At 62.4% G+C, this 55959-nt stretch carries 50 protein-coding genes and 2 pseudogenes (1 of these 52 only partly in view); 25 read left to right on the top strand and 27 right to left on the bottom strand.

Going from position 1 to position 55959, the window contains the following annotated elements; genetic code table 11:
• Positions 1–501: the 3' portion of an OmpA family protein gene (locus tag AC0L3P_RS10680; protein WP_275171461.1), read on the top strand. It extends 141 nt beyond the left edge of the window; the window shows 501 of its 642 coding nt (coding positions 142–642); its start codon lies beyond the left edge, outside the window; the stop codon is at positions 499–501.
• A gap of 55 nt (positions 502–556) precedes the next feature.
• On the opposite strand, the gene AC0L3P_RS10675 is transcribed toward AC0L3P_RS10680, so the two are convergent.
• Entirely contained in the window at positions 557–1987 is a 1431-nt protein-coding gene (locus tag AC0L3P_RS10675; protein WP_473301831.1) for a phospholipid carrier-dependent glycosyltransferase, read from the bottom strand.
• 51 nt (positions 1988–2038) lie between these two features.
• On the opposite strand from AC0L3P_RS10675, the gene AC0L3P_RS10670 reads away from it, so the two are divergent.
• Both AC0L3P_RS10670 and AC0L3P_RS10665 read left to right on the top strand, forming a co-directional pair.
• On the top strand, positions 2039–2740 hold the full coding sequence (locus AC0L3P_RS10670; RefSeq protein ID WP_473301830.1) for a FecR family protein: 702 nt from the start codon (positions 2039–2041) through the stop codon (positions 2738–2740).
• A gap of 2 nt (positions 2741–2742) precedes the next feature.
• Positions 2743–3903: a hypothetical protein gene (locus AC0L3P_RS10665; protein WP_473301829.1), complete on the top strand. Its 1161-nt coding sequence runs from the start codon at positions 2743–2745 to the stop codon at positions 3901–3903.
• A 157-nt stretch (positions 3904–4060) separates the two neighbouring features.
• Here the strand turns inward: AC0L3P_RS10665 and AC0L3P_RS10660 are convergent, their stop codons facing one another.
• The 3 genes from AC0L3P_RS10660 to AC0L3P_RS10650 form a co-directional block, all read right to left on the bottom strand.
• A complete protein-coding gene (locus tag AC0L3P_RS10660; protein WP_275171456.1) occupies positions 4061–4549 on the bottom strand; it encodes a VOC family protein in 489 nt (162 codons plus the stop codon).
• 41 nt (positions 4550–4590) lie between these two features.
• Entirely contained in the window at positions 4591–5019 is a 429-nt protein-coding gene (locus tag AC0L3P_RS10655; RefSeq protein ID WP_275171455.1) for a VOC family protein, read from the bottom strand.
• Between the two features lie 131 nt (positions 5020–5150).
• The gene (locus AC0L3P_RS10650; RefSeq protein ID WP_007606929.1) at positions 5151–5663 is read right to left on the bottom strand and encodes a cupin domain-containing protein; all 513 of its coding nucleotides are present in this window, start codon (positions 5661–5663) and stop codon (positions 5151–5153) included.
• Between the two features lie 127 nt (positions 5664–5790).
• Between AC0L3P_RS10650 and AC0L3P_RS10645 the strand changes: the two genes are divergently transcribed.
• On the top strand, positions 5791–6009 hold the full coding sequence (locus tag AC0L3P_RS10645; RefSeq protein ID WP_275171453.1) for a CsbD family protein: 219 nt from the start codon (positions 5791–5793) through the stop codon (positions 6007–6009).
• A gap of 57 nt (positions 6010–6066) precedes the next feature.
• Here the strand turns inward: AC0L3P_RS10645 and AC0L3P_RS10640 are convergent, their stop codons facing one another.
• From AC0L3P_RS10640 to ggt, 5 genes are all read right to left on the bottom strand, one after another.
• Entirely contained in the window at positions 6067–6531 is a 465-nt protein-coding gene (locus AC0L3P_RS10640; protein ID WP_007606926.1) for an FKBP-type peptidyl-prolyl cis-trans isomerase, read from the bottom strand.
• Positions 6532–6591: 60 nt separating this feature from the next.
• Positions 6592–8883, bottom strand: coding sequence for a xanthine dehydrogenase family protein molybdopterin-binding subunit (locus AC0L3P_RS10635; protein WP_473301828.1), 2292 nt, complete (start codon positions 8881–8883; stop codon positions 6592–6594).
• Positions 8884–8885: 2 nt separating this feature from the next.
• Positions 8886–9902 carry an FAD binding domain-containing protein gene (locus tag AC0L3P_RS10630; protein WP_473301827.1) on the bottom strand — a complete coding sequence of 339 codons (1017 nt, stop codon included), beginning with the start codon at positions 9900–9902 and terminating at the stop codon, positions 8886–8888.
• A 4-nt stretch (positions 9903–9906) separates the two neighbouring features.
• Positions 9907–10521 carry a (2Fe-2S)-binding protein gene (locus tag AC0L3P_RS10625; protein ID WP_473301826.1) on the bottom strand — a complete coding sequence of 205 codons (615 nt, stop codon included), beginning with the start codon at positions 10519–10521 and terminating at the stop codon, positions 9907–9909.
• A 168-nt stretch (positions 10522–10689) separates the two neighbouring features.
• Entirely contained in the window at positions 10690–12276 is a 1587-nt protein-coding gene (gene ggt, locus AC0L3P_RS10620) for a gamma-glutamyltransferase (protein WP_473301921.1), read from the bottom strand.
• Positions 12277–12461: 185 nt separating this feature from the next.
• On the opposite strand from ggt, the gene trhO reads away from it, so the two are divergent.
• Positions 12462–13244, top strand: a complete 783-nt coding sequence (gene trhO, locus AC0L3P_RS10615) for an oxygen-dependent tRNA uridine(34) hydroxylase TrhO (protein WP_473301825.1) — start codon at positions 12462–12464, stop codon at positions 13242–13244.
• Between the two features lies 1 nt (position 13245).
• Complete coding sequence (locus AC0L3P_RS10610) at positions 13246–13452, top strand: SlyX family protein (RefSeq protein ID WP_473301920.1); 207 nt, start codon at positions 13246–13248, stop codon at positions 13450–13452.
• Between the two features lie 6 nt (positions 13453–13458).
• Here the strand turns inward: AC0L3P_RS10610 and AC0L3P_RS10605 are convergent, their stop codons facing one another.
• Together AC0L3P_RS10605 and AC0L3P_RS10600 are read right to left on the bottom strand one after the other, a co-directional pair.
• Positions 13459–15363 (bottom strand): sensor domain-containing diguanylate cyclase, encoded by a 1905-nt coding sequence (locus AC0L3P_RS10605; RefSeq protein WP_473301824.1) that lies wholly within the window; start codon positions 15361–15363, stop codon positions 13459–13461.
• Between the two features lie 172 nt (positions 15364–15535).
• A complete protein-coding gene (locus AC0L3P_RS10600; RefSeq protein WP_007595236.1) occupies positions 15536–15751 on the bottom strand; it encodes a hypothetical protein in 216 nt (71 codons plus the stop codon).
• A 110-nt stretch (positions 15752–15861) separates the two neighbouring features.
• On the opposite strand from AC0L3P_RS10600, the gene hemE reads away from it, so the two are divergent.
• On the top strand, positions 15862–16896 hold the full coding sequence (hemE, locus tag AC0L3P_RS10595) for a uroporphyrinogen decarboxylase (RefSeq protein ID WP_275171443.1): 1035 nt from the start codon (positions 15862–15864) through the stop codon (positions 16894–16896).
• Between the two features lie 216 nt (positions 16897–17112).
• On the opposite strand, the gene hemC is transcribed toward hemE, so the two are convergent.
• The 3 genes from hemC to AC0L3P_RS10580 form a co-directional block, all read right to left on the bottom strand.
• The gene (gene hemC / locus AC0L3P_RS10590) at positions 17113–18093 is read right to left on the bottom strand and encodes a hydroxymethylbilane synthase (protein WP_275171442.1); all 981 of its coding nucleotides are present in this window, start codon (positions 18091–18093) and stop codon (positions 17113–17115) included.
• 102 nt (positions 18094–18195) lie between these two features.
• On the bottom strand, positions 18196–19821 hold the full coding sequence (locus AC0L3P_RS10585) for a GMC family oxidoreductase (RefSeq protein ID WP_473301823.1): 1626 nt from the start codon (positions 19819–19821) through the stop codon (positions 18196–18198).
• A gap of 55 nt (positions 19822–19876) precedes the next feature.
• Positions 19877–20467 carry a TetR/AcrR family transcriptional regulator gene (locus AC0L3P_RS10580; protein WP_275171439.1) on the bottom strand — a complete coding sequence of 197 codons (591 nt, stop codon included), beginning with the start codon at positions 20465–20467 and terminating at the stop codon, positions 19877–19879.
• Between the two features lie 100 nt (positions 20468–20567).
• On the opposite strand from AC0L3P_RS10580, the gene AC0L3P_RS10575 reads away from it, so the two are divergent.
• Both AC0L3P_RS10575 and AC0L3P_RS10570 read left to right on the top strand, forming a co-directional pair.
• Positions 20568–20933, top strand: coding sequence for a nuclear transport factor 2 family protein (locus AC0L3P_RS10575; protein WP_275171438.1), 366 nt, complete (start codon positions 20568–20570; stop codon positions 20931–20933).
• Between the two features lie 352 nt (positions 20934–21285).
• Entirely contained in the window at positions 21286–23247 is a 1962-nt protein-coding gene (locus tag AC0L3P_RS10570) for a putative bifunctional diguanylate cyclase/phosphodiesterase (protein ID WP_473301822.1), read from the top strand.
• Positions 23248–23338: 91 nt separating this feature from the next.
• On the opposite strand, the gene AC0L3P_RS10565 is transcribed toward AC0L3P_RS10570, so the two are convergent.
• The 5 genes from AC0L3P_RS10565 to pgm form a co-directional block, all read right to left on the bottom strand.
• Entirely contained in the window at positions 23339–24391 is a 1053-nt protein-coding gene (locus tag AC0L3P_RS10565; protein ID WP_473301821.1) for a SphA family protein, read from the bottom strand.
• A 343-nt stretch (positions 24392–24734) separates the two neighbouring features.
• Positions 24735–25715, bottom strand: a complete 981-nt coding sequence (locus AC0L3P_RS10560; RefSeq protein WP_473301820.1) for a PDR/VanB family oxidoreductase — start codon at positions 25713–25715, stop codon at positions 24735–24737.
• Between the two features lie 10 nt (positions 25716–25725).
• Entirely contained in the window at positions 25726–26478 is a 753-nt protein-coding gene (locus AC0L3P_RS10555; RefSeq protein ID WP_473301819.1) for a GntR family transcriptional regulator, read from the bottom strand.
• 6 nt (positions 26479–26484) lie between these two features.
• A complete protein-coding gene (locus AC0L3P_RS10550; RefSeq protein WP_198957655.1) occupies positions 26485–27534 on the bottom strand; it encodes an aromatic ring-hydroxylating dioxygenase subunit alpha in 1050 nt (349 codons plus the stop codon).
• 288 nt (positions 27535–27822) lie between these two features.
• Positions 27823–29469: a phosphoglucomutase (alpha-D-glucose-1,6-bisphosphate-dependent) gene (gene pgm, locus AC0L3P_RS10545; protein ID WP_473301818.1), complete on the bottom strand. Its 1647-nt coding sequence runs from the start codon at positions 29467–29469 to the stop codon at positions 27823–27825.
• 141 nt (positions 29470–29610) lie between these two features.
• On the opposite strand from pgm, the gene AC0L3P_RS10540 reads away from it, so the two are divergent.
• On the top strand, positions 29611–30753 hold the full coding sequence (locus tag AC0L3P_RS10540; protein WP_473301817.1) for an alpha/beta hydrolase family protein: 1143 nt from the start codon (positions 29611–29613) through the stop codon (positions 30751–30753).
• Between the two features lie 97 nt (positions 30754–30850).
• Entirely contained in the window at positions 30851–31663 is an 813-nt protein-coding gene (locus AC0L3P_RS10535; RefSeq protein ID WP_473301919.1) for a transglycosylase SLT domain-containing protein, read from the top strand.
• Between the two features lie 225 nt (positions 31664–31888).
• Here the strand turns inward: AC0L3P_RS10535 and AC0L3P_RS10530 are convergent, their stop codons facing one another.
• Complete coding sequence (locus AC0L3P_RS10530; RefSeq protein WP_473301816.1) at positions 31889–32701, bottom strand: response regulator; 813 nt, start codon at positions 32699–32701, stop codon at positions 31889–31891.
• A gap of 246 nt (positions 32702–32947) precedes the next feature.
• Here AC0L3P_RS10530 and AC0L3P_RS10525 point away from each other — a divergent pair, with 246 nt between their 5' ends.
• Both AC0L3P_RS10525 and AC0L3P_RS10520 read left to right on the top strand, forming a co-directional pair.
• Entirely contained in the window at positions 32948–33160 is a 213-nt protein-coding gene (locus AC0L3P_RS10525) for an MBL fold metallo-hydrolase (protein WP_473301815.1), read from the top strand.
• Positions 33160–33792: an MBL fold metallo-hydrolase gene (locus tag AC0L3P_RS10520; RefSeq protein ID WP_473301814.1), complete on the top strand. Its 633-nt coding sequence runs from the start codon at positions 33160–33162 to the stop codon at positions 33790–33792. Before AC0L3P_RS10525 ends, AC0L3P_RS10520 begins: the two co-directional genes overlap by 1 nt.
• Positions 33793–33822: 30 nt before the next feature.
• On the opposite strand, the gene AC0L3P_RS10515 is transcribed toward AC0L3P_RS10520, so the two are convergent.
• Entirely contained in the window at positions 33823–34713 is an 891-nt protein-coding gene (locus tag AC0L3P_RS10515; protein WP_354057402.1) for an aldose 1-epimerase family protein, read from the bottom strand.
• A 436-nt stretch (positions 34714–35149) separates the two neighbouring features.
• Here AC0L3P_RS10515 and AC0L3P_RS10510 point away from each other — a divergent pair, with 436 nt between their 5' ends.
• The 4 genes from AC0L3P_RS10510 (at position 35150) to terL (ending at position 39424) form a co-directional block, all read left to right on the top strand.
• A complete protein-coding gene (locus AC0L3P_RS10510; RefSeq protein ID WP_473301813.1) occupies positions 35150–35779 on the top strand; it encodes a hypothetical protein in 630 nt (209 codons plus the stop codon).
• 313 nt (positions 35780–36092) lie between these two features.
• Positions 36093–37457, top strand: coding sequence for a site-specific DNA-methyltransferase (locus AC0L3P_RS10505; RefSeq protein ID WP_473301812.1), 1365 nt, complete (start codon positions 36093–36095; stop codon positions 37455–37457).
• A complete protein-coding gene (locus tag AC0L3P_RS10500) occupies positions 37429–37995 on the top strand; it encodes a DUF5681 domain-containing protein (RefSeq protein ID WP_473301811.1) in 567 nt (188 codons plus the stop codon). Before AC0L3P_RS10505 ends, AC0L3P_RS10500 begins: the two co-directional genes overlap by 29 nt.
• A complete protein-coding gene (gene terL / locus AC0L3P_RS10495; RefSeq protein WP_473301810.1) occupies positions 37961–39424 on the top strand; it encodes a phage terminase large subunit in 1464 nt (487 codons plus the stop codon). The genes AC0L3P_RS10500 and terL overlap by 35 nt, the downstream gene beginning before the upstream one ends.
• 92 nt (positions 39425–39516) lie before the next feature.
• Here the strand turns inward: terL and AC0L3P_RS10490 are convergent, their stop codons facing one another.
• Complete coding sequence (locus tag AC0L3P_RS10490) at positions 39517–39771, bottom strand: helix-turn-helix domain-containing protein (protein ID WP_473301918.1); 255 nt, start codon at positions 39769–39771, stop codon at positions 39517–39519.
• A gap of 71 nt (positions 39772–39842) precedes the next feature.
• Here AC0L3P_RS10490 and AC0L3P_RS10485 point away from each other — a divergent pair, with 71 nt between their 5' ends.
• Entirely contained in the window at positions 39843–40667 is an 825-nt protein-coding gene (locus tag AC0L3P_RS10485) for a YqaJ viral recombinase family protein (RefSeq protein ID WP_473301809.1), read from the top strand.
• A complete protein-coding gene (locus AC0L3P_RS10480; RefSeq protein ID WP_473301808.1) occupies positions 40651–41799 on the top strand; it encodes an ERF family protein in 1149 nt (382 codons plus the stop codon). Before AC0L3P_RS10485 ends, AC0L3P_RS10480 begins: the two co-directional genes overlap by 17 nt.
• A gap of 239 nt (positions 41800–42038) precedes the next feature.
• Here AC0L3P_RS10480 and AC0L3P_RS10475 read toward each other — a convergent pair whose 3' ends face one another.
• Both AC0L3P_RS10475 and AC0L3P_RS10470 read right to left on the bottom strand, forming a co-directional pair.
• A complete protein-coding gene (locus tag AC0L3P_RS10475; RefSeq protein WP_473301917.1) occupies positions 42039–42962 on the bottom strand; it encodes a glycosyltransferase family 2 protein in 924 nt (307 codons plus the stop codon).
• Between the two features lie 98 nt (positions 42963–43060).
• Positions 43061–43294: pseudogene (locus tag AC0L3P_RS10470) on the bottom strand (glycosyltransferase family 2 protein); the annotation flags it as partial.
• Between the two features lie 1857 nt (positions 43295–45151).
• On the opposite strand from AC0L3P_RS10470, the gene AC0L3P_RS10465 reads away from it, so the two are divergent.
• The gene (locus tag AC0L3P_RS10465; RefSeq protein WP_473301807.1) at positions 45152–45721 is read left to right on the top strand and encodes a transglutaminase-like cysteine peptidase; all 570 of its coding nucleotides are present in this window, start codon (positions 45152–45154) and stop codon (positions 45719–45721) included.
• A 169-nt stretch (positions 45722–45890) separates the two neighbouring features.
• Here AC0L3P_RS10465 and AC0L3P_RS10460 read toward each other — a convergent pair whose 3' ends face one another.
• Together AC0L3P_RS10460 and AC0L3P_RS10455 are read right to left on the bottom strand one after the other, a co-directional pair.
• Positions 45891–46127, bottom strand: coding sequence for a hypothetical protein (locus tag AC0L3P_RS10460; RefSeq protein ID WP_354211879.1), 237 nt, complete (start codon positions 46125–46127; stop codon positions 45891–45893).
• Positions 46128–48087: 1960 nt separating this feature from the next.
• Entirely contained in the window at positions 48088–48408 is a 321-nt protein-coding gene (locus AC0L3P_RS10455; protein ID WP_275171415.1) for an H-NS histone family protein, read from the bottom strand.
• Positions 48409–49254: 846 nt separating this feature from the next.
• Between AC0L3P_RS10455 and AC0L3P_RS10450 the strand changes: the two genes are divergently transcribed.
• The 5 genes and pseudogenes from AC0L3P_RS10450 to AC0L3P_RS10430 all read left to right on the top strand — a co-directional run bounded on the left by AC0L3P_RS10450 (position 49255) and on the right by AC0L3P_RS10430 (position 55222).
• Entirely contained in the window at positions 49255–49722 is a 468-nt protein-coding gene (locus AC0L3P_RS10450) for a DUF968 domain-containing protein (RefSeq protein ID WP_473301806.1), read from the top strand.
• Between the two features lie 435 nt (positions 49723–50157).
• Entirely contained in the window at positions 50158–50724 is a 567-nt protein-coding gene (locus tag AC0L3P_RS10445; RefSeq protein ID WP_354057420.1) for a transglutaminase-like cysteine peptidase, read from the top strand.
• Positions 50725–50921: 197 nt separating this feature from the next.
• Positions 50922–51090, top strand: a pseudogene (locus AC0L3P_RS10440) (transposase); the annotation flags it as partial.
• A gap of 2929 nt (positions 51091–54019) precedes the next feature.
• Complete coding sequence (locus tag AC0L3P_RS10435) at positions 54020–54361, top strand: VanZ family protein (protein ID WP_473301805.1); 342 nt, start codon at positions 54020–54022, stop codon at positions 54359–54361.
• A gap of 480 nt (positions 54362–54841) precedes the next feature.
• Entirely contained in the window at positions 54842–55222 is a 381-nt protein-coding gene (locus AC0L3P_RS10430; RefSeq protein WP_473301804.1) for a hypothetical protein, read from the top strand.
• A 314-nt stretch (positions 55223–55536) separates the two neighbouring features.
• Here the strand turns inward: AC0L3P_RS10430 and AC0L3P_RS10425 are convergent.
• A partial coding sequence (locus AC0L3P_RS10425; RefSeq protein ID WP_473301803.1) for a UDP binding domain-containing protein occupies positions 55537–55959 on the bottom strand: 423 nt, incomplete at its 5' end.

Below are 55959 nucleotides of genomic sequence, written 5' to 3'. Positions count from 1 at the left end.
ACCCGCGGCCTGTCCGCAGGCCCGCAGGTCGATCCGGCGGTGCAGGCCAAGGAATCGACGTTCCTGAACACCGTGCGCAACCGCTCGACGCGGTCGCTGTCGACGGGCGAGCGCGAGCAGATTGCCGAGCTCGCCGCGACCAAGCCGAAGATCGATCTGGAGATCCAGTTCGACTACAACTCGGCCGACATCGCCAAGACGTCGGTGCCGTCGGTGCAGGCGCTCGGCAAGGCGCTGTCCGATCCCTCCCTGAAGGGCTCGACCTTCGTGGTCGCTGGCCACACCGACGCGGTCGGCACCGAGGGATACAATCAGGGGCTCTCCGAGCGGCGGGCCGACACCATCAAGAAGTACCTGGTGCAGAACTACGGCCTCACCGGCACTGACCTCGTCACCGTCGGCTACGGCAAGACCAAGCTGAAGGACACCGCCAACGGCGCCGACCCGATCAACCGCCGCGTCCAGGTCGTGAACATGGACACCCAGACCGCGTCGAAGTAATTCTCGTTCATCGCCATAAAGACGCCGCCTGCCGTTCCCCCGGCAGGCGGCGATATCATATCCAGCCTTGGAAGAGCATCAGCCGGTTGAAGGTCTGCATCGTCGTGCCGACGAAGGCCGCCGAGATCGGCAGCATGGCGGCAAAGCCTGCCGCCGCGAGCGCGACATAGGCCCACAACAGCCAGCGTGGCAGACCGCCCCGGCGCAGCACGTAGACCAGTGCGAGCGACGCCACGGTCGCAGCCGGCAGATAGTAATAGATGAAGGCGAGCGTACGCGGCAGCAACGCCCAGGTAAGCCAGCACCCGAAATAGAAGACCGCGATCAGGAACGCATCCCGCCGACGCGCAACGACGAAGTCGCGCAGCACGACGGCGAGCGCGGGCAGCGCCGGCCAGAGCACCAGGGGATTACCGAGGAAGACGATCGCGGAGACATTGTCGTCCGCAGTCTTGTCGAACAGGAACCAGACCGGGCGCGCGAGCAGCGGCCATGACGGCCAGGCGCTCATATAAGTGTGGCCGGCGATGGCAGTGGTGGTGTTGTCGGCGAAGATCCGGCGTTGCGCCTCGACCAAATCCGGCAGCGACACGCCGTAGAGCGGGACGAAGGCCGCAAGATATGTCGCCGCGGGCAGGACGGTGAAGCAGAGCACGACGTGATGTAATCTGAAGTCGGGCCAGAGATCGGGCCGGTACCAATCCCCCGGCTTCGCGTCGGCAAACAGAGTGCGCCAGCCCTGCATCAGGCGGATCACCGCGACGATGACGATGCAGATTCCGAGCGGAAACAGGCCGCTCCATTTGCAGGCCGCAGCACAGCCGAACAGGCTGCCGGCAGCCGCGAACAATGCATGAGGCCGGTCCTTTCGAAAGCCGTGCATGAAGGCGGCAATCGCGAGCAGGCCGAAGCCGAGGGCAAAAATGTCGAGCATCGCGATGCGCGCCTGCACGTACAGCATCTGGTTGCAGCCGGCGATCAGCGCGGCGGCGATCGCAGGCCCTTGCGCGGCGAACAGCGCGAGGCCGCACAGATAGACCGCGACGATCGCGAGCGCGCCGAACAACGTCGCGGGATAGCGCCAGCCCAGCGCGGTGTCGCCGAAGGCCGCGATCGAAAGCGCGATCAGCTCTTTCGCCAATGGCGGATGCATCGGATTGAGCATCGGTTGCGACACCGCTGGTGCCAGCATCTGCCGCGCCGCCGGCACATAGTGCACTTCGTCGAAGACGAACTTCTCCGGCGTCGTCAAGCCGATCAGCAGCGCGAGATGCGCGACCAGGAAAATCGCGACAGCAATCACTGCGCTCCGCGACACCTTCGGAACCGCGGGCAAGTCAAGTTGCGCTTGTGGAGATGTTTTGCGTGGCAAATTTGCGTCACCGCGGAGAATAATAGAGATCGCGGTTTTCATTGAACGCATTCTGCCGCAACTGTCACTAAGCATAACGCAGGTCCCGCGGCGCTTGTGATAATTCCGCCACATCGCAAGCGCGCGTGATCCGGTACGATCAGGGACACATCGATCGGTTGCGAAATGAATTTGCGTTTCTGGCTTTTCTCCACGCTGTTCTCGACTGCCTTGTGCGTGGCCCCTTGCGCCCAGGCGCAGACGCGCGTCGGTGAAGCCGTCGTGATCCAGAATGAAGTGGTTCGCGTAGCCGCGACCACGACGCCGATCAGCGTCGGCGACAGCATGCTCCGTGACGAGACCGTGCGCACCGGCGCCGGCAGTGCGGCGCGCTTCGTGATGGCGGACAGCACCAATCTGTCGCTCGGTCCGAGCGCCACGCTCAAGCTCGACCGCACCGTCTTCAACGACGAGCACAGCTATCGCGACGTCGCGATCCGCATGACGACCGGCGCATTCCGTTTCGTTACCGGACATTCCGAGAAGACCGCCTACAAGATCACGACGCCGCTCGCGACCATCGGCGTGCGCGGCACCACACTCGATATCCTCTCCCAGCGCGGCCGCTCGGTCGTCGTGCTGCAGGACGGCGCCGCAAGTGTCTGCACGACGAGCCAACAGTGCATGCAGCTCACCCAGCCCGGCGACACCGCAATCATCACCTCGACCGGCGGCAAGGTCTCTATCAGTAAAACCAATACGCCGCCCTGGACCTTTGCCGCGACCTGCGCCGCGAGCGCGGGACTGTGCGCGGTGAACCAATATGCGGACGCGTCGCCGACCATCACGCCCGCCGTCCATGACGACGGCATGCTGTGCGGGCGCTGACGATGGAAGTATTCAACGTCAGGCGCTTCATGCTCGCGGGCGTGCTGACCGCCGTGGCCGCGTTTGCGTTTGTCGCGGTCGAGGCCCGTCCGGCGGCAGCCGCCGCGGCGTGCGAGTCCGAGTGCGGAGGGCCGACGCCCACCCCGGCGCCGAGCTATTCCCCGTCGCCGACGCCGACCTACAGCCCCTCGCCCTCGCCCAGCCCCTACCCGTCATCCTCGCCGAGCCCTTATCCGTCCTCCTCGCCGAGCCCGACGCCGACACCGACCGGCGCGGATTCCAGCGGCGGCTCGATCGGCGGCCTCGCCAACCAGCGCTTCAACCAGATGATCACCAACCGGGTGCTCGGCACGGTGCTGCTCGGCGTCAACGAGCAGGTCAATTGCAGCAACTGCGTCAGCGCATTCGGCTCCGCCGGCTCGTTTTCGGCGGGCATCCACGGCCGCAAGGAGCTGACCAATAATCTGTCGCTGCTCGCAGGCATCGCCTACACGCAGTACAGCGAGGGCGGCTACAACATCACCAGCGCGCCGATCGGTGCGTTCGCGCTGCGCTATGACTTCACCGACTGGGGCTCGTCGCGTCCGTTCTTCGACGTCGGCACGATCCTGACGCCGTGGGAGAAGGCGCGTTACACCCGCAGCTACAACACCAGCCTCGGCCCGGTGAGTGTCACGAGTTCGACCAACGCCGCGAACTACGCCGTCTACGGCCGCGCCGGCTGGATAAGCCGCGTGTCGCCCCGCGACGAGGTCGCCGCCTCGATCGAGGTCTGGCAGCTCTGGCAGCGCGTCTCGGGCTACACCGACAGCGCAGTGGCGTTCAATCCGTTCGACGCCAGCATCGCGACCGGCACCGACCGCACCAGCCTGGTCAAGATCGGCGGCCAGTGGACGCATCTCTACGGCAGCAATATCGAGGCCAACATCAACGGCGGCTGGGTGCAGTCATTCGCTGGCCATAGCGGCATCGTCGCCACCGTGACCGGCGACGGCGTGGTGGTGCCGACCATGGGCAACCAGGGCTGGTTCGAATATGGCGGCCGGCTCGGCTTCCGCGTGCAGAAGGGCTGGATCGTGGACCTGTTCGCCAACGGCACGCTCGGCCCGCAGCCGGTGGGTAACACCATCCATGGCGGCGTGGGGCTGCGGATCAATTACTAGCGGCGGGGCCTTCGCCTCAAATTCCGCTGTCTTGCCCCGGCTCGACCGGGGCATCCAGTACGCCGCGGCCTATCGACTGACCAACGACCGTCTCGGCGTACTGGATCGCCCGGTCAAGCCGGGCGATGACAGGGAGTATGTGGCAAGGGCACGCCCTTCACGCTGCCGACTTGCCCTCGAACGCGCGGCGCAAGGTCTCCACGTCCAGTTTCACCATCTTCATCATGGCCTGCATCGCGCGTGCGGCAGCCGCCTTGTCGGGGCTCGATAGGAATTCGAACATCACCTTCGGCACGACCTGCCATGACACGCCGTAGCGGTCGTGGAGCCAGCCGCACTGCTCTTCCTTGCCGCCATGGGCCAGGAAGGCATTCCAGACGCTGTCGACCTGGGCCTGATCGTCGCAATGGATCATCAGCGAGAGCGCATGGGTGTATTCCATCTTCATGCCGCCGTTGAGCGCGACCAGGGGCTGTCCCGCCACCGTGAACTCGACGACGAGCACGGAGCCTTCCTTACCGGACGGGCCATCTGAAACGTTGCGCTGAACATGCGTGATCGCCGAATTCGGCACGAGCGAGACGTAGAACTTCGCGGCTTCCTCGGCATCGCCATTGAACCACATGCAGGGAACGACCTTCGACATCGTGAATGCTCCTCTTCAGTTGTGATGTTCGCGCGCTTAGATCAGGCGTTCGCCATCTCGGACTGCGCCGCGAAGGCTGCCATGTCCATCCAGTTCACGCCCCACATGTGGCCGTCCGGATCCTCGAAGCTGCGGCCGTACATGAAGCTGTATTCGTCCTTCGGGCTGGGATCGGCGACCCCGCCTGCAGCCTTGGCCCTGCTGACGATATCGTCGACCTCGGTCCGGCTGTCGGCGGACAAGCAGAACAGCGCCTGGTTTGAGGTCTTTGCATCCGAGATCGGCTTCGGCGTGAACTGCCGGAATTTCTCGTGGGTCGTCAGCATCGCGTAGATGGTCTCGGAAAAGACCATGCAGCTCGCTGTTTCGTCGCTGAATTGCGGGTTCCTGGTCGCACCGACCGCCTCGTAAAAGGCAGTGGCGCGCTTGAGGTCGGTCACGGGCAGATTGACGAAAATCATCCTGGGCATCGGAGCTCCTTGGGCGGGGTTCTGCCCAAGGACGGACGGCCAAGCGGCGATCCGACACGGCTTCCGGATCTTTTTTGGACCCTTGCCTGCGAGGTTCTGTCGCACAGAACCCGCTGGCTTTCAGGCGACCCTCACTTCTTCTCGTTCGGGTCGCGGTGAATGGGATCGACCCACAGCACGGTCTCGGGCTTCTCGACCGGCTCTATGTCGAGGTTGATCGCGACCGCCTCGCCGTCGCTGCGCACCAGCACGCATTCCAGCACCTCGTCCGGGCTGGCGTTGATCTCCTGATGCGGCACGTAGGGCGGGACGAAAATGAAGTCGCCGGGGCCGGCTTCCGCAGTGAATTGCAGGCTTTCGCCCCAGCGCATCCGCGCCTTGCCCTTCACCACATAGATGACGCTTTCGAGATGGCCGTGGTGGTGCGCGCCGGTCTTGGCGTCGGGCTTGATGCTGACCGTGCCCGCCCACAATTTCTGCGCACCGACGCGCGCAAAATTGATCGCGGCCGCGCGGTCCATGCCCGCTGTCGACGGCACGTTGGTATCGAGCTGGTTGCCGGGAATGACGCGCACGCCATCATGTTTCCAGCGATCGTCGTGATCGTGGTCATGGTGGGAATGCGAATGGTCATGGCCGGTCATGGGACTTGCTTTCTGTTGGTTCCGTGTGCGGCAAACTAACCCAAAGCCGCGACATCGAGCCATAACAAAAACGGAACCCTCGTAGCCGCCGGACGTTGTCTTAGCGAGCCAACCGCAGGAGAGTTTCATGGGTAGCACGACCGACAAGATCAAGGGCACCGCAAACGAGGCAATGGGCAAGGCCAAGCAGGGCATCGGTGAAGCCACCGGGTCCGAGCGCCTGAAGGGTGAAGGTGCGGTCCAGGAAGTGAAGGGCAAGGGCCAGCAGGCCATGGGCGACGCAAAGGACGCCGCGAAGGACGCGGTCGATCGCGCCGCGGCTGCGGCCAAGCGCGCGACGGAATAACGGCGTCGCACTGAATGCGAAAAGACCGGCCGAGAGGCCGGTCTTTTTGTTGCGGGCTTACTTCACCCCGAGCAATTCCACATCGAACATCAGCGTCGCGTTCGGCGGGATCACGCCGCCTGCGCCGCGGGCGCCATAGCCGAGCTGCGGCGGAATGATCAGCGTTCGCTTGCCGCCGACCTTCATGGAGGCAACACCCTCGTCCCAGCCGGCGATGACGCGGCCCTTGCCGATCGGGAATTCGAACGGCTCGTTGCGGTCGACCGACGAGTCGAATTTCTTGCCCTTCTGGCCGTTCTCGTAGAGCCAGCCGGTGTAATGCATCACGCAGATCTGGCCCGGCTTGGGCGAAGCGCCGGTGCCGGCGACGCTGTCGGTGATCTGCAAACCTGAAGCTGTGGTCATGGTCTTCCCTGCGGTCTGGGCCGAGGCCGTGGTGGAAACGAAATCGGACACGCCGGCGATCACGGTGATCGCGAGTGCCGACATGATGGCGAGGAGCACGCGCTGTAAACGCTGCATAAGACACCTTCCGTTTGAGGCGCAAGGTGTCTAGCGCAACGCCGACGCCGTTGCCACCCCTCACACCTCGATATTTTCGAGCCGCACGGGCAGCTTTCGGATGCGCTGGCCCGTGGCGTGATAAATCGCATTGCAGATCGCCGCATTGGTGCCGACATTGGCGAGCTCGCCGAGGCCCTTCACGCCTGCCGGGTTGATGTGATCGTCCTGCTCGGAGAGCAGGATCACCTCGGCACCGGGGACGTCGGCATTCACGGGCACGAGATAGTCGGCAAGATTGTCGTTGACGTAGCGTGCATCGCGCTCGTCGATCTCGGTGGCTTCCAGCAGCGCCGAGGACATGCCCCAGATCAGGCCGCCCATGAGCTGGCTGCGCGCCGTGCGCGGATTCATGATGCGCCCGGCCGCGAACGCTCCCACCAGCCGGGGGCAGCGGATTTCATGGGTAAAGCGGTTGACGCGGACCTCGACGAACTCGGCACCGAAGGCGTAGGCGATCTTGTCCTTCATCTGATGGCCACCGACGAGCCGCGCGTGCCCGCTGTGCATCGCCGTGAAGGAATCCAGCGGCGCGCCTTCAGGCTTCCACTCGCCGTATTCCTCGACGATACCGACGCCGAGCGCGTCGAAGGCCTTCTCGATGTCGAGCGGACGATCACTCTTCGCCGCCTGGGTGCTCGGCGCCTGGCTGATGCCGACAGTCTCCTTGGCCTTGTCGGTGAGGCTGTCGCTCGGCATCACGGCCTTGAACAGCCTTTGACGAATCCGGTCGCACACCATCATCACCGCCGAGCAGGTGCTGGCAGTCGAGTTCGAACCGCCGGCAACAGGCGCCGGCGGCAGATCGCTGTCACCCAGGAAGACCGCGACCTTCTCCAGGGGGACGCCGAGCCGCTCGGCCGCGGTCTGGGCGATGACGGTATACGCACCGGTGCCGATCTCGTGACCGGCGATCTCGACCCGGGTACGGCCGTCGCGCTGGAGGCGGACGCGCGCGGCAGAGGGCGCCATCTGCGTCGGATAGCAGGTGGCGGCACAGCCATAGCCGACCAGCCAGTCGCCGTCGGACATCGATTTCGGCTGCGGCGAACGCTGCGACCAGCCGAACGCCTTCGCGGCCTCATCGAAGCACGCCATCAAGGACCGCGACGTATAGGGCTTGCCGCCGATCGGCTCGACATTGGTGTCGTTGATGCGGCGGAGCTCGACCGGGTCCATGTTCAGCTTCACCGCAAGCTCGTCCATCGCGCTCTCCAGCGCGAAGAGATACGGCACCTCCGGCGGTGAACGCATGAAGCCCGGCGTGTTGCGGTCGGCGCGCACGATCGACACCAGACTGGCGACGTTCGGGCAGGCATAGAGCCGCGTCGTCGTCTTGGTGCCACCGACGCAATAGGCATCCGGGCGCGACGAAACCTCCGCGCCGTCGTGCCTCAAAGCCACCAGCTTGCCGTCCCGACCCGCACCAAGCTTGATCTCATGGCGCGTCTCGGCGCGATGGGTCGCGATGGTGAAACCCTGGTCGCGCGTCGGCACCAGCTTGATCGGCCGGTTCAAGCGTTTGGCAATGCCGGCAATAATGGCGGTCCGCGGCGTCATCGAGCCGCGCGAACCAAAGCCGCCGCCGACATAGGGATTGACGACACGGACCTTGTCGGCGTCGATACCGAGCTGCTCGGCGACGCCGTTCTTCAGGCCATAGACATACTGGCTGCCCTCGTAGATGACGAGTTCGTCGCCCATCCAGGCACAACTCGTCGTAAACAGCTCCATCGGATTGTGGTGCTGGGTCGGCGTTTCATAGGAGGCGGTGAGCTTGACCTCGGCCGCGTCGAAGGCCTTAGCGAAATCGCCGACCTCCGGGTCTTCCTTGAACTGTGCGTTCTGACCCTTTGCCGCTGCCGTGGTTGTCCCCGGCGAATCGAAGCTCGCACTCGGCGCGACAGCCGTGTAGCTGACCTTGACGCGATTGGCGGCCTCGCGCGCCGCCTCGTAACTCTCGGCGATGACGACGGCGATGATCTGGCCGTCATGGGTGATGTCGGCCGATTTCAGCGGCTGGATCGTGGTGCCGGCATAGCCGCCATTGCTGAACAGTTTCGATTCCTTCAGCTTCGGGGCGTTCTCGTGCGTGACGATGTCGATTACGCCGCGGACCCGCCTGGCGTCGTCGAGATCGAAACTGTCGATGCGGCCCTTGGCGATGGCGCTGGTGACCAGGAATGCGTAGGCTGGATTGTCGAGCGGCATGTCGGACGCATATGTCGCCCGGCCCGTGACCTTTGCGGCCGCGTCGTAGCGCGGCACGGGCCGGCCCATGTTTGCTTTCGGCTCGGGAGCTGCAGCGGTCATGATCAGATCTCCATCGTTACGGCCTGCTGGAGCGCGCGCGCCACCACGCGCTTGCCGAGCGCGATCTTGAAGCCATTGTGCCGGCGGCCTTTGGCCTCGGCAAACGCGGCATCCGCCACACGCTGCGCCAGACCGTCGTCGAATTTCTGTCCCTTCAGCAGCGCCTCCGCCTCGCGCGCCCGCCACGGCACGGTGGCGACACCGCCGAGCGCGACACGCGCATCCCTGATCGTGCCATCATGCACGTCGAGCGCGACCGCAGCCGACGACAACGCAAACTCGTAAGACTGACGGTCGCGCGCCTTGAGATACACGGAGCGCGGCCAGCGGCCGGGAATGGAGAACGCAGAGATCAGCTCACCGGGCCGAAGCGTGGTCTCGATATCGGGCGTCCTGCCGGGTGCCTTGTGCAAGTCCGCGAACGGCAGGTTGCGCGTGCCGGACCTGCCGGTGATCTCGATCATCGCATCCAGCGCGATCAACGCCTGGGCAAAATCGCCGGGATAGGTCGCGATGCACTGATCGGACGTACCGAGCACCGCATGCATACGATTGACGCCATCCATGGCTGCACAGCCCGAGCCGGGATTGCGCTTGTTGCAATTCTCATAGGAGACATCGCGGAAATAGCTGCAACGCGTTCGCTGCATCACGTTGCCACCGAGCGTCGCCATGTTGCGCAGCTGGGCGCTGGCGGCAAGTTTCAGGGAATTCGCGATCACTGGATAGTTGCGCTGGATCTCGGCATGCGCGGCCACGTCGGACATCTTCGCCAGCGCCCCGAGCCGCAAGCCGTCACTGCCGGGCTCGATCGCCGACCAGCCCCGCGCCAGCGGATTGATATCGACGATCGCGGCGGGCCGCATCACATCCAGCTTCATCAGATCGATCAGCGTGGTCCCGCCCGCGAGCGGCTGCGCTGTAGCCTTCGTCAGCGGATTGTTCGCAGCCGCGGCAGCGCTGAGCGCCTGCACCGCCATGTCAGGGTCTGTTGCCCTTTGATAGGAAAACGGTCGCATGCGCCTAGCCTTTCATGATCTCGGGCGCGGCCTGCTTCACGGCGGCGACGATGTTGGGATAGGCGGCGCAGCGACAGATGTTGCCGCTCATGTATTCGCGGATGTCGGCCTCGCTGCCCGCATGCCCCTCCTTGACGCAGGCCACGGCGGACATGATCTGGCCCGGCGTGCAATAGCCGCATTGAAACGCATCGTTGTCGACGAAGGCCTGCTGCATCGGATGCAGGTGATCGTCGGTGGCAAGGCCCTCGATCGTCGTGATCTCCTGCCCCTCGGCCGCGAGCGCGAGCGTCAGGCACGACACCACGCGCCGATCGTCGATCAGGACCGTGCAGGCACCACACTGGCCGTGGTCGCAGCCCTTTTTGCTGCCGGTGAGCTTGAGATGCTCCCGCAGCGCGTCGAGCACCGTCGTGCGCGCGTCGATACGCAGGCGCTTGTCCTTGCCATTGACCCGCAGCGTGACATCGACGAGAAGCGCCGGATCCTGGGCGGCCGACACGTTCGCATCCTGCGCGGCCGCACGCGCCGTCATAGGGACCAGCGCACTGCCGGCGGCCGCCGCGATGAAGGCGCGCCGATCGAATCCGGATGGTCCGGAACCTGGTTTTTCGGACATGAAGGGCCTCCACCGCTTCGAGCAAAAGCAGCGCACGCCTGCACCGCTCATCGGCCCTTAACCTGAAGCAATGAGCTCCGTTCCGAACGAGAAAGGGCGACGCAGCAAATGCCGCGTCGCCCTCCGTCAATTTTTCCTGATCTTGCGCGGGGAACCCGTGCGCGGTGGTCAGTATCCGAGCGCGCAACCATCTTTGCGCGGATCGGAACCGCCGGTGAGCGTGCCCTTGTCCCAGTCGATCAAGATCGCCTGCGCGCCGCCGAGCGGACCGACGACGCTGGTGGTCTTGTGGCCGAGCTTCTTCAGGCCTTCGACGATACCGGCCGGCACGCTGTCCTCGAGCTGGTACTGTCCTTCGTAATGCAGGCCGCGCGGCATATCGATCGCTTCCTGCACGTCGCAGCCAAAATCGAGGATGTTGGTCACCACATGGGTCTGGCCAACCGGCTGATACTGTCCGCCCATCACCGCAAACGGCATCACGGAACGGCCGCCCTTGGTGAGCAGGCTCGGCATGATCGTGTGCAGCGGACGCTTGCCGCCGGCGATGCAATTCGGGTGGCCGGGCTGGATGCGGAAGCCGCCGGCACGGTTCTGAAGCAAAACGCCGGTCTTGTTCGAGACGATGGCCGAGCCGAAGGAATGCGCAACCGAGTTGATGAACGAGCAGACGTTGCGGTCCTTGTCCACGACGGTGATGTAGATGGTCGAGGGATTCATCGGCGGCGCGACGTTCGGCAGGTCGAGCATGCCGTCCATGCGGATCTTGTCGATGTGCTCGTTGCAGTATTCCTTGGCAAGGATCTTGGCGACCTCGATCTGCATATGCTCGGGATCGGCGACATGCAGCTCGCGATGCATGTACGCGATGCGCGCGGCCTCGGCCTCAAGGTGGAAACGCTCGACGCTGAGCGGCGCATATTTCGTCAGGTCGAACCGCGACAGGATGTTCAACATCAGCAGCATGGTGAGGCCGGGCCCGTTCGGCGGGCACTGCCAGACGTCGTAGCCCTTGTACATGGTGCCGATGGGCGTCGTCGTTTCGGTGGTATGCGCGGCGAAATCGTCGAGCGTGTGCAGGCCGCCGATTCCGCGCAGGGTCTCCACCATGTCTTCCGCGATCGGGCCCTTGTAGAAGGCGTCGCGTCCGTCCTTGGCAATCGCCCGCAGCGTCTTGCCGAGCTCGGCCTGGCGGATGACGTCGCCGGCCACCGGCGGCTTGCCGTGCGGCAGCAGATACCGCTCCGTGTTGGCGCCAGCCTTCAGCTTCTCGAACTGGTTCTTCCAATCGAAGGCGATGCGAGGGGCGACGACGTAGCCTTCCTCGGCCGCCTTGATCGCGGGCTGGAGCAGCCGGTCGAAGCCGAACTTGCCGTGATCGCGCAAACCGGTCGCAAAGGCGTCGATCACGCCGGGGATAGAGACCGCGTGCGCCGAGGTCAGCGGCACGGAGTTGATCTTGCGCTCGATATACCAGTCGGCGTTCGCCGCCTTCGGGGCGCGGCCGGAGCCGTTATAGGCGATGATCTTGCCCTCGCCGCGCGGCTGGATCAGCGCAAAGCAATCGCCGCCGATGCCGGTCGATTGCGGCTCGATCACGCCGAGAATGGCCGAGCCCGCGACTGCCGCGTCCACCGCCGTGCCGCCCTCGCGCAGCACCTCGATCGCGGCGAGCGACGCCTGCGGATGCGAGGTCGCCACCATTGCGTTGGTGGCGTGGACCGTGGACCTGCCGGGGAAATGGAAGTTTCTCATCGAATTCTTGCTCTCATTGGACGTCTGGCGCGGATGGCGCACCGGCTCGGAAAAACCGGGCCTACATGACACATTCCGGCCTGCCGGGGCAATGCTGGCATACCAGGGAAATGGCTGCCATCCGCTGGGAATGGAGCTGCTCCTTGCGGGTTTTCCGGGCACGCTGCGCCTGCTAAACGGGCGCGATGAGTTACAAGGTCGCCGCCTTCTACCAATTCGCCGCCCTGCCCGATTACCGCGAGCTACGCGAGCCGCTGCGCGCGTTCTGCGCCGGCCTGGCGCTGAAGGGCAGCGTGCTGCTCGCGCAGGAGGGCATCAACGGCACGGTCGCGGGCTCGGGCGAGGCAATCGACGCGCTCACCCATGAGCTCGCGCACGGCGACATGTTCGGCGGCAGGTTGAACAATCTCGAATTGAAGTTCTCGACCGCCGAGGCGATGCCATTCGGCCGGCTCAAGGTGCGGCTGAAGAAGGAGATCGTCACGCTCGGCGACGAAGCCGCCGATCCGACGCGGCAGGTCGGCGCCTATGTCGATGCGAGCGAATGGAACGCGCTGATCGCGGCGCCCGACACGCTGGTGCTCGACACCAGGAACGCCTTCGAGGTGGCGATGGGGACGTTCGACGGCGCGCTCGACCCAGGCATCAGGAGTTTTGGCCAGTTCAAGGAATTTGCGGCCGAACGGCTCGATCCCGCCAAACACCGCAAAATCGCGATGTTCTGCACCGGCGGCATTCGCTGCGAGAAGGCGAGCGCGCATCTGCTCGCGCGCGGCTTTGCCGAGGTCTATCACCTCAAGGGCGGCATTCTCAAATATCTGGAAGAGGTGCCGGAGGCTCAGAGTCGCTGGCGCGGCGAATGCTTCGTGTTCGACGAGCGTGTCGCGCTCGGCCATGGTTTGCAAGTCCTTGGATTGCGAGAAGCTAGCTTGCCCGAACGGAATAAGGACGCGGCACGTGACGAATGAGATGAAGACGCTCGGCGAGCGCATCGACACGCTGGAGACGCGCCTCGCCTATCAGGACGACGCGATCGAGATGCTGAACCAGACCATCACCGCGCAGTGGAAGCAGATCGACGCGCTGACACGGAGGATCGCAGAGCTCGGCGAGCGGCTGCAGGAGGCCGAGGCGAATGCGCCGGGAGCGGCCAATGAGCGTCCGCCGCATTATTGAGCGGGGTTACTGACCGGACGCCTTGAGCAGGAGGTTGCTCACCTCGCCCGACATCATCAGCCGGTTGCGCCCGGCGTCCTTGGCGGCATAGAGCGCCTGGTCGGCGGCCTCGATCAGCGAGGTGACGCCGGCCGTGCGCTCCAGCGCCGGCCGGCAGGCAGCCCCGCCGAGCGAAGCGGTGACGCAGCCAGCTGCATGGTTGCTGGTGTGGACGAGGCCCGCATCGCGGATCGCCCGTCGAATCCGGTCTCCGATCAGGGCGCAGCCGGCAGCGTCGGTGTTTGGCAACAGCATGGCGAACTCCTCGCCGCCGTAACGCGCCGCCAGATCACTGGAACGATGCATCTCGGCGGCGATGATCTGCGCCACCTGCCGGAGACAGGCATCGCCCGCGGGATGGCCGTATTCGTCGTTGTAGGACTTGAAGTGATCGACGTCGATCATCAGCAAAGAGAGGCTGGAGCGCTCGCGATAGGCACGCGCCCACTCCTCCTTCAGCCGTTCATCGAAGCGGCGGCGATTGGCAAGCCCGGTAAGGCTGTCCTCGATCGCGAGCGTTTCGAGCCGGTTCTCAAGCTTCTTCTGCTCGGTGATGTCGCGCGAGATCGCGACCACGCCGTCGACGCTGCCATTCTCCTTGCGGGTCACCCGCATGGTCGATTCGAGCCAGACTTCGGCATTCTGCCGGTGCGCGTTGCGATAGGTGACGCGCACCTCCTCCTTTTCGCCGCGCTTCATGGCATCGACGAGAGCCTGGACCTGCGGCCGGTCGTCCGCGTGAACGCCGGCGAGCGCGGGCGTTCCGATCAGTTGATTGGCGCGCCAGCCGACGACGCCAATCGACGATGGCGAGACATAGCGCAGCCGCTCGTCGAGCCCGATACGCGTCACCATGTCACTGGAGCCTTCGGCAAGCAGTCGGAAATGCGCTTCCTTCTCGACCAGCGCGGCCGCCATGCTCTGGCCCCGCTGCAACTGCCGCACCAGCACGGCACCGATGATCGCGAGCAGCATGACCAGCGCGAGCACGTAGAGCATGCGAGAGATCGCCGCAGCACGCCAGGGCGCCAGCAGTTCGGCCTTATCGACGGTAGCGAGCAGGACCAGCGGATAGCGGCCAGAGCGCTTGAAGAAGCTGACGCGCTCGGCGCCGTCGAGCGGCGACTTGAAGTGATAGACGCCGCCCGGCCGCTGCAGGCCGGCGTCGCGGAACAGCGGCGTATTGGCAACGCTGCGGCCGATGAATTTCTCGTTGCTCGGGTTGCGCGCGATGATCAGGCCGTCGCCGTGTGTCAACGCCACCGAGCTGTTGCGGCCGATCTCGAACTGTTCGTAGAAATGCGAAAGATATCCCGAGCTGATGGTCGCGAGCACCACGCCGCCGAAGCTGCCGTCCAGCTTGTTGAAACGACGCGACAGGGTGACGACCCACTCGCCGTCCAGCAGGCTCTTCACGGGCCGGCCGACATGGGGCTCCCGTTTCGGCGAGAGCTGGTGATAACGAAAGAACGCGTCGTCGTTGAACGTCGTGCCGATCGTGCCGGGCGAGGTCAGCCAGTTGCCGCGGTCGTCGATGATGGCGAGGCTGTGGATGCGCTCTATCGCCTTCTTGCGCGCCTCCTGCAGGGTTTTAAGCTTGGCGATCGTGGCCGGCTCGGTGCCGTCCATCTCCAGCCGGCTGACGACGCCGACGACGCCTGAATCCAGGAGATCGAGGCTGTCCTCGGCATGCTGCGTCAACGAGCGCGCAACATTCGCCATCTCTGCCTCGGCGCTCTTGAGCACCGCGTCGCGCGCAGCCCATTCCCGCCAGCCGCTGACGCTGAGGATGGCCACGCAGGTCAGCGCAACGAATGCAGCCGCCCGCAGCGGCAGGCGGCTCCATCCGGCTCTTTGGGTCACAGCACTCATGCGGCAGAATTCTCCGAAGATCGGAAACTCTGCTGCTTCTGTTAGTGAACCCTGAAACACCGGGATAAATATGCAGTGATGTCCCCGGTTTCCCGTAGTCGTACGGACCCCGGACTCGGCGCATCGCTAACAAGCCTTTAGCAAACCTATCGGAATTCGGCGCTCCCCGCGGCTAGCTGAAGATGGCCTTAACCTTGTCCCAGAGCGAAGGATTGTCGGCCTCCGCATCGGCCTTCGAGGGCGTCGGCTGGGCGGCGCTCACGGGATCGGAAGCGGGGAATGTATCCTTCAGACCGGCGTCGAGCTTGGCGTGGCGATCGGCGGCGAGCGCTTCGTGCAGATCGTCGGCGTGCTTGTCATGCGGCGCGGGGTTGAATGTCTCGGCCATGGTCTCGTCCTCCGTTGGCTGGTCAACGCGGTCCAATTGCGCTTGGTTCCCCTGTTCCGCTCCGGGCCGCGGCGGTGTATCAGGAGCCGTAACCATCTTCAGGACCGTTCGTGCCCCAGTTTGCGACAAAACCGTTCATCGACGTCCTCTCCGGCCAGCGGCAGGTCATTCCGCCGGTCTGGATGATGCGGCAGGCCGGCCGTTACTTGCCGGAATATCGCGAGGTGCGCGCCAAGGCCGGCGGATTCCTCGATCTCTGCTTCAACCCGGAGCTTGCCGCCGAGGTGACGCTGCAACCGATCCGGCGGTTCGGCTTCGATGCGGCGATCATCTTCTCCGACATCCTGGTGATCCCTTATGCGCTCGGCCGGTCCGTGCGCTTCGAGGTCGGCGAAGGTCCGCGGCTCGAGCCGCTGGATGATCCCGCCAAGGTCGCAACACTGGCGAAGCACGCCGATTTCGGCAAGCTCGCGCCGGTGTTCGAGGCCCTCAAGATCGTGCGCGGCGCGCTCGATCCCAAGATCGCGCTGATCGGCTTCTGCGGCGCTCCGTGGACGGTGGCGACCTACATGGTCGCCGGCCAGGGTACGCCCGACCAGGCACCGGCGCGGATGATGGCCTACCGGCATCCGGAGGCGTTCGCTGAGATCATCGACGTGCTGGTCGAGAACTCGATCGAATATCTGCTGGCGCAGCTTGCGGCCGGCGCCAACGCCTTGCAGATCTTCGACACCTGGGCCGGCGTGCTGCCACCCGCCGAGTTCGCGCGCTGGTCGGTCGAGCCGACCCGGCGCATCGTCGAAGGCGTGCGCGCCAAGGTGCCGGACGCGAAGATCATCGGCTTTCCGCGCGGCGCCGGCGCGCAATTACCCGGTTTCGTCGAGGCGACCGGTGTCAACGCGGTCAGCATCGACTGGACCGCGGAGCCGGCCTTCATCCGCGAGCGTGTGCAGAGCAAGGTTCCGGTTCAGGGCAATCTCGATCCGCTGGTGCTGATCACAGGCGGCGCCGCACTCGACCGCGCGGTCGACAACACGCTGGCGAATTTTGCGCAAGGGCGGTTCATCTTCAATCTCGGCCACGGCATCCAGCCGGAAACACCGATTGCCCATGTCGAGCAGATGCTGAAGCGGGTTCGGGGCTGATTATTTTGCGCCTGGGGAGCGGAAAAACAAAAAAGCGCGAAAACAACCCCATGCACAGTAGAGAGGCCACGCCCGATCAATGACTTAGGGCGGACGTAAATCAGGTGCGCCGTCATCGCATCAGATCGCGCCAACATTTGACCCGTCGGGCAAAACAGGCGCATGATGGCATCATCGCAGCGCTGCCCCCGTCGTCATGCGAACCTGCGGGAAAGCTTAGCGCGGCCGGCTGCGCTCGATGATCTCGGCGGCGCCCTTGGCCAGCAGATCCAGTCCTACCGCACGGCCGAGTTCGCGTGGGCGATTGGCGGGGCCCGACCGCAAGGCTTCGATGATGGTGTTCCCGGAGAGATCGAGCACGGACGCGGTGAGCGACATCTGATCGCCCGCAATGGTCGAAAAGCCCGCCACCGGCGAATTGCAATGGCCGTTCAGCACCCACAGGACCTCGCGCTCGGCATCGGCAGAAGCGTGTGCAGCGGGATCGTCGATCGATGCGAGGATGCGACGCGTCTGCCAGTCCTGTGCCGCGCATTCGACGGCGACGATGCCCTGCCCCGCTGCCGGCAGCATCTCCGCTGCGGTAAACTCGTAGGTGATGCGCTGCGAAAGGCCGACGCGGTCGAGGCCGGACCGCGCCATGATCAGCGCATCCGCAGGCCCCACCGCGCCGCCATCCGGCAGGCGCTGCTTCTCGGCATTGTCGAGTTTTCGCACGCGCGTATCGGCGGCGCCGCGGAAGTGGATGATCTCGACGTCGGGAAACAATCGCCGCGCATAGGCGGCGCGGCGGACGGCGTTGGTGCCGATCTTGAAACCCTTGCCACGTGATTGACGCAGCGCCTCCAGCGTCACGCCATCGCGCAGCACAAGCGCGTCATTGGGAGGATCGCGCGACAGCGTGGCGCCGATCACGAGGCCGGGCGTGTCTTCGTTGCCGGGCATGTCCTTCAGCGAATGCATCGCCGCCTGGAGTTCGCCCGACAGCACGGCGGCGCGGATCTGCGCCACGAAGGCACCGCCCTTGCCGCCATGGGGCAGCAGCTTGCTGGTCTGGTCGAGATCGCCCGTGGTGTCGAACTTGACGATCTCGACGTCGAGATCGGGCATGGCAGCGGTCAGGCGGCGCGCGATCTCTTCCGTCTGTGCCAGCGCCATCGCGCTCTTGCGTGTGCCGATCTTGAATCGCGTAGCCAAGCCCTGGTCCCTTTCAACGCACGTCATTCTTTTGAGCATCATCTTATCGGAAAACCGGTTTCCACTTTGCGCTAACGCGGCCCTCCGGGTCCGGATCATGCTCTACCGCGCATCCTCCAATATCAAGTCGGAGGCCTTTTCGGCGATCATGATGATCGGCGCGTTGGTGTTCCCCGATACGAGATCGGGCATGATCGAGCCGTCGACGATTCGAAGCCCTTCGAGGCCCCTCACCTTCAGCCGCTGATCGACCACCGCGAGCGCATCATTGCCCATACGACAAGTCGAGGTCGGATGGTAGATGGTGCTGCCCCGTTCACGGCAATAGTCCAGCAGCTCGGCATCGGTGGCTACCTTCGCTCCGGGATCGTACTCGTCGACCACGAACGGCTTCAGCGCCGGCGCATGCAATATCTTGCGCAGGATCTTCAGACCTTCCACGTTGGTGGTGCGGTCGGTCTCGGTCGACATGTAGTTGATGCGGATCTCCGGCGGCACTGTCGGGTCGGCGCTTTTGATGCGCAAGGACCCGCGGCTTTCGGGACGCAGTTGGCATACCGACGCCGTGAAGCCGGAGAAACCATGAAGCTTCTCGCCCATCTTGTCGGTCGAGAACGGCAGGAAGTGGACCTGGATATCCGGCGAGGCCAGCCGCGGACTGGTCTTGAAGAAGGCGCCCGCCGTTCCGGCCGCGATCGTCAGCCAGCCTTTGCGGAACAGCGCATAGCGCGCGCCGGCCATGGTGCGGCGGAGCGGATGATTGACGGTGTCGTTCAGCGTGATCTTCTGCGAGCAGCGCATCACGATGCGGACCTGCATGTGGTCCTGGAGATCGTGCCCGACGCCCGGCGCGTCCAGCACGACATCGATACCGTGCTTGCGCAGGAGGTCGCCGGGTCCGACGCCGGAGAGCTGGAGCAGCTGCGGCGAGTTGTAGGCGCCGCTCGACAGCACGACCTCCTTGCGCGCGCGGGCGCGGCGCAAATTGGCGCCCTGACGGTATTCAACACCGACTGCGCGGCGGCCCTCGAACAACACGCGCTGGCCAAGCGCGCCAGTTTCGATCTTGAGATTGCCGCGGGCCTTGGCGGGGCCGAGATAGGCCACCGCCGTCGAGGCGCGGCGGCCATTGCGGGTCGTGGTCTGGAACAGGCCGACGCCTTCCTGGGTGGCGCCATTGAAATCAGGATTGTAGGGCAGACCGGTCTCGACCGCGGCATCGATGAACGCCTTCGACAGCGGATCGGTCACGACCATGTTGGAGACCGGCAGCGGGCCGCCGCTGCCGTGATATTGATCGGCGCCCCGCGACTGGTTCTCGGCTTTCTTGAAATAGGGCAGCACGTCGTCATAGCCCCAGCCGGCGTTGCCGCGCTGACGCCATCTGTCGTAATCCTCGTGCTGGCCGCGGACGTAAAGCAGGCCGTTGATCGAGCTCGATCCGCCCAGCGTCTTGCCGCGCGGCTGGAACACCTCTCGGCCCTTCAGCTCGGGCTCGGGCTCGGTCTGGTACATCCAGTTGACGGTCTTTTCCTTGAACAGCTTGCCGTAGCCGAGCGGCACGTGGATCCAGATGTTGGAATCCTTCGGGCCTGCTTCAAGCAGCAGCACGCTGTGCTTGCCGTTAGCCGATAGCCGGTTGGCGAGTACGCAGCCGGCAGAGCCGGCGCCGACAATGACGTAGTCGAATTCAGGGTCGGAGGGCGTCAGGGAGGAAGTTGCGTTCATGCGCTACTGTTCTTTTTGTTGGTGGGGACGTTTCCAGTGTCACCACTTAGCACGATCATGCAGCGACGCGCAGCGCCTCGACCAGCGACCTGAACGCACGGGCATATTCCGCACCTGCCCTTGCGATATCGGCGCGTCCGGCGCAGGCGACCGCGGCCTCCGTCACCGCGCCCAGCAGCAGCCGGGCCAGCGGCTCGACCGGCTGCCGCGCGATCAGGCCGGCCTCCATCGCCGCCGCAATCGCGCGCGGCAGCTTGCCGCCGAAATGTTTGGCGTCGATCTCGCGCCAGCGCTCCCAGCCGAGCACGGCCGGGCCGTCGCGCAGGATGATCTGGCTGGTCGGGCCCTTGGCGGTCGCGGCGAAATAATGCTGGGTGCCTGCGACCATCGCGGCAAGCACGTCCTTCTCGGCACGGGCCGTGCTGTCGATCTCGGCGACGAGATCGCGCGAGACCTGGTCGAACACCGCTTCGAACACCGCCTCCTTGGTCTTGAAGTGATGATAGACCGCGCCCTTGGCGACGTGGGCGGCTTCGGCGATCTCGTCCATAGTCGTCGCGACAAAGCCTTGCGTCCCGAACAGGCGGCGCGCCGCCGTCAGGATCGCCTCCGATGTCGCTGCGCGCCGCTCCGCCTGTTTGGCCATGGGTCTGCTGTAGTCGAAACGGACGAGGACAGCCAGTTGACTTTTCGACCGTCGGTCGGTATTTACCGACTATCAGTCGGTTTTACTCGAGAGGTGCGCCATGCCGAGCCGTGATGTCGTCGAAGCTTTCGCCAAACGATTGGAGGACGGGGATTTCGTCGGGGCGATCCTCGACTATTACACGCCGGACGCCGCCACCTATGAAAACCAGGCCGAACCTCTGGTCGGACGCGACAAGCTCGCAGCCAAGGAGCGCGGCGTGCTGGCCGCCTTCAAGGAGGTCAAGGCGGTGCGGATCGGGCCGAGCCTGATCGAAGGCGATCATGTTGCCACGCGCTGGACCTTCAGCTTCACCAATGCCGAGGGCATCATCCGAACGTTGGATGAGATTGCCTGGCAGACATGGCGCGGCGATCAGTTGATCGAAGAACGATTCTACTACAATCCGAAACAGTTGGGGCGGTGATCTCGCCCTTGCTGACACCGGTGTCATCGCCCGGCTTGACCGGGCGATCCAGTACTCCGAGACGATTGTGATTGATCCGATAGGCCGCGGCGTACTGGATGCCCCGCCCCAGTGCACAAGTGCGCACAAGGCGGGGCATGACAGTGGAATTGTTGGCGAGCAACGGGCTGCCGTCACAGCCGTAACGCGGGGCACCGCATTTGTATCGATTTGTTATCGATACGACGTCACGAACACGCAGAAGTGGTCACAGCAATCATCGCAAGCTCGGATAATTCATAGTTCGTCAAAGGTTCGCAGCGAATTCTCCTGACCGGGCCGGACAAGCGGCCCATGCTGCTAGGCTCTGGAAATGCGGACTCAAACGACCAGCTATGTCGCGCGGCTGTTCGCTGGCGATCTGTCGGCCTTTGGCGGTCCTGTAACCGACGAAGCCGTCACCGGCCATATCCGCGCCGAACAGATGTCGCTGGTGCTCGGCTATTCCGTCGGCATCATGCTGGCCAATGCCTGCAACGCCGCGGTGCTGGCGATCGCGCTGTGGCAGTCGCCCGACCGGATTTTCGCGCTGATCTGGGCCCTCGCCGTGGCCGGCGCTGCCATCGGCTTCGGTCTGCAATCCCACGCCGCGCGCCGCATCACCAAGCCGCAATTCGTCTCGCGCCGCGCCATGCACCGGCTCGTTCGCAATGCCCTTCTCCTCGGCGCCGCCTGGGGCATCGTCCCGGCCGCGTTCTTTGCAGGCGCCTCGACCGGCGGGCAGCTCGTCATCACCTGCCTCTGCTCGGGAATGCTGGCCGGCGGCGCGCTTGCCTTCGCCACGATCCCGATCGCGGCCATCGCCTTCACGGCGCCCATCTTCCTGGGGATCGCGATCTGCCTCGGCAGGAACGGCGACCTCGCCTTCCTGCTGATCGCCTTTCTCGTCGTGGTCTACGGAAGCGTGTTGTTGCGCGGCGTGTTCGTCAATTCATTCGCGTTCGCACGGCGCGTGATGCGGCAAATCGAGGCCGAGCGTTCGGTGCGGCAGGACCCGCTGACCCATCTGCCCAATCGCGTCGCCTTCAACGAAACGCTCGATGCAGCCTTGAAGCGGCTCAGCCTCTCCGGCGAGGAGTTCGCGGTGCTTCTGCTCGATCTCGATGGTTTCAAGGAGGTCAACGACAAGTTCGGCCATCCCGCCGGTGACGAGTTTCTGGTCCAGATCGCGAGCCGTCTGCAACGCTGCACCCGCGCGGCCGAGCATGTCGCACGCATCGGCGGCGACGAGTTCGCCCTGGTGATGGCCAATCTGGCGCGCCCCGAGGATGCGCTCGAAATCGCCGAACGCTTCGTCGCGGCCTTCGACGAACCGTTCCGGATCGAGGGCCGCGAGATCGTCGGCGCGACCAGCGTCGGCATCGTGCTGGCGCCGCGCGACGGCAGCACGCAACTCGACATCATGAAGAACGCCGACGCCGCGCTCTACCGCGCCAAGAAGGCCGGGCCGGGCACGGTGTGCTTCTTCGAGCAAGCCGACGACCGCTCGTCCCGCGACCGCAAGGCGCTGCAATCGGATCTGGAAGGCGCCATCGCCAGGGACGAGCTGTTCCTGGTGTTCCAGCCCTTTCTCGACCTCGACGGCAACCGCATCACCGGGTTCGAGGCACTGCTGCGCTGGCAGCATCCCCAGCGCGGGCTGGTGCCGCCGAGCGAGTTCATCCCGATCGCCGAGGAAACCGGGTTGATCCACGAGATCGGCTATTGGGTCGTCCGTCGCGCCTGCGCGACGGTTGCCGAATGGCCCGAAGAGATCAGGGTCGCCGTGAATTTCTCGGCCGCGCAGTTTCACAACAACGGCCTGCTCCAGATCATCGTGCAGGCGCTTGCGGACGCAAAGGTCGCCCCGCACCGCCTGGAGATCGAGATCACGGAATCGATGCTGTTGTCGAAATACGGCTCCGCCGCGTCGGTCCTGAACGCGCTGCTGGAGCTCGGCGTCACCGTGGCGCTCGACGATTTCGGAACGGGTTTCTCCTCGCTGACTTACCTGCGCAAGCTGCCGTTCAGCCGCATCAAGATCGACCAGTCCTTTATCCGCGACATGCTGGTGCAGCCGGACTGCGCCGCAATCGTGAAATCGGTGATTGGGCTGGCGCGCGACCTGCGCATCGGCGTGGTCGCGGAAGGCGTCGAGACCGCCGACCAGCTCGAATATCTCCGCCAGATTAGTTGCGACGAGGTGCAGGGCTATCTCATCAGCCGGCCGGTGTCGGCGGATCAGGTTCGAGCGCTGCTTGATCCGAAGAAGTTGCGGGCGACCTACGCGGCGTAGGCGAGCAGAAACGGCCGGCATACGGCCAAAGTGATGCGATTGACCCATTTGACACCGGCCGATCGCAGACGACGTCCGGTTGGCACGAGGTTTATTTCACAACCAGATGCGTCGTGGGTGCTATGGCGGCAGGCGCGGACGGGGAAATGGTGAACGTCAGCCAGGTATTCCATCCTGACGGACGGTTGGCTGCACCGAATTCGCCGTATCCCCTCAGACCAAGGAAGCCCTGCATGTCTGCGACCGGGAAGCTGTACCCGATTTGCGGACCGACACCGAAAACGCGTGACCTGAAACTACCGAGGATCGGGTTCTGGCCGGAATCGTCGGTAATTTGCTGGTAGGCGTATCCGACAATGCCGACGAAAAGCTGCTTCGTCAGGTAGTGCGATGCGCCCCAGTCGAAGTGGAAATCGATGCCGCTCCGGTACTGGGTGTCGGGATTCCTGAAATTGTAGGTCAGGCCGGCGACGCCCGAGATTTCGTTTCCTGCCGCCGGGTCGAAATAGGTATAGCCGCCCCCAATGTCGATCGCGCCGTGCCCGAGCCCGATATTGGGAATCCGCGTCGGATCATAGTCGCCGACGGGAACATTGCCCGTGACGTAAGCCATGTAATTGCCGACGCCATGGTTCCATAGCAGTTCCGCGAACGGTGCGAGGTCGCCGTAGGAGGTAAGCGATCCTTCCAGCATTCCGGTGCGCGTCACCACAATCGGTCCGGCTATCGCAGTCAGCGTTCCGGCGATACTGGTGGCGGCTCTGCCGTACTGGCCCGATATGCCTACGACCAACTGACCGCCAAGCACCGCCGTCGCGAATGTATACGATGGCGTAAGGGCGACCAGATCGGCCCGCCCGCTCAGACTCAGATTCAAATTAACATTGACGTTCGCGGGAATTTTGCCGGCCAGGATCTCTTTGGCTGCAGCAGCACTCCCAGCGGCGGCGACGCTGGAATGGTAATCGATCACACTGAGCGCCCAGCCCGGTGTCTGCTGCATGGCGGCGAGACTCGCAAACTGACCCGGAAACCAGAATGAGCTACCGCCCTGGTCGGCATGCGAAACATCAGCGCAAAGCACGAGAGCAGCCACCGCTGCCGCATAGTTGATGACGCAGCTTCCCGATTTGTTTGATCTCATTGCAAACCTCTGGGCGGCATTGCAACCAGTGGCGGGCTACTGCAAAGCGCCCCGCGAACCGCGGAACCTTAAGTTACGACGGGCATCCAATACTAGGGCACAAGCAGCGTCCAAATCCGTGACAGAATGGTAACAGCGGGGGATATTAGTATTACGGCGATGACGCAGTCTCGGCTCGACCAAGAGTTGCTTACGCTGGAGATGTTTGGCTTCTTTGCCCGAGCGAGGTCTCTTCTTGGCCTCTAGCCATCCGGCTAGGGCGAACTGAACCTGCCGGCCCCAGAAGGCAGGGCGGACAAGGCCTGCCTTCGTGGGGTAAGCGTATGAGGAGACGCCCTACCCCTCAGACCGCATCCGCTCGCAGCAGTGTGTCAACCGTGATGGTGCCCCGCGCGCGCGAAACGCAGGCGCAGATCTTCTGGTTGCTTTGCTTCTGATGGTCGCTGAAGAAGACGTCGCGGTGGTCGATCTCGCCGTCGACGGCGACAACGTCGATGGCGCACAGGCCGCATTCGCCGCGCTTGCAATCGTACATCACGTCGTGGCCGCTGGCGTTGAGGACATCAAGCATCGAGCGCTCGCGCGGGATCTCCAGCTCGACATCGGAGCCTTTCAGACGCACGCGAAATGTCTCGGTCGGCAGCGTGCCGCTGGAGCCGAACGTCTCGTAGCGGAGATCGGGAAGCGGATGGCCGGCGCGGATCCAGGCGTGGCGCGCGGCATCCAGCATCCGCATCGGGCCGCAGAACAGCGCCAGCGTGTCCGGAGGCAGTGACGCAAACAACGCGTCGAGATCGAGCCGGCGACCTTCGCTGCTCGCATGAACCACCAGGCGATCACCCAGCAGGTTTGCAAGATCGTCGAGATAGGCGGCATCCTCGCGCGAACTCACGGCATAGTGCAGCACCACATTTGCGCCGCGCCGCGCCAGCGCCTGCGCCGCACCGAGGATCGGCGTGATGCCGATGCCGCCGGCGATGAGGCAGTAGTTTGGACGCGCCCAATCGACCGCGAGCAGCGACGCCGGCGTCGTGATGTCGAGCCGCGCGCCCGGCTGCAACGACCACATATAGCGCGAGCCGCCACGCGAATCCTCGGCGCGGCGCACCGCGATCCTTAAACCCCGCGACGAGGCTTCCCCGACCAGCGAATAGGACCGCGTCTCGGGCAGGCCATCGATGGTGACGCTGATATTAATGTGGCTGCCGACCGGATAGGCGGCGCCGTCGAACTGGTCCGGCCGGATCAGGAATTCGCGGATGCCCGGTGAAAGATCGCGCGTCGAGACGAGCGTGGCCGGAATCCAGGTCTCGATGAAGCGCATGGCACTCCCCTCAATCGGTTGCGGACTTGATCAGCGCGAGCGCCGGCAGCAGGTCGAGATGGGTCCGATTGCGCAGTGCAAGCCGCAGATTGCGCACCGCGAGCCGCGCATGCTCGCGCATGACCGCTTCGGCGCGGGCGCCTTCGCGGTTCTCGATCGCGTCGATCACGACGCGGTGGTGCTCCTGCCCGATGATCAGGATCTGCTGCGCCTCGGGCAGCGCCGACTGCGCCATCACGAAACCGCTCGGCGAGGCGAACGGCAGCGCCGAGGCGCGATCGATCTGCCGGATCAGCGGCGGGCTACGCGACAATTCCGTGAGCAGAGCGTGGAAGCGCGCGTTCAGCGTGACATAGGCCGAGAAGGCGTCGACCGAGATCGGCACCTGGCGCAGCAACTCGTCGATCGCGGCGAGGCACTCCTTCAGCGGCTCGAGCTCGCGCGCGGAGACGCCGCGCTCGGCGGCAAAGCGCGCGGCGAGCCCTTCCAGCGTGCCTCGCAGCTCGATGGAATCAGAGATGTCGCGCTCGGAGAACGCCTTCACCATGAAGCCGCCGGAGGGAATCGCCTCCAAGAGACCCTCCTCCTCCAGCCGCACCAGCGCCATGCGCACCGGGGTGCGCGAGGCGCCGGTCGTCTCCACCGCCTGGAGCTCGGAGATGCGCTCGCCGGGGCGCAGTAAGCCCGACAGGAGCTGGTCGCGCAGCGCGAGCTGCGCCTTCACGGTCTGCGAGACGGAGCGGTCGACCTCGCGCTCGGCCATGTCGGCTTACTCCGCGGCCTGAAGGTGCTGCGGCGGATTTTCCTTGGCCACCATCTTGTCGATCAGCTTGCGCGTCCACATCGCGCCGGCGTCGATGTTGAGATTGTAGAAGATGCGATCAGGGTTCTCGTCCATCGCGCGCTGCTGCGCTTCGAGGATGAGCTCGTCCTCGTGGAAGATGCCGGAGACGCCCTCGCGGATCTCGGTGGTGATGCGCTGCTCGCCGAGCTGATAATTGCGCACGAAGGCCCAGAAATAGTGGCAGGTCTTCTCGGTCTCCGGCGTGATGGTGTTGAGCACGAAGCCGTTGACGCCCTGCGAGCGGTCGCCTTCTGGCGCGCCGGTGCCGGTCGGCGCCACGCCGACGTCGATCGCAATGGTGCACGGCGCCTCGAAGCGGATGATCTGCCAGCGATCGACAAGACCGGACTTGCCGAGTTGTTTCGCCCAGAACGGCGGCGCCTCGATGCCGCGCATCCAGCGCGTCACCGTCACCGTCTTCTCGCCATGGGTGACGTCGAACGGCGCCTCTGCGACCGCCTCGTTGCCGATGGACGAGCCGTGCACGAACGTCTCGTGGGTGAGGTCCATGAGATTGTCGAGCACGAGGCGGTAGTCGCAATTGACGTGGATGGTCTTGCCGTCGCCGGCCCAGGCCGGGTCGTGATTCCAGTGCAGGTCGGGCACCAGCGCGGGATCGGCCAACGCGGGATCGCCCATCCAGAGCCAGATGTAACGGTGACGCTCGACCACCGGATAGGCGCGGACGCAGGCCGACGGGTTGATGGTCTCCTGCGAGGGCATGAAGGTGCAGCGCCCTTGCGCGTTGTATTTCAGGCCGTGATAGCCGCAGACGACGGTGTCGCCTTCGAGCCTACCCTTGGACAGCGGCACCAGGCGGTGCCAGCAGGCATCCTCCAGCGCGGCTACCGAGCCATCGGCCTTGCGATACATCACGACGTGCTTGCCGCAGATCGTCCGCGGCAGCAGTGCTGGCTTCACATCGGCGTCCCAGGCGGCGGCATACCAGGCGTTCATCGGGAAGGGTTTTGTCACCGGTCTCACTCCCAAAGCTTATGAATACGTTATGTATACAATACCGGAGGAATGGAATCGTTCAAGGGCAGATAAGACGTATTATAATACCTTTATATCTAATCGTGTATACACACCTAATCCGCCGTCATTCCCCGCGAAGGCGGAATCCAGTACGCCGCGCCGGTCATTGGTTCACTCAACTGGCGCCACGGCGTACTGGATCACCCGCTCTCGCGGGTGATGACACCTGTTGATGCGGCGAGTCCTCCCTTGGAGGAGCAGTGGCAGCGGCGCTTGGCTCGACGACTACGCCCCGAATACCTTCGCCAATCCTGCCTGAGCCTCCTGCTGAATCGCCTTCAGGTGCTCGGGGCTGCGAAAACTCTCCGCGTAGATCTTGTAGACGTCCTCGGTGCCCGACGGCCTGGCGGCGAACCAGCCGAAATCGGTTTCGACCTTGATGCCACCGAACGGCTGGCCGTTGCCGGGCGCCTTGCTCAGCGTGGCGCGGACGGGATCGCCGGCGAGATCCTTCAGGCCAAGCTGCTCGGGCGTGACGGACTTCAGGATGTTTTTCTGCGGCGGGGTCGCGGCAACGTCGATGCGCGCGTAATGGGGCACGCCGAACTCGGCGGTGAGGTCGTTGAAGAGCTGGCTCGGATCGCGGCCGGTCTTGGCCATGATCTCGGCCGCGAGCAGGCCGAGGATGATGCCGTCCTTGTCGGTCGTCCACACCGTGCCGTCGCGGCGGAGGAACGAGGCGCCTGCACTCTCCTCGCCGCCGAAGCCGAAGCCGCCCGTGAGGAGGCCATCGACGAACCATTTGAAGCCGACCGGCGTCTCGACCAGCTTGCGGCCGAGTTTTTTCGCGACGCGGTCGATGATCGAGCTCGACACCACGGTCTTGCCGATCGCGGCGTCCTTGCCCCAGTTCGGGCGGTGCGCGAACAGATAGGAGATCGCGGTCGCAAGATAATGGTTCGGATTCATCAGGCCGCCGGTGCGCGTCACGATGCCATGGCGGTCCGCGTCGGTGTCGTTGGCGAAGGCGACGTCGAAGCGGTCTCGCATCGCGATCAGGCTCGCCATCGCGTAAGGCGAGGAGCAGTCCATGCGGATCTTGCCGTCCCAGTCCACCGTCATGAAGCGGAACGTCGGGTCGATCGCCTCGTTCACGACCGTGGCCTTCAGGCCGTAGCGCTCGATGATCGGATGCCAGTAATGCACGGCGGCGCCGCCGAGCGGATCGATGCCGATATTGACGCCGGCGGATTTGACCAGGTCGAGATCGACCACGTTGCCGAGATCGGCGACGTAGGGTGTGACGTAGTCATAGGCGTGGACGTTCGCGGATTTGCGCGCCCTGGCGTAGTCGATGCGGTTCACGCCCTTCAGGCCGTCGGCAAGATAGGCATTGGCGCGCTTCTCGACCACGGAGGTCGCGTCGGTGTCGGCCGGTCCGCCATGCGGCGGATTGTATTTGTAGCCGCCGTCCTCGGGCGGATTGTGCGACGGCGTGACGACGACTCCATCCGCGAGGCCCGAGCTGCGGCCCTTGTTATAGGTCAGGATCGCGTGGGAGATCACCGGCGTCGGCGTGTAGCCGCCGTCCTTGTCGATCATGACGTCGACGCCGTTGGCCGCGAACACCTCGACGGCGCTGACCAGCGCCGGCTCGGCCAGCGCATGGGTGTCGATGCCGATAAAGAGCGGGCCGGTCAGCCCCTTTTCACGTCGGTAATCGCAAATTGCCTGCGTAGTCGCGAGGATATGGCCTTCGTTGAAGCTGGTCTTGAACGAGGTGCCGCGATGGCCGGAGGTGCCGAACGCCACCCGCTGCGCGGGATCGGCGACATCAGGCTTGCCGGCGAAATAGGCTGTCACCAGCCGCGGAACGTTGGTGAGCACGTCCGGCGAAGCCTGCTTGCCCGCCGCGGGATGAACATCAGCCACTGGGTATACCTCGTCCTATCGTAGAATTGCGCGATACCATAGCATCGGCCAAGCCCCCGCCAAGAGCACAACACGCGCGAGGGGGCGGCCGTTCCTGAGATCATGCTATGGTCTTTCGATCGGGGCTATTCGAGTCGGGGCATGACGCTGTTTCAGAGGCTTTTGGTTGTTCTGATGGCCGGGCTTGCGACCGCTGGCATCGCGCCCGATGCGATGGCCGCGGAGTTCTACACCGAGGATTTGCGTATCCCGATGGCCGAGGCCGGACCGCAGGGGCTGGAGGCGTTCCTGGTTCGGCCGGCCGGGACCAAGCGCTATCCGCTCGCACTGCTCAGCCACGGCTCGCCGCGCAGTTTCGACGATCGGGCGACGATGTCCGCGCACAAATATTACGGCATCGCTCTCGAATATGCCCGGCGCGGCTTTGCCGCGCTGATCGTGATGCGGCGCGGCTACGGCACCTCGCCCGGTGGGCGCGTCGACAGCGTCGGGGGCTGCGCCAATGCCGCTTATCTGCCGGCCGCGGCGGTCGCGGTGGCTGATTTACGCGCGGCGATCGAGGCGATGGCGCGCCGAAGCGACGTCACCACATCAGGCATGATCGCAGCCGGCCATTCCGCCGGCGGGTTCGCCACCGTCGCGTTGACCGCGCAGGCGCCAGCGGGTCTCGTCGCCGCAATCAGCTTTGCCGGCGGACGCGGCTCGCGCGACGACGACGACGTCTGCAATCCGAACGGGCTGGTGCAGGCCTTCGCCACGTTCGGCAAAACCTCGCGCGCGCCAATGCTGTGGGTCTATGCCAGCAACGATTCCTACTTCGGTCCCGAACTCGCGCGCCGCCTCCATGACGGATTTCGCGCCAATGGCGGCAACGCGAAATTCATCGCAGCGCCGCCCTTTGGCGACGATGGCCACTATCTCTATTCGGTCGTGAGCCGTCCGCAATGGACGCCGTATCTCGACGCCTTTCTACGCGAGCGAGGTCTCGGCCACGACATCCTGAGCCCGCCCGATCCGCTCCCGCCGCCGGGCCAGCTCAGCGAGGCCGCGCGTGCGGAGTTTGCGCGCTATCTCGCCAGCACGATGCCGCACAAGGCTTTTGCGGTATCGCCGAACGGCGGTTACGGCTGGCGTTCGGGGCGCGCAACGGCCGACGACGCCCAACGCGATTCACTTGGCGCCTGCACAAAATGGTCGCCCACCTGCACGCTCTATGCGGTCGACGACAAATTGACCGGGGCTGCGCCAAGCATATCAACCGACCAGAGCTCGCGGTCGCGATAGCTTCATTGCGCCGCCGGCCGCTCGCGCCGTCCGAGCCGGGCCGCCCCCCGGGCCGTCAGAGAATCGGTTGTTAACTCGAAAGATATAATACGTGTCCATGCTGCGGGATCGAACACACATCAATGCCCGCGCAGCGTGGACACACGTTGCGATCGCTGTGCTTTGGTTGGCATCCACCTCCGTGCACGCCCAGAACGACGTGGAACCGGCGTTGGCGGCGGGCGCTCGCGATGCAGATCTCGGCGCTGGAGAGACGCCGGCCTCGCGGGCGGCAATCCGAAAAATCATCGAAAGAGAAACGGCCAAGACCGATCTGCCCGCGGACATCGCGGAGGCCGTCGTCTTCGTTGAAAGCGGATACAATCCGGCCACCATTGGCGCCGTCGGCGAGATCGGCCTCATGCAGGTTCGGGCCGAAACGGCAGCGATGCTCGGATTCCGGGGACATAACGCAGAGCTCGCAGAGCCCGACATCAACATTCACTACGGCGTTCTCTATCTGAGCCGCGCATGGCGCCTGGCAGGCGGGGACCTTTGCCGAGCCCTGATGAAATATCGAGCCGGTCATGACGAGGAGTCCATGACCCCGCGCTCCCAGGTTTATTGTAATCGCGCCCGCAATCGTCTTGCCTCGATGAACTCGACGAATGTGGGAAACCAGGCTGCGGCCGTCCCAGATGTGGCACCGGCGCCAGCACCGACACCCACCGTCTCGAAGTCAGCGCACAATCAGAGGTCGGCGCACAATCAAAAGGGAACGGCACAGCCGAAGGACGTTTACGCGCGTTACCGTCAAGGCACGGCGGTCGCGAGCAGGGCCTATTGGGCAGCACAGGAAGCCCGGGTGCGCCTCATCAAGGCGCGCGTCGAAGCCAAGTGGAAACGGGTCGCATCACGCCAATCGAATTAGAATTGCTGCCTTGAGACGACCAGCGGTTGGACGAACGACATTTTTGAAACCGAACTTTGAAACCGAACCTGAATAGAGATCATGCACAATAGTTTGAGAGTTTTGTTTGCAATCGTCGCGACCGGCGCAGTGGCCTTGTCGGCCTTTCTCGCGATTCGGTTCCTGGTCGGTTTCAGTGGCTGAACCCGACGGCGCAGCCGGCACCATTTCGTGCTGCGCCCGAGTCTAGAGCCGCTCGCTCAGCGCGAGCTTGTAGCCGACGCCGGTGACTGTGGTGATGACGGGCGTGCCGCTGCCGACCAGCTTGCGGCGCAGCCTCGCCACCAAGGCATCGACAGTGCGGATATCGACCTCGGCCTGGCGATTGCTGACCACCTCGATCAGATAGTCGCGGCTGAGCGGTCTGCCGTCGGCACCGACGAGCGCCGCGAGCAGGTCGAATTCGGCGCGTGTCAGCGCCACCGGCTTGCCGTCGCTGCCGAGCAGCTCGCGCCGCGTCAGGTCGATGATCCAGTCGCCGAAGGCGATCGAATTATGGTTGCGCGCCGCCTTGCGGTCGATCGAGCGCCGCCGCAGCACGCTTCGCGCGCGCGCGAGCAGGTCGCGCAAATTGATCGGCTTGGTGACGTAGTGGTCGCCCGCGATCTCGAGGCCGAGGATGCGATCGACGTCGGTGTCGCGGCGGGTGACGAAGATGATGCCCGCGTTGCTGGTCGCCTGGATCTCCTTGGCGAGATCGAAGCCGTCACCGTCGGGCAGCTGCACGTCGAGAAAGACGAGATCGGTCCGCGTCCGCAGCGCCTGGCGGCATTCGGCGCAGGAGCCGGCGCCGACCACGTCGAAATTGTTTTCGCTGAAATAGCCGACCAGCATCGTCCGCGTCACCGGATCGTCCTCGACGACGATCAGCCGCTCGCGGCCGGCGACACGCAATTCCTGAACTGCGGAATCAGCCACGATGTTGGATGTCCTGTGTGCTTGCGGGCCGGCCTGGAAGCTCAGGTCGCCGAGCGCGCCGTCCTGTGAACGTACATTCACGACTGTTCGAGCCCCCTCGAATTGCCTGCTGCAATACTAGGCGCGTTATCGCGCCCAAACAACATTGGTCACGAACCAACTGGATTAAGTATGAATTGGCCCACACTTCTCATCCCACGCATCATGTTCGGGAGCCCCGCACAAGCGGCTGTTGTGCGGGCTGAAGCCCATCCCGCGGCCGCTTGCCACGCCAAGAGCTTCAAATCTACTGTGGCGCCCGAAAAGCCTGACCCAGGAGGTGGCGCCATGGAAGTCATCCTGCTCGGCACCGGGGGCCCGCGCCCGGACCCGCGCCGCATGGCGACGACCACGCTGATCAGGCTCGGCGAGGAAAATGTCCTGATCGACGCAGGCCGCGGCGTCATGGTGCAGCTCAGCAAGGCGGGCGTGCCGCTCGGCTCGATCAACACGGTCTTTCTCACCCATCACCATTTCGACTCGGCGACCTCTACGATGTGATGCTCAATTCATGGTTGCACGGGCGCAAGGACGATCTGCGCATCTATGGACCGCCGGATACCGAACGGCTCGTCAATACGCTCGTCACGCAGGTCTACGACAAGGACATCGCCTGGCGCGATCAGGGCGAGCCGAGCTTTGGCGGGTGGAAACCTGTCGTCGCGACCGACATTATACCGGGCCCCGTTCTCGACACCGGGCGCTGGAAGATCAGCGCCGAACTGGTCTCGCATGGCGACGGCCTCGACATGTCGCCGGCCTTCCTCGCACGCTGGATGTGTCTCGGCTATCGCTTCGAGGCCGAGGGCAAGGTCATCGCAATTTCCGGCGACACGGTGCCCTGCCCCGGTCTCGAGCGGTTGGCTCAGGGGGCCGACCTGCTGGTCCAGTGCTGCTTCCTCGCCACGCCGGAGATCGACAACGAGCACCTGCGCCGGCTTGCGAAATTCACGATCGCCTGCGGCGATACCGTCGGGAAGGTCGCGGCCAAGGCCGGCGTCAAGAAGCTCGCGCTGACCCATCACCGGCCTCGCACCGACGATTCCATGCTGAACGCGCTGCTTGCGGACGTCAGGCGGGACTACGCAGGTCCAGTCGTGCTCGGCGAGGACCTCACACGGATCGAGGTCTGAGAACTCGAGATGCGCGAAGGCCGTCCGGCCTCAGGACGATCCAACCTCAACCCGAAACGACAACTGCTCCTCCGTTCCGGGCGCGATGTGCATCAGGCCCGGCTTGTCGGTGAACTCGCCGTCGAAGCCGGCCGGACTGGCATAGCCGCGCCAGGGCTCAATGCAGAGGAACGGCGCGCCCGACGGTTTCGACCAGACGCCAAGCTCGCGAAAGCCTCGCCATGACATTTCCAACCACGGCCCGGCGGACGCGCCCTGCTCCGCGGCATAACGGACCGAATTGCTCGCGATCCGATCGAAGATGATTGCGTCGTCGACGAACAGGGATTCGGACAAGGGCAACACGGAGCCTTTGATCGGGCTCGGCTCCGTTGCCGGACGCAGCAAGCCGCCGTCGAGACGGCGGACGGGAGATGGCTCTGCGTTCGCGAAGCTCAGCGCGTAACTCTCCTTCGCCAGTCCCGGTTGGAGCGGCCAGTTGAAAGCGGGATGGCCGCCGAGCGAGGCCGGCAATATCTCCTTGCCGGTGTTCGCGACGACTAGTGAAAGATCGAGACCGGATTCGTCGAGCGCATAGGTTGCCGTCAGGCGGAACGCGAAGGGGTAGAGCGCGCGCGTCGTCTCGCTGTCTTCGAGCACCAGGACACAGCGACTTTCGCCACGTTCCGCCCACGCAAAGCGGCTGTCACGCGCGAAGCCGTGCTGGGTCATCCGGTAGGTCCTGCCCCGGTGCCGCAATTCGTCATTGGCGAGACGCCCGACGATCGGAAACAGCAGCGGCGCATGGCGCGGCCAGGCCGGCTCCGCCTGCCAGACGAACTCGACGCCGGCATCGCTCGCCAGTGAACACATCTCCGCGCCTTGCGCCTTGATGGTCGCGGTGAGGCCGCCGCTGCGGATCGTGTGCGTGTCGTCAGTCATGCGACATATCATACAGAGTCCGATCTGTTGTCTACTTGAACAATTTGGATCTGGCCCGGCAGCTAGCACCGGCTGGTTACAACTGAGCAGGGCCTTCTTCGTCTCGGCGTTGGATGAGCCGCGGCAACAAAGCCGGTACGGGAACGGGTCGAGGGTTTGGGAACCGTCCCGATGGTCGATCCCTGCAAAATTGAGATTGCAGCGTGATTTTCGCCAAATGCAGTGACACCGCGAAATTGATTGCACCGAAAACGTGCATGTAAACCGCCTGTTACTAGCCATTCTCCCTGTATGAACGAGCAGGGACCCATCGTGACTGGCAGGGACGGAGGAGTTAGAATGCGTACACTTGGAACAGGAACATTGGGCCACCCCTGGGCCGCCCCCGATCGAGCTTTAACGTTCCACCGAACGTGCCTTGAGCAACAGGTGACGCATGCCAGCTAGGCAATCGGATGATGAGACGATCAACGAATTGATGGAGTTAGCCGGCGTCTCGACCGCTGATCACAAGGCGCGGGGTTGGATCGGAAGTGCCTTAGCGGCTTCTCGAGCTCCTGCCGCCTATGAACCGCGGCCGTCCCCCGCCAAACACAACGCGCCGCTCAATGCGATTGAGCGGGCCACGGACCGGTTGATTGCAGCCCTTAACGCATTAAAGTGTCACGGTCACGCCCATAGCTATTTCTGGAGAGCTGCAGCGTTCGGGCCCATTCGCGATGCCAACTCCGAGGCGCCCACTGTCTTGGCCACCGTGAAAAGCATTCGCCATGCCGCACGCTCGGCACGCATGACCCAAGCGGGGCGCCCCCGAAATTACCGCAAACAGCACTTGGTGGACTTAGCGTTAGCATTTTGGGCAAGATTTTCGCTCAATAGACCGAGCAGCGACCAGCAGAACAAGTTTGTGGACTTTGCCAGCCTGTTGTACGAACAGGCAACGGGGGTGTCGGTCGAGCGCAAGGGCCACGGCATTGAGCGGCAAATTAAAGTGGCGTTGCGACGGCTGCCGATTGAAGCGCAACGCGCAACATTGCTGCACGTAAGTCCGTCGAAGACTGCCTGAGCTCATTCTTCTCACGGGTTCGGCATCCTGTACAACCGAGGTCGGTGTGCTTCGCCTTGGACCAAGCCCGCAGCAAAGCGAGCCGGGTACAAACGTGCCAAGGATTCGAGGTCGGCAATCGTGAAGATCGAGTTCTTTCAAAGTCAATGCGCGCCTGGAGCCAAAGATTGCCTCCTAGTCAGCACTGCAGCGATCCTCGCTGGCCGTCGGGGCCAACGACGGGACAAAATTCGCCGCAAGTCGTCTTGAGTTTCGTCCTTCAGTTACGGTCCACCACGGGCATTGTTGCACTTTGCAATCACTGGAGTGCTGGATGTCAAAGATCGACTCGGACCGACTGGCGGTCGAACACTTGTCCCCTCACGACCTGAGGCCGAACGTCAGCAACGCCAAAATTCACCCCAAACGGCAAATTGAAAAGATTGCCAAATCGATCAGACGGTTCGGCTTCGTCAACCCCGTGCTCATTTCGGATGACATGGAAGTCGTCGCGGGTCACGGCCGGGTGGAGGCTGCGAAGCATCTCGGGCTGGAGCACGTTCCTGTTGTACGCCTGTCCGGCCTCACCGCCGCGGAGCGACTTGCCTACACTCTCGCGGACAACCGGTTGGCGGAGTTTGGCCGCTACGACCGCAAGAAAGTGGCGATCCAGCTCAAGCAGTTGCAGTGTCTCCGATTCGATGAAATCGACGTCACGGGATTCGCACTAGACGACTTAGACATCCGGCTCGACCAACCTGCAGAGCTGAACGGCCACCACGTCGGTCCCGACGACGAACTGCCCACACCGGGAAAGTGTGTGGTGTCGCACCGGGGTGACCTCTGGAAGTTGGGGCGTCATTACCTCCTGTGCGGCGATCCCACCAGCGCCACCGATGTCCGACGTCTCATGCGAGGCCAGCTGGCCGAGGTGGTTTTTCTTGATCCTCCCCGTTGTGTTGCGGCCGGAAGTTTTTCTGGACTCGGCGGGCACTTCGATCCCGAAGTCGCCATGGCGCAAGGCGCGAGGTCGGAGCCGGACCTCAACAAAATCCTCTCGTCCGCCTTGCGGCTTGCAAAAGCGGCCTCCAAGGCTGGCGCTATCACGTTCGCGTTTTCGAGCGCGCTGCAACTCTACCACTTGCTCGCCGCCGCGCGTGACGAACAGCTGCCGCTCGAGACCCTGATCGTGTGGGCGAAGCGCGATGCCGAAATTGGGGGGCTTTATCGATCCCAGCACCAGTTGATCGCCGTGCTTAAGACCCCCGATACTGGCAATCTCAAGTGTTCTAAACCTACCCAGCACGGTCGCCATCGCAGCAATCTTTGGGAATATGCTGGCGCTAGCTCCCCTGATGCGAGCCGCGCCGACGAGCTGGTGATGCGCCCCTCTCGGCCCGTCTCGCTCATCGGCGATGCTATCCGGGACGTGAGCGGCCAGGGCGCCATTGTCCTTGATACGTTCGGAGGTACCGGTAGCACGCTGATTGCCGCCGAGAAGACCGGGCGGCGCGCCTATCTGCTCGAGGTCGAGCCCGCTTACTGCGACCTCATTCTCCGTCGCTTTCACCGTAGCACGGGCCAAGCCGCAGAACTGGATGGCGAAGGCCTGACCTTCGGTGACGTGGAAAAAAGCCGACTCGCCGACCGCACCAGCCTGTCGATCCACAATGACAGTGAGGATTGCAGTGGCACCTAAAACACCGCTGCAAGGGCATGATCCGGGCAACAGGTCCGCCGGGAGCACTCAGGGCTCTCCCTCTTTGCCTGCGGAGGAAACCTACAAGGTTGGCCCGGGTCGCCCGCCGAAAGAGCATCAGTTCAGGCCCGGGCAGAGCGGGAACCCCAAAGGCGCCAGGCGGAAGGCGCCATCGCTGGTCCCCGACCTCAAAGAGCTCTTCGAACGCGCATTCAACCGCAAAGTAAAACTGGCGCAGGGCGAGCGTGCACGCTTGATCACGATGTGGGACGCCGGCATGCAGCAGCTTGCTGTTCAGTTTGCCAAAGGGGACCGGAACGCGCGCCGCGATGCTTTCTGGATCGCCGAACGCTTGGGTGCCGGGTTCTTAACACCGGCAAAAGCGCTCGGTGAAGTTCTCGCAGGGGATCGTCAGGCGGTCCTCGATGCTTATGTCGCACGGCAAACACAGCCGTCGGTCTCCTCCGCGCCATTCCCGGTTTTCGCACCTCCCGAGTTGTCGGATGACGATGCGCCAAATGAAGCCGATAAAACATGAGCACATGAGCGTGCCGACACACGTCGAGCCAAATGCGGAGGTCGCTCTGCGGGCACTACTCGCCCATGACCTGACTGCGTTCACGCAATTTGCCTTCGGTGTGGTGCGGCCAGAAGTCGAGTTTAAACCGAACTGGCATCTCGAGGCCATCACATATAAGCTGTCCCAGGTCGCTGCAGGTCTCATCCGACGTTTGATCATCACCCTGCCGCCACGTTCGCTCAAGTCACTGTGTGCATCGGTTGCGTTGCCGGCATGGTTTCTCGGACATTCTCCGTGGGAACGCGTGGTCGTGGTCTCCTATTCCGATCTTCTTGCGCGCACCCACGCCAGCGACTTCCGGCGCTTGGTGAATGATCCGCTCTACCTCGCTAGCTTTCCCAACATGCGCATCGACCGCGAGGCCGACCGCGAGATCCTGACCACCAAGCGTGGCAAACGTATCGCGACCTCGATCGAGGGGACGCTCACTGGCCTCGGGGGAAACCTGATTGTCATTGACGATCCCTTGAAGCTTGGCGACGCCATGTCGGATACGGTGCGGGCGCGGGTCATTGAGTGGTATCGTTCCACCCTACTTTCGCGCGGCGACGACAAGACCGCGACGCGTATCGTGGTGGTCATGCAACGGGTCCATCAGGATGACCTCGTCGGCTACCTGCAGGAGCAAGGTGGCTTTGACGTCCTCAATCTTCCTGCAATTGCGCAACACTCGCAAACCTATGACCTCGGTCGTTGCCGCACCTACAGGCGACAGCAGGGTGAGCTCCTCCACCCTGCGCATGAGTCGGTGGAAGTGCTGCGCGAACTGAAGCGTGAGATGGGGCCAATCGCTTTTTCGGCACAATACCAGCAGAATCCGACCCCGCCTGGCGGCACGATCATCAAGAAGAAATGGCTCGTTACCTACGATCAGATATCATCTGAGCCTGGCGATCGCATCGTTATGAGCTGGGACATCGCTTTGAGTGAAACCCAATCTGGCGATTATTCCGCCTGCGTCATTCTTCTGGTTCGCAAGGAAATCGTGTTCGTTCTCGAGGTGGTGCGCGGCCGATTTCCCTTCGAAACCTTGAAGAGAAAGGTCATGGAGGTCAAAAGAAGGTACAGATCATCAACGCTTCTGATCGAGGATTCTCCGATCAGTCTGGGCCTCATTCAGAGTCTGCGAGAGCAATCCGTCAACGTGACGTCTTACAAGCCGGGCACTGATAAGCGCGCGCGATTGATTGCGCAGACCGACTTGTTCGCTGGAGGTTCGGTCCGTCTTCCCCGACGCGCCGGATGGCTGGAACAATTCGTAGCCGAGCTGCTCGCATTCCCCGGTCGCCATGACGATCAGGTTGACGCGCTCACCCAAGGCCTCGCTTGGGGCCGCGAGCACTGGAGCAGTCGAACCTTCATCGGCACTTACCGAGGAGCCTGTTAGGTGGTTGCGCCGTTTATTATGAGCGATCTCATCATCGATCGGGTTCGGAGGACACTGCAATGAATGGACTCAGACGACGCGACGGCTACCCGTCATTGCGTGGGTTTCCTCAGTCGAACGCCCGGTCCACCTGCATTCTCCTCGATGAACTCGATCCCCGCAGAGGAAAGAGCGCTCAAGATTTTAGAAGCCGTCTCGGCGCGCCCCCCAAGGACGTCGTCTGAAGCTTCCAGGCGCTTGATGGTTGGAATCGAGACCCCGGCCGTTGCCGCTAGATCATCTTGCGACCAGCCAAGTAGAGCCCGCGCTGCCTTTATTTGCCTAATTGATACTTTTAGTATTGACATCGTTGCCAGCGGAATAGATACTTTTAGTATCAATTCATCCTTCTTGAATCACCTGACCCAGGATTACAGCGATGCACGTAATTGCCAACAGAATACTCGACAGGCGCACATTTATCGGGGGGTCCGACGCCAGGATCATTATGGGAGAGGATGAAGACAAGCTCGCCAGACTTTGGCGTGAGAAGCGGGGCGAGCTCGAGACCGAGGACCTGAGCCAAGAACTGATTGTCCAACTTGGCAGCATCACCGAGGACCTCAACCGAGCCTGGTACGAGCGAAATAGCGGCCACACGGTCGAAGACGTTCAGCGAAGGGTCCGACACCCGATCCACAGATGGATGGGCGCGACATTGGATGGCCGCGTCTCGCAAACTGGAGCCGTGTTCGAAGCCAAGTTCATGCTGCCTTGGAATTTTTCCGAGGAAGCGGCCGCCGACAAGCACATGGCCCAGCTTCAGCACAACATGTGGGTGATCGCCTCCCGCTCGGCCGTGCTCTCAATCATCACGGGCGGTGGCAAGTGGGTCGAGATCAAAGTCCAAGCCGATCCGCTCTATCAGCACCTGCTGCTCACGGCCGAGAAGAAATTCTGGCGTTGCGTTCAAAGCGGCGAGCCGCCTGTACTGTTCAACATCGAAACGCCACGTCCACGGCTTGACGCCGTCAAGGTCGTGGACATGTCTTCTTCCAATCACTGGGCCGAACTAGCTGCCACCTATCTTCGGACGCGCGAGGCGCACGGCGAGCATGAGACCGCTAAAGCCGACCTGAAGAAGCTGGTGCCGGAGGACGCCAAGGAAGCCGCAGGCCACGGCATCAAGGCCAAACGCTCCAAGTCGGGCGCGATCAGCTTCGAGGCGCAGCCTACGGAGGCCGAACGTGCACCAATCCAGTGAGCGGATCGGCGCCATCGCTGCAGCCCTCGCCCGGGCCCAAGCCGAACTGACAAACCCAGAGAAAACACTGACCGCGGTGATCCGCTCGCCGTTTCCGCGCGAGGACGATCGCACCTTCCGCTACGCCTCCCTCGCCTCGGGTCTAGAGATCGTTCGCAAAACCTTAAGCCAGCAGGAGATTGCCACCATCCAGACCACCCGGATTGAGGCCTCCACGGCCCAGATCCATCTCACGACGCTGCTTGCCCATTCCTCCGGCGAGTGGATCGCCTCGGAGTGGCCGGTCTGCGCTGCCAAAGACGTCGAGGCACCGCATCGGATGGGGGCCGCGCTCACCTATGCAAGGCGCTATGCCCTGTTCGCTCTGGTCGGGATTGCCGGGGAGGACGATCTGGATGCTCCCGACGCGCTGGCCGGACCGCGCGGGGCGGAGCCGCAAGCCCCTCTCGGCGCAAAAACGAAGCGGACTCAGGGCCTTCTCAACCGCGCGCCGGTGCTAGATCCACCGCGGTCGGCTGAGCTCCGCGAGCAACTGTTGAGCCAACTTGAAGCTCTGCTGGCCAGCGAAGGCTTGCTCGCCTGGGCGAAGGCCAGCCTCCCGCTCAAGAACACCCTTCTGGAGGCGGATGCCCGGCTCGTCGAGTCCGCTTATCAGAACAAGCTTGAAGACGTTGCCCGTTCGCCGGCCAGCGGCGTCGAACCAACGCCCGAAATATCATCGGAGCTGCTCCCGGATGCCGTCGCAGGAACCCACTTGACGCCGCACCCATCACTCCAGGAGGTTGGGCTCGCCCATCCGAAGGAGCCTCCACGCAAGCGCAGCAAGGCCCATTTGGTGTTTGTCCGAGAACAGCCCTGCCTCGTTTGCCAGCAAACTCCATGCGATGCGCATCACCTGAAATTCGCACAACCAAGCAGCCTTGGGCGGAAGGTCAGCGACGAGTTCACGGTGCCACTGTGCCGCGCCCACCATCAAGAGCTGCATAGGTACGGCAATGAACGAGGATGGTGGACGAACCTGCAGATCACGCCGTTGCAGGTGGCGCTGGACTTGTGGGCGGCTGGCCCCATCCGCGGCCCAGCCACAGCTGCGGTTCTGAGTGAGGCCGCTTCCGAGCGCCCGGAGCCGTGAACAGCTCGTCCGCGGCGCCGCAGCTCGCTTCCACGGCGCCGCAGCTCGCTCGACGGCGCTGCCGAAAAGCGACGCGCCGTTCTTCCCATTGGTCGCTACTGGTTTGTCTGCGATCTGATAGGGCGTGAGTCAGAGTTCAAAAATTCGAGCAGAGGAGTTTAGCGACCGGGGGCAGCGGAAAGCCTGCCCGACGTGGCTTGTAAGTGGTAGGCGCAGGCAACAGGCCTAACGGCTCGAGCCTATCGGCTGTTCGGGCGAGCCCGGGCCGGATCCGGCGCACCGATTGGCAAACCGTTCGCCGAGTGGCCAACCCCGACCCCGGGGACGCTTACGGCGCCAGCACCGGCAGCGCTGTTTGGTGCGGCTGTGTTTGTACCTCGGGTTGCGGCGCGCTGCTCCGCCGACACCGCACCAGCCGTCGTCTTTTGCTTCGCGCCCGGTTCGCCGATCCGAAAACACGAACTCAGCTCCGGAAATCCGCGCTGCCGCGGTCCCAGCCGTGCTTGGAGCCCCGAGCGCAACCAGCTCAGAACGTCGCGTGGCAGCTGAAACGTCAACGCTTTAACCGCCAGCAACGGATGCCGACGAACTACGAGCGCCAGGCAAGTTGCAAAATAGCCAAATTTGCGGCTGGCCAGGGCCACCCGCAGCAACGCGACGCTATAGATTTGAACTCCAAGCCTCAACCTGTGCGCCCGGTCGGGATGGGAAACGGCCATCTCGTCTGCGACCAGCATATAGGACCGTAGCATACTCGGCAGGTTGCTCGACATATTTTCCGGCAAAAGGCGGTAGCCAACCAGATGTTCGGGAACGACAGCGAAGTGATATCTTTCAGCCACGCGGCAATAGAAAAGCAGATCCTCGCAGCCCTGCGCGCCCGCCGCGTGGAGCTTGCTGTCGAAGCCATTGACGGCATGCAGTGCTTCCCGGCGGACGAGGATCCCGCTGCCGTTACCTACAAAATTCCATGTGAGGATGTCGTCCAGGACATCGCCTGCGCAATAGACCGGAGCCGCCTTAACGAGCTCCCGGCTCTTGGCGTCGATGCGCACGTGCCAGCTGTAGGCAAGGCCGGTCTTTTCTCCTGCCGAAATAAGGGCCTGAAGCTCGCGTTCGACCTTGGTGGGCGCCCAAAGATCATCGGCATCGACGAATCCGATGAAATCGGCGCGAGCGCTTTGCCACCCGCGATTGCGGGCCGCCGCGACCCCGCATGGTCCTGCCTGATGATCCTGATCCGGGGATCCTGATCGGCATGTTTTTGCGCGACCATGACGGTGTTGTCGGTCGAGCCATCATCCACGACATGGATCTCGAGTAGCTCGTGTGACTGCGACCGGACGCTCCGGAGCGTTTCGTCAATCGTCGCGGAAGCGTTGTATGCGGGAATGACCACGCTGACGAGGCAGGTTTCGCTCAAACTACCTCTCCGTGCAGCTGACGGATACTTCGAGCGTGCAATCGCCTCGTACCGTGTTAAGCCGTGGAACATACATTGAAGATGCCGCCCGAACATGGCGGGTTCTCGACAAAGCCCACACCACCCGAATCTAGCGGAATATAAAGGCTGCGCTGAGGTCCACGAGAAGCTGTTATCCGAGGTCTTAAAGATCACCGAAATCGCGCGCCCCCAAAATCAAAAAGGGTGATCGCGCGTCGACGAAGCTGATTTCAAGCGCCGTCGAGCGTTGGACCTGCCAGCGAGCGCACGGTTCGACGTCAACCTCAAAACTCCGACGGACGGCGAAGCTTGGCGCAGCGTTAACCTCGGCTATGGAGGCGATCAAGGCTGCCTTCCCGCCGTTGACGGGCCAGTTGCCGAAACCGTCGCGTCGTCGATCTTCATCCGGCGCAAACTCATTTCTATCGCCATGTTGGACAGCGGCTTCCCGGGAGCCTGATTGGGAGATATGAACTCACCTCGTTGAGCTGCCTGAGGATCGCCACGGCGCGACCGGACAGCGGCACACGATGTTCGCGACCCGTTTTCGCGCGTATTGCAGGTACCGTCCAGATCTTCTCGTCCAAATCGATCTCGGCCCACGGGCGCCAAGGATTTCCCCTCACCGGGCGGCTGTCAGGATGCAAAGTTCCAAAGCAACCCCGGCTGCGGCCTCCCGCTCGCGCAATAGGGCGGTGAACCAGGCGATATTGAAGGACATGGCAGCATGGTGACCGCGCGCCAGCTTGGACGGCTTGGGCAGCAGGTGGTCTAGATGACCCGCCATCGGGCCGGGTTCACTGCTCGCGTAAACCTGCTCGCGTGGGCGAAGGCCAGCCTACCGCTCAAAGAACACCCTTCTGGAGTCGGACGCCCGGCTCGCCGAGCCCGCCTATCAGAACAAGCTTGAAGACTTTGCCCGTTCGCCGGCCAGCGGCATCGAACCAACGCTCGAAATAACAATGGAGCTGCTCCGGGTACGGTCGCTGCGACTGACGGGCGCCGCAGCTACTCCTGGAGGGGGATGGGCTTGCCTATCCCAAAGAGCCGCCGCGTAAGTGCCACAAGGTCCACCCGTTGATGGTCCGAGAACCCGCCTCGTTTGCCAGCAAACCCCGTGCGACACTCGTCATCTGAGGTTCGCTAGCCGAGCACCCTCGGGCGCAAGGTCAGCACGAGTTCACGTTGCCGCTCTGCCGTGCCCATCACCAAGAGCTGTATCGGTACGGCAATGAGCGAACCTTATGGGCTAACTTGCAGATCACGCCGTTGCCGGTTGCGCCGGACTTGTGGGCGACTGGCCCCGTTCGTGGTCCACGCCCCGCTCAGGCTTTGAGCGGGGCTGTTGTCGCACGCCCGGATTTCAAACTCTCATCATTGTGAATGCCCTTCGCGGCGGATCAGCTCACCCCGTGGCGCCGCTGACAGAACTTGTGGCATTAGCACCCGCCTCACTGCTCCTGCCGGCGCAAAATATCTTGCGAACCATGCGTAGCGTGCAGCTGACGACCTTTGCCGATCTCTCAGTGGTTGCGATCGCACCTGCCCAACTGCTGGTAGGTCCAGCACCACCGATTTTTGCGCCACCTTGTTCTCAAGCCTGACCGCTTTGGCGCAATGCAGCAAACCTGCAGAACGCGGGGTGCTAGGATCGGAGCTCATCTCGCCGACATCCCAAGCTGGTCTCCAGCACTCTGTTCGAGGCGGATCTTAGGAACCATTTCCGATTGAAGCCGTTGGTTGAACAACCTATAGTCATGTCCGCGCAACAACGCACGTAACGCCGGCGACGGCACTAAACTCTACGCCTTCCGCGCAGACAGTACGTGGGAAATTATAAGTACGTGGGGAGCTCCAAATGCACCCTTTTCCGCCGCTTTAGCCGGAGCCGCGCTGGCAGTCGGGGAGATGATGATCGGGTTGCAGCCCGGCAATGCGGGACAATCGGACATGCCCCCGAGAACGCTCTCGGTGAACCAGCACATCCAATTCGGGACCCCCACGCTGCCACCGATGGCCTACACTATGTTTTGCCTGCGCTACGAGGATGAATGCCGCAGAAGGCCGTTGTTTCGCGGCGGGGCGGTTCGCCTCACTGACAAACGCTGGGCCGATCTTAAATTGGTTAATCAGTCCGTTAATCGCAGCATCATTCCTGAGAACCAGGAATTGGGCCCAGTTGTCGAAACCTGGTTGATCAATCCGGATCGTGGCGATTGCAACGATTACGCAGTGAGCAAGCGCCACGAGCTGCTCAATCGCGGCTGGCCTGCGGGCGCGCTGCTGCTGAGTGAGGTCGTCACAAAATTGGGAAAACATCATCTTATTGTCGTCGTGCGTACCCGAAGCGGTACTCTAATTCTGGATAATCTGACGCCGCAAATCAAACCGTGGGCGCGTGCGCCGTATCGCTGGGTACGAATTCAAATGCCGAACAACCCTCAGCTGTGGACCACCATTGCCGACCTTGGGGAGTGAGTGTGTCTCGAGTTCGTCGACAAAATTCTCGAGCCCGACCCAAGTACTTTCCTCCATACCCCAAGCTTTCGCAGCAGTTGCGCTCGTATATTACGGAACTATGCTTGAGGATCGTTATGCGCGCGGGGGAATAAGGAAAATAAAGCCGAGCGCTTAGCCTCTTTCCGCATCAGCCGCGCGTCTTCTGAGAGGACGGCTTAAATTCCACGACCTCGTGCTGGTCGCTGCAATCCAACTGCCCTTGCTGTTTTACGATTACCTCGAGCTCAAGAGCTTCGAAGGCGAGTTCATCCGCCAAGCGTTGAAAGAACGCGCGCTTTTCGGCATCCGTCGCCAGCTGACTCATAACGGCAAAGTCTCTGGCGTCAGCGCGGAGCTTATTCAATCGTGGCCTGAGGTCCTTCATGTTGTTCCGGCCTGGGTTCAAAACTCATCCTCGGCGGAAACAATAACCTTGCTTGCCGGGATGGCGCACAGGTAACTGCGGAATAGGATATTCGTTCTTTCTTAACTGCTGGTTAGCCGCTTATTCATCGTGCGGTATCCGGCTTCCGGCCCCCGCGAGTTGCGGCTCGAGCCATCGTGGCACCCTGCCACCCACCAGATGTCGGTCACAAGTCTGCTCGCCGCTTCGCTCGCAGACCAGAAACCTTCCTTTCGTGGCGGGAACGCGTTTGGGCGAAGCGGTCGCTCGACCTGCGCCTGGGCGTCGAGCACTTTATCGCCAGCTCGCGCGGCGCGTGGCCCGCTCACCTGGTCCGAAAGACTGGTGTCCCTCCCAAACGTTCCGATCGGCTGCTCGGCGGCAAGGTCTAATGCCTGCGAGAGAACTTTGAAAAAGACCGATGGCAGTGCATCGCCGGGAAATCCGAAGGATTGTCCAGACTGCACGCATCTCGACAAGCCTGCCCACCAAGCCCATCTCGACCACTGTAGACAACTTTACTTCGGTGGTTAAAACCCCGCGCCACAAGCGCCGCCGGGGGCACTGAACAGATCACTGCCAGCGGATTCATCTTCGTTGCTGCGAGTTCTTTTGCTTTGTCGCGACCGTAAGCCGTTTTGAGGCCGCAGCTTCGGCCTTTCTGACCCGCTCTCGCAGCTCGATGAGCTGAAGGTACTCGGCTTCCAGCGGGTCGCGATAGGGGCACTGCTTGGCAGGTGCACGATAGTTCGAACTTCCATACGACGAATATCGAATCATGGAAATCGATGCCTGTTTTCAGACAACCCCACTGACTGGTGGTTCGGGAAAATACCCGATCGACGCGACGGTATTCCGTCTCGGCAACTTGGCAACGATTGTCACTCGTTAAGCTTGATGCTCGCGAGTTGCGTTAAAGCTGGAACTGCCGATCAGAATGGAATCTGCACGCGGCGCCGGCTAGCTAAACGAATGCGCGAGATCGAATAGCTTCGAACCGAGGGCGCCCACCACGAATATAATACCGCAATTATCCGTTGCGAGTGGCAGCCACTGCTTTTGAGCTGTGGAGAATAGCGAAAACCAGAAGAATTATGAACCGGGCTCGCATTCAATCCGACGCAGTGAGTCGGAGTCCCTGAAGTGCCGGACATTTGGTTTCCACTTCTCGCGACCGCCATCGTCGGCACACTCCTTTTTCTTGCGTTCCGACGATAGACCGCCCGGGGCAATGAACCCTCAGCCGCCGCTGAAATCGCGGTTCGCTGCGCGATGCTTTGACTGCGCATAAACAGCTAGGTTCCCTTCCAAGGGGGAAGGTGGCCGTGAGTACCTGGTTGCTCTTTTTTTAATTGTTTTGAGCGTGGGCATTTTAATCGGCCATGCGCCATGCGCTCCTGTATCCCGGACATCAACTTCTCGTTTAATTCGGGTTTCTTAAGAAGGACAAAATCGTGCACTATCTCATCGTAAGCGCTGCTCCGCGCGAAATAAACCGGCTGAGCTGAGGCCGCCCGCATCGCTCGTCAAGGCGAGGCAGACTGTGGGTCGAGAAGCAAGACAATGGAACGCATTTGTTTTGGCAGTCGCGAGGCGAAGGCCGCCTTCGCGCAGCCGTGCAAGTCGCAAAGCGTTCATTGTTCAACGCCTAGCGTCCGAGTTTGCTCTCTCAGGAGAGAAGCCGGTGCGCCCGCGAATGGACAGCGAGACCGACATCTGAGCGGGGGCTTGCAGCTCGGCTCACGATCTGCGGCCGCGCGGCTTGGCCTTCAACAGATGATGACCTCGGGCGTCCCGCAAACGGCCCCTCCAAACCGCATCAGCTCGCTGCGGCCGCGGCATTTCTCGGCGCGCGCCGAGCATCGCAAACCCGAAGCACCTTTATGATATTTCTTCGGCCGACAGGGTGCAGATGGCTGCGTGATCAAGTGATCGGCCGCGTCTAATCAAGAGCTTTGGCAATAAGGAAATCAGCCAGCTTGCGGCCGCCTCGAAGTTGCGGCTTGAGCCATCGCGGCACCCTGCCCCGCCCCGACCAGGTCTCCGTCGGATTCTTTGGATTCCGATACTTCGGACGAACGGGCGGGTATTGGCGGCGCTTACGTTCAAACCGGGTGACTTCGTGAGCCATTCCGATCCTGCGCAGCCGTTCCTCCAATCTAGCTTTTTCCGCCAACATCGCGTCGCCAAGTTTGGCGATCACCTCGTCGCGAATTTCCGAAAGCTCGTCAAGCGATAGCAACTTCAGATGATCGATGTTCATAGCTCCATCCCCGATTCTAAGAGCATTAATCCATCAAGGCCAAGCAGCGGGCAAGGCACGGCTTACAAAACTGTTCCCCAATCCACATTTAATTGCAGCAACCAGCGGCGATAAAGGCAAGAGGGCGGTAATAAAGTGGCGCGCGAATAACGTAGGGCATTTAATTCGCCGGTCCGATTTGCGATCGGGAATTCTGCACTGTCTCCTTTTGACTACCTAGGCACCGCACTCCGTCGCTGACCCACGTCGCTAAAAAGGCACAAGATCGAGAACAATTTGCAGCGTGAACGAAGAAATTAGTGCTGCCATTGAGAGACCCGGACGGACCAGCCCAAATTGAAATGGAAACAGCGCGTTTATCGAACAAATTCTGATCAGGTGTGATCATAACCGGCTGCGACGAAGAAGTTCAGACGCTCTAGCGCGCTGAAGGCGGCAGAGCGGGGCCAATAGCGTCGACCAAAGCCTTGATTGATCAAGCGGCGGTCTTTCGAAGGCGGGCCTGGGGCTTGGCGAAGGCCGTGTCGATTAAATTGAGATCGGCCGAATACAGCGCCAAATAAGGGAGCTCGGCGCCCGCCGTCTCGATCGCGCCGCCGACTCCGGCCCGCTTGTCTGCTGCGAGATTGTCCCTCGCCGCGAGGTCGCCGGGCCCAGCCCACCGCTCAAAGAACACCTTTCTGGAGCCGGATGCCCGGCTCGCCGAGCCCGCTTATCAGAACAAGCTTGAAGACGTTGCCCGTTCGCCGGCCAGCGGCTTCGAACCAACGCTCGAAATAACAATGGAGCTGCTCCCGGGTGCGGTCGCAGCGGCTGACGCGGCGTCGCAGCTACTCCTATAGGGGGATGGGCTTCCCTATCCCAAAAGAGCCGCCCCGTAAGTGCAGCAAGGCCCACCTGTCGTTTGTCCGAGAACAGCCCTGCCTCGTCTACCAGCAACCCTCGAGCGACGCCCATCATCTGAGATTCGCTCTGCCGAGCACTCTCGGGCGCAAGGTCGGCGACGAGTTCACGGTGCCGCTCTGCCGTGCCCATCACCAAGAGCTGCATCGGAGGGCAATGAACGAGCTTGGTGGGATGACTTGCAGATCACGCCGTTGCCGGTTGCGCTGGACTTATGGGGACTGGCCCCCTTCGTGGCCCACGCACCGCTCAGGCTTTGAGCGGGGCTGTTGTCGCACGCCCGGATTTCGAACGCTCATCATCGTGAATGCCCGCGCATCAGCTCACCCCGTGGCGCTGCTGACAAACCTGTGGGTATTGGCACCCGCCTCACTGCTACTGCCGGCGCAAAATCTTGCGAACCACGCGTAGCATGCAGCTGACGATCTTTGCCAATCTCTCAGGGGTTGCGATCGCATTTGCGCAACTGCTGGTAGGTCCAGCAGCTTTTGCGCCACCTTGTTCTGCGCAATGCAGCAACTGCGGCACTCACCAGATGCCGAGACCCGGGGTGCTGGGATCGGAGCTCATCTGCGCCAACATCCCAAGCTGGTCTCCAGCACTCCGTTCGATTTCCAATGCTAGAGGCGGATCTTAGGAACCATTTCCGGTCGAAGCCGTTAAACAAACAACCTATAGTGATGTCCGCGCAACGACGCACGTCAGGCCGGCGACGGCACTAATGCTCTTCGCCCTCCGCCCGCGTCTACGGCAGACAGTACGTGGGGAGTTATTAGTACGTGGGGAGCTCCAAATGCACCCTTTTCAGCCGCTTTAGCCGGAGCCGCGCTGGTACTCGGGGAGGTGATGATCGGGTTTCAGCCCGGCAATGCGGGACAATTGGACATGCCCCCGAGAACGCTCTCGGTGAACCAGCACATCCAGTTCGGGACCCCCACGCTGCCACCGATGGCCTACACTATGTTTTGCCTGCGCTACGGGGATGAATGCCGCAGAAGGCCGTTGTTTCGCGGCGGGGCGGTTCGCCTCACTGACAAACGCTGGGCCGATCTTAAGCTGGTTAATCAGACCGTTAATCGCAGCATCATTCCTGAGAACCAGGAATTGGGCCCAGTTGTCGAAACCTGGTTGATCAATCCGAGTCGGGGCGATTGCAACGACTACGCAGTGAGCAAGCGCCACGAACTGCTCAATCGCGGCTGGCCCGCGGGGGCGCTGCTGCTGAGTGAGGTCGTCACAAAATTGGGAAAACATCATCTTGTTGTCGTCGTGCGTACCCGAAGCGGTACTCTAGTTCTCGACAATCTGACGCCGCAAATCAAACCGTGGGCGCGTGCGCCGTATCGCTGGGTACGAAGTCAGATGCCGAACAACCCTCAGCTGTGGACCACGATTGCCGACCTCGGGGAGTGAGTGTGTCTCGTACGTCGACAAAATTCCCGAGCCCGACCCAAGTACCTCCCTCCGTACCCTACGCTGGAGCTTATCCGATCGTGGCCCGAGAGCCTGACCGAAAAAGGTGCGCGGTTTCCTTCGGATTTGCAAAGTTTCGGGGGAGGACACCATAGCGCGGGACCAAAGCCGCTCGTAACAAGCATCAGCGCAGTGTCCTGCGTTACACAAGTGATTTGCCCGGTACAGAAGGGCGTTGATCGTTCGGAAGATACCGCCGCGACGGCGGTTGGGCCGGCGCGCGGCCGATCTGCGCGAGATTGTGCAGGCGATCTTCTATATTTCTGTCGATGGCGAGCCTTGTCGAAGGAGCTCCCGCTATACTCGTTCTGTCGACGATTAAAGATTCATTCCAGCCCTGGGCTCTCGCTCATTCGTTAACCACGCTGAATGCCGGCAAGATTGAAACGTGACAAGGGGCGTCGTTCTGCGCAGGTGACGCCCGAGGCAGTCGCCGTATTCCGACAAGGCATCGAAATGCTGCGCGGCCCTTACGACCCATACGAGTTCAGGGATCTAAGGATCGCAATGGCCGCCGCTCTCGGCCGGTCAAAGTTCCGCGCATCGCCGCTGGATTGCGAGCGAAGGTCGTTGATCGGCTGCGACGTTGGATCGTCCGACGTCGCGTTCGAACCGCTTCTGAAGGAGATTGGGATGGGGCGCCTATTCATGACGGACGCTGAATGAAGAGCCTGGCGACCTTCTCGATTATTCCTTCGCACCTGCCACAGAACGTCTCGTCGACGAACAACATGGTTTGCGACTAATGACGAGACGGCGGATACGGCCAGCACGATGACAAGAAGATCCAACATCATCCTCAGCCTCGAACTCTCAACACTTCACGGGATCACCTGAACTCACGGAGCACCCCGAGGCGCGCGCGGTTAATTGAGCAAGCCGAAATCAGTTTCAGGGAAATAAATCCCTTCCGGCAGATCTAGAGCGGCCGAAGTCAATTATTGAATTTCGATATATACAGCCGCAACGTCCGGCCTTATAATACAACTTTAATAGTCTGATTCAAATAAGTGGCGATCGGAAGCGCCTACCTTAGTTCCATCCAAAATTATTTTCGAAAACCAGAAATACGTATAGAGTTATTCTATTGAGCTATGTTTTGCAGCGTTGACTTATTGTGAGGGGCCAATGGATGCTTTTTGTAGTCCGCGTCGCCGCCATTTTTCCGAGGAACTTCAAAAGCTAAACGACTTGATGCTGGAAGTCCAAGGGCTGCGCAGGCGCGTTGCGCTAGCAGAGATCGAACTCCGAAAACAAACGGCCGCTAAGAAAGCGCCCCTTGCGACAAGGCGAGGCCTTAGGCTCGTCGTAGATGCGAGCGTCGGAAAGACGGCCATTTCGACGTAATTCTTTCCTTGGGAGATTCCAATGAGCGTGGCTCTTCCCTAATTGGTTTTTAAGAAAGGAGACGTCAGGTGGCTAAAGCGACGCTCCAACATTATTGATGGGGCGGTCGAACAACATGGCGCGTTGTTCGCAATCCACGCACTTATCCGATCCGCTGCGCAAAGGCGCGTCCGCTGGTTCGGCTTACTCGACCTAGCTGCTTACGAAAGCGCTGTAGGCTCGGCTTCGAGCGGACGCGTGCGGACAACGACGTCCAGCGCCTCGGGCGCATGATGCTCATCGCTGCCGTGCTCGATCGCAGGCAGCGCAGCGCCGCACCTCGGAAGCCCCTTCGCTTCGGCGCAGCATGGTCCAGCCTTGTTCCTCAAGGTAGCGCCAGCCCGCCGGCGCGCGCTTTTTTTGTAGTCGCTTAAGCTCGGCTACGAACGGATCATGCCATCGAGCGCAGGCGATCGATGTGGCGGCCGAGCAAGTACGCCGTCTGCAGGCGCGGAGTCCGAGCGATCGAGCAGCCGGGCCGGTTAAGGAGGAGCATTTTAGATGCGGACCTTCAGAGGAAACGTCTTACGCGCTGACGCGAGGGGGTAAACGGACAACGCACTTGGTCCTGGAACAAAATATGTTTTATTTAATTATTTAATATGATTTAATTCCGTTCGACTAAGTGGGAAACACGATGCCAGTCCAGAACGACGACCGCCGCGCATTCTTGAAACCTGTGGGAAATTTTCCTATCAACCTCTCTCCCATCGGATGCGATTGCCCAGTCTGGTGCAAGGGCCGTCCATCATCACGGCAATAATGGTTGGGGCAACGGTGGCGGCGATGGCAGCCCAAATGGCAAGGACGACAGAGTCCGCTGAATTGATGACGGCCTTTCGGAAGGAGACACAATGCAGCCCAAGCGTTGCGACGGGATTGGCATTTCGCCTCCTTCAGCGTTTCGCTGCGCTGGCTAGCGACGTAGCTGCCGCGCTTGTCGCGCTGCTTATCCCGAGCACAGCTTTGAAGGAAGTGAACCGGCCCCTGAGGGAGGCGACGGTAGCAAGCAGTTGACTGCCCATCCCCATCAAATACCCGCAGCGTCGTAAGTGGAGTTGTTTAGTGTTCGCGGTCCTCATCTTGTCTACGATGATCTCTGTCTCCTTTGGCGCCGGTTACTTGACCAGAGATCTCATTTCTCGTAGGCGCCGCGCCGAAGAGCGCCGCTGGGCACCCTATTTGCAGCCCAGATGGCTACCAACTCAGCCTGCAAACCGAAACGAAAAGGAGTCTTCGCAGAAGGGTGAGCTTGGTCAAATGCTGACCCGATGGGATCAGCGCGCACGCGCGCGGCGGAGCTTGCGGCGCGGTTAGTTGACCCCCGGCTATCTGCCGCTTTCGCGGGTGTCGGCGCTAAGCCTCTGCCTTGAAGCAAATGAACTCACCTCCCGAGCGGAGCGGACAGGCCGTTGAGAAGTCGCTAAGCTCAGCCATATCGCCGTCAATGGCGGTCCGTGAATAGCATTCCGCTCAGGTCGAGCTACCGCCGGAAGGCGGCGTACACAATCGGCCACGTAGCCGCTAAGTCCGGGATCACCTCTCGCAATCCGCAAGCCCATTGCGCGCCTCGTTTTTGCCGCGCTCGACTGGGCGCCGAACGCGGGATACTTTGCGACTGCGCAGGCCAATCGCATTCGGCGGCAAAGGCCGCGCATGCCTGTGCATCGGCCGGCTTGCGGGCTGGCGATCAGGCAGAGCAGCAAAAGAACTCGGAAAGAGCGATGCAGCTCAATTCCCAGAACTGAGAGGGAAGCTCTAACTCAACCTTGAGCAGCAAGCGACTCGCACGGGTTGACCGCAGAACAATAGCTCGACGCAAGCCGCGGGAGGCACTATTCGATTGGCTATGTCCCGCAAACTGATCGTTTTGGCGGCCTGGTGCGGACTAGGCTTTATTATCTTTGCGACATTGTCGCCGATTGGGATGCGTCCAGGTACTGGTTCCGCAGGTATCGAGAGGTTCCTCGCTTATGGCCTGCTTGGCGCACTCTTTGTCATGGCCTACCCTCAACACTTGCTACGCGTCATAGCTTTAGTCCTCGTCGTGGCAAGCGCGCTCGAATTGCTGCAACATTTGACGCCAGATCGGCACGGCCACATCGCCGATGCCGGAGAGAAGATCGCGGGAGGCGTAGCCGGAGCCAGTATTGCAAGACTGGCTCAACTGCTAATTCGAGCAGCGGCTTGAGGAAAAGCCGGTAGACCGTTCTTTGTCTGCCTTCTGGAATGATGTGCAAACGGGCCGCCGCTCAGGCGCCGACTGCTGGCGTCCGGCCTTATCACCGCGTGTGCAGGTGACTGCGGCACCCTTGTTAGCGCAACTCGTATTGGCTACATCGGGAATCCGCGCGCTTTACCAAGGTGAGCTCCTGAAGACCATATGGTGGCGCGCAGCGCAACAGTGCGTACTCAGAGTAATACGGCGCAGGTGCGCGCCAACACAGGTGGCCGTCGACGGGAACTTCATAAGCAGAAGCTCGAATCGTATATGTGCAAGGATTTGCAAGATTGGGCTCCTTCCTAGCCGCGTATTGAGCTTGGGCTTCGGTGTGCAAACCGAATGCAATCAAAGCGATCGGAAGCACGCGCAATTGAGTTACTCCAAATTTGGCCGCCGCACGGCTTTTAACTTCACTATTATTTTCGATATTTAAAGCCGAGATATTAAATGTCAATTTATTATTTAAGTCAACAGGGGGGCGCTTCGTCGAGGCCGCTGCGCCGCCTGAACCTGATGAGATATCTACCCGACCATGGTTTCCCCTTTCCAACTGAAAGAGCGGCGCCGCGAGATAGTCGTCGCGCTCGGAGCCGCATCGCCCCGATCAGCGACGAGCTTCAGAAGATCGCAGCCATTCAGCAGACGATCTCTGCTTTCGAGGATGTCATCGCAGATCTCGACGGCGAATGCGTCGATCGGGCAGCTTGTGCGGAGGACCGGCTTGCTCAAGATCGAACCGCGGAGAAGATAATGCGCAACTGGGGTATGGGTACCCGCCTATCTTTTATTGAGACCTTTCGCTCAAACGGCCATTATGCCCCAGGATGACGACGGTTCGATTTGGGCGTTGCCCACCCCCATTGGCAGCTGAACTCTACAGGATCAATCCCCGTATGGGAGTGCCGCGGTGCCTTGGAGGTACTGAACCGACTCGATGGAGGAGCGGCGGCCGTTTCGTTGCGGCCTTTATTGCTTAGCGGCGCGACGAAACGCTGCTTGGCGCGCGTTCCCATCATCATGAGCGCCATGGCCTGCGATCAGTTTCCAAAAGCATCGAGCTAAACGGGATGCAATCGATAAAAAGCGGGAGGAAGCGCAGGGAAAAGGCCGTTTCACCTTGGGAAGGAGCGGCCCACGATTGGCTAATCGCGCGACCCGCTCGGCCGTCCAACGCTCTCATAGACGAAGCCAGCCGCAGCCATCTCCTCGGGGCGGTAGACGTTGCGGAGGTCGATGATGACGGGCTGCGCCATGGTCGCCTTCAGCCGGTCGAGGTCGAGCGCCCGGAACTGCACCCATTCGGTGACGATCACGATCGCATCGGCGCCTTCCGCGCAGGAATAGGCATCCTCGCAATAAGTGATGCTGGGCAGCTCACCCTTCGCCTGCTCCATGCCGACGGGATCGAAGGCCTTCACCTTCGCGCCCATGTCGATCAGGCCCGTGACCAGCGGGATCGACGGCGCATCGCGCATGTCGTCGGTGTCCGGCTTGAAGGTGAGGCCGAGCACGGCGATGGTCTTGCCGCGCAGCGAGCCGCCGAGCGCCTGGCTCACTTTTCGCGC

Source organism: Bradyrhizobium sp. WSM4874, from assembly GCF_055811835.1.
This window is presented reverse-complemented; position numbering and strand designations above follow the sequence as displayed.

What these genes read in the sequence shown, in the direction of transcription:
- AC0L3P_RS10675 (WP_473301831.1), bottom strand. Translation starts at nt 1,987, where the DNA reads ATGTGGCGGAATTATCACAAGCGCCGCGGGACCTGCGTTATGCTTAGT.
- AC0L3P_RS10670 (WP_473301830.1), top strand. Translation starts at nt 2,039, where the DNA reads ATGAATTTGCGTTTCTGGCTTTTCTCCACGCTGTTCTCGACTGCCTTG.
- AC0L3P_RS10665 (WP_473301829.1), top strand. Translation starts at nt 2,743, where the DNA reads ATGGAAGTATTCAACGTCAGGCGCTTCATGCTCGCGGGCGTGCTGACC.
- AC0L3P_RS10660 (WP_275171456.1), bottom strand. Translation starts at nt 4,549, where the DNA reads ATGTCGAAGGTCGTTCCCTGCATGTGGTTCAATGGCGATGCCGAGGAA.
- AC0L3P_RS10655 (WP_275171455.1), bottom strand. Translation starts at nt 5,019, where the DNA reads ATGCCCAGGATGATTTTCGTCAATCTGCCCGTGACCGACCTCAAGCGC.
- AC0L3P_RS10650 (WP_007606929.1), bottom strand. Translation starts at nt 5,663, where the DNA reads ATGACCGGCCATGACCATTCGCATTCCCACCATGACCACGATCACGAC.
- AC0L3P_RS10645 (WP_275171453.1), top strand. Translation starts at nt 5,791, where the DNA reads ATGGGTAGCACGACCGACAAGATCAAGGGCACCGCAAACGAGGCAATG.
- AC0L3P_RS10640 (WP_007606926.1), bottom strand. Translation starts at nt 6,531, where the DNA reads ATGCAGCGTTTACAGCGCGTGCTCCTCGCCATCATGTCGGCACTCGCG.
- AC0L3P_RS10635 (WP_473301828.1), bottom strand. Translation starts at nt 8,883, where the DNA reads ATGACCGCTGCAGCTCCCGAGCCGAAAGCAAACATGGGCCGGCCCGTG.
- AC0L3P_RS10630 (WP_473301827.1), bottom strand. Translation starts at nt 9,902, where the DNA reads ATGCGACCGTTTTCCTATCAAAGGGCAACAGACCCTGACATGGCGGTG.
- AC0L3P_RS10625 (WP_473301826.1), bottom strand. Translation starts at nt 10,521, where the DNA reads ATGTCCGAAAAACCAGGTTCCGGACCATCCGGATTCGATCGGCGCGCC.
- ggt (WP_473301921.1), bottom strand. Translation starts at nt 12,276, where the DNA reads ATGAGAAACTTCCATTTCCCCGGCAGGTCCACGGTCCACGCCACCAAC.
- trhO (WP_473301825.1), top strand. Translation starts at nt 12,462, where the DNA reads ATGAGTTACAAGGTCGCCGCCTTCTACCAATTCGCCGCCCTGCCCGAT.
- AC0L3P_RS10610 (WP_473301920.1), top strand. Translation starts at nt 13,246, where the DNA reads ATGAAGACGCTCGGCGAGCGCATCGACACGCTGGAGACGCGCCTCGCC.
- AC0L3P_RS10605 (WP_473301824.1), bottom strand. Translation starts at nt 15,363, where the DNA reads ATGAGTGCTGTGACCCAAAGAGCCGGATGGAGCCGCCTGCCGCTGCGG.
- AC0L3P_RS10600 (WP_007595236.1), bottom strand. Translation starts at nt 15,751, where the DNA reads ATGGCCGAGACATTCAACCCCGCGCCGCATGACAAGCACGCCGACGAT.
- AC0L3P_RS10585 (WP_473301823.1), bottom strand. Translation starts at nt 19,821, where the DNA reads ATGAACGCAACTTCCTCCCTGACGCCCTCCGACCCTGAATTCGACTAC.
- AC0L3P_RS10580 (WP_275171439.1), bottom strand. Translation starts at nt 20,467, where the DNA reads ATGGCCAAACAGGCGGAGCGGCGCGCAGCGACATCGGAGGCGATCCTG.
- AC0L3P_RS10575 (WP_275171438.1), top strand. Translation starts at nt 20,568, where the DNA reads ATGCCGAGCCGTGATGTCGTCGAAGCTTTCGCCAAACGATTGGAGGAC.
- AC0L3P_RS10570 (WP_473301822.1), top strand. Translation starts at nt 21,286, where the DNA reads ATGCGGACTCAAACGACCAGCTATGTCGCGCGGCTGTTCGCTGGCGAT.
- AC0L3P_RS10565 (WP_473301821.1), bottom strand. Translation starts at nt 24,391, where the DNA reads ATGAGATCAAACAAATCGGGAAGCTGCGTCATCAACTATGCGGCAGCG.
- AC0L3P_RS10560 (WP_473301820.1), bottom strand. Translation starts at nt 25,715, where the DNA reads ATGCGCTTCATCGAGACCTGGATTCCGGCCACGCTCGTCTCGACGCGC.
- AC0L3P_RS10555 (WP_473301819.1), bottom strand. Translation starts at nt 26,478, where the DNA reads ATGGCCGAGCGCGAGGTCGACCGCTCCGTCTCGCAGACCGTGAAGGCG.
- AC0L3P_RS10540 (WP_473301817.1), top strand. Translation starts at nt 29,611, where the DNA reads ATGACGCTGTTTCAGAGGCTTTTGGTTGTTCTGATGGCCGGGCTTGCG.
- AC0L3P_RS10535 (WP_473301919.1), top strand. Translation starts at nt 30,851, where the DNA reads ATGCTGCGGGATCGAACACACATCAATGCCCGCGCAGCGTGGACACAC.
- AC0L3P_RS10525 (WP_473301815.1), top strand. Translation starts at nt 32,948, where the DNA reads ATGGAAGTCATCCTGCTCGGCACCGGGGGCCCGCGCCCGGACCCGCGC.
- AC0L3P_RS10520 (WP_473301814.1), top strand. Translation starts at nt 33,160, where the DNA reads ATGCTCAATTCATGGTTGCACGGGCGCAAGGACGATCTGCGCATCTAT.
- AC0L3P_RS10515 (WP_354057402.1), bottom strand. Translation starts at nt 34,713, where the DNA reads ATGACTGACGACACGCACACGATCCGCAGCGGCGGCCTCACCGCGACC.
- AC0L3P_RS10510 (WP_473301813.1), top strand. Translation starts at nt 35,150, where the DNA reads ATGCCAGCTAGGCAATCGGATGATGAGACGATCAACGAATTGATGGAG.
- AC0L3P_RS10505 (WP_473301812.1), top strand. Translation starts at nt 36,093, where the DNA reads ATGTCAAAGATCGACTCGGACCGACTGGCGGTCGAACACTTGTCCCCT.
- AC0L3P_RS10500 (WP_473301811.1), top strand. Translation starts at nt 37,429, where the DNA reads ATGACAGTGAGGATTGCAGTGGCACCTAAAACACCGCTGCAAGGGCAT.
- terL (WP_473301810.1), top strand. Translation starts at nt 37,961, where the DNA reads ATGACGATGCGCCAAATGAAGCCGATAAAACATGAGCACATGAGCGTG.
- AC0L3P_RS10490 (WP_473301918.1), bottom strand. Translation starts at nt 39,771, where the DNA reads ATGTCAATACTAAAAGTATCAATTAGGCAAATAAAGGCAGCGCGGGCT.
- AC0L3P_RS10485 (WP_473301809.1), top strand. Translation starts at nt 39,843, where the DNA reads ATGCACGTAATTGCCAACAGAATACTCGACAGGCGCACATTTATCGGG.
- AC0L3P_RS10465 (WP_473301807.1), top strand. Translation starts at nt 45,152, where the DNA reads ATGATGATCGGGTTGCAGCCCGGCAATGCGGGACAATCGGACATGCCC.
- AC0L3P_RS10460 (WP_354211879.1), bottom strand. Translation starts at nt 46,127, where the DNA reads ATGAAGGACCTCAGGCCACGATTGAATAAGCTCCGCGCTGACGCCAGA.
- AC0L3P_RS10455 (WP_275171415.1), bottom strand. Translation starts at nt 48,408, where the DNA reads ATGAACATCGATCATCTGAAGTTGCTATCGCTTGACGAGCTTTCGGAA.
- AC0L3P_RS10450 (WP_473301806.1), top strand. Translation starts at nt 49,255, where the DNA reads ATGGGCTTCCCTATCCCAAAAGAGCCGCCCCGTAAGTGCAGCAAGGCC.
- AC0L3P_RS10445 (WP_354057420.1), top strand. Translation starts at nt 50,158, where the DNA reads ATGATCGGGTTTCAGCCCGGCAATGCGGGACAATTGGACATGCCCCCG.
- AC0L3P_RS10435 (WP_473301805.1), top strand. Translation starts at nt 54,020, where the DNA reads ATGTCCCGCAAACTGATCGTTTTGGCGGCCTGGTGCGGACTAGGCTTT.
- AC0L3P_RS10430 (WP_473301804.1), top strand. Translation starts at nt 54,842, where the DNA reads ATGTCAATTTATTATTTAAGTCAACAGGGGGGCGCTTCGTCGAGGCCG.